General features: G+C 73.4%; 52 protein-coding genes, 2 tRNA genes and 1 pseudogene (2 of these 55 only partly in view). 23 read left to right on the forward strand and 32 right to left on the reverse strand.

What is annotated here, in order from left to right; translation table 11 throughout:
* The 3 genes from ABEA04_RS00285 to ABEA04_RS00295 all read left to right on the forward strand — a co-directional run.
* On the forward strand, positions 1–273 hold the 3' end of the coding sequence (locus ABEA04_RS00285; RefSeq protein WP_345453077.1) for an arylsulfatase. 1,995 nt of this gene lie to the left of the window's left edge; 273 of the gene's 2,268 nt are visible here — the last part of the coding sequence; its start codon lies beyond the left edge, outside the window; the stop codon is at positions 271–273.
* A 56-nt stretch (positions 274–329) separates the two neighbouring features.
* Positions 330–1,271, forward strand: coding sequence for a TauD/TfdA dioxygenase family protein (locus tag ABEA04_RS00290; RefSeq protein ID WP_345453079.1), 942 nt, complete (start codon positions 330–332; stop codon positions 1,269–1,271).
* Between the two features lie 192 nt (positions 1,272–1,463).
* On the forward strand, positions 1,464–2,240 hold the full coding sequence (locus ABEA04_RS00295; protein ID WP_345453082.1) for an MBL fold metallo-hydrolase: 777 nt from the start codon (positions 1,464–1,466) through the stop codon (positions 2,238–2,240).
* A gap of 463 nt (positions 2,241–2,703) precedes the next feature.
* On the opposite strand, the gene ABEA04_RS00300 is transcribed toward ABEA04_RS00295, so the two are convergent.
* Complete coding sequence (locus ABEA04_RS00300) at positions 2,704–3,615, reverse strand: hypothetical protein (RefSeq protein ID WP_345453084.1); 912 nt, start codon at positions 3,613–3,615, stop codon at positions 2,704–2,706.
* 71 nt (positions 3,616–3,686) lie between these two features.
* Between ABEA04_RS00300 and ABEA04_RS00305 the strand changes: the two genes are divergently transcribed.
* A complete protein-coding gene (locus ABEA04_RS00305; protein WP_345453087.1) occupies positions 3,687–4,295 on the forward strand; it encodes a TetR/AcrR family transcriptional regulator in 609 nt (202 codons plus the stop codon).
* On the opposite strand, the gene paaI is transcribed toward ABEA04_RS00305, so the two are convergent.
* From paaI to paaA, 6 genes are read right to left on the reverse strand one after another with little or no spacing between them, the layout of a single operon-like run.
* Positions 4,282–4,734: a hydroxyphenylacetyl-CoA thioesterase PaaI gene (gene paaI, locus ABEA04_RS00310; RefSeq protein ID WP_345453090.1), complete on the reverse strand. Its 453-nt coding sequence runs from the start codon at positions 4,732–4,734 to the stop codon at positions 4,282–4,284. The genes ABEA04_RS00305 and paaI overlap by 14 nt on opposite strands.
* Positions 4,731–5,789, reverse strand: coding sequence for a 1,2-phenylacetyl-CoA epoxidase subunit PaaE (paaE, locus tag ABEA04_RS00315; protein WP_345453093.1), 1,059 nt, complete (start codon positions 5,787–5,789; stop codon positions 4,731–4,733). Before paaE ends, paaI begins: the two co-directional genes overlap by 4 nt.
* A gap of 3 nt (positions 5,790–5,792) precedes the next feature.
* Positions 5,793–6,305, reverse strand: a complete 513-nt coding sequence (gene paaD, locus ABEA04_RS00320) for a 1,2-phenylacetyl-CoA epoxidase subunit PaaD (RefSeq protein WP_345453095.1) — start codon at positions 6,303–6,305, stop codon at positions 5,793–5,795.
* On the reverse strand, positions 6,302–7,222 hold the full coding sequence (gene paaC, locus ABEA04_RS00325; protein WP_345453098.1) for a 1,2-phenylacetyl-CoA epoxidase subunit PaaC: 921 nt from the start codon (positions 7,220–7,222) through the stop codon (positions 6,302–6,304). Before paaC ends, paaD begins: the two co-directional genes overlap by 4 nt.
* A 14-nt stretch (positions 7,223–7,236) precedes the next feature.
* Positions 7,237–7,605: a 1,2-phenylacetyl-CoA epoxidase subunit PaaB gene (gene paaB, locus ABEA04_RS00330; RefSeq protein WP_425576970.1), complete on the reverse strand. Its 369-nt coding sequence runs from the start codon at positions 7,603–7,605 to the stop codon at positions 7,237–7,239.
* Entirely contained in the window at positions 7,602–8,615 is a 1,014-nt protein-coding gene (paaA, locus tag ABEA04_RS00335) for a 1,2-phenylacetyl-CoA epoxidase subunit PaaA (protein WP_345453100.1), read from the reverse strand. The genes paaB and paaA overlap by 4 nt, the downstream gene beginning before the upstream one ends.
* Before the next feature lie 112 nt (positions 8,616–8,727).
* Between paaA and paaZ the strand changes: the two genes are divergently transcribed.
* Positions 8,728–10,770 carry a phenylacetic acid degradation bifunctional protein PaaZ gene (gene paaZ / locus ABEA04_RS00340; protein WP_345453103.1) on the forward strand — a complete coding sequence of 681 codons (2,043 nt, stop codon included), beginning with the start codon at positions 8,728–8,730 and terminating at the stop codon, positions 10,768–10,770.
* Positions 10,771–10,855: 85 nt separating this feature from the next.
* On the opposite strand, the gene crcB is transcribed toward paaZ, so the two are convergent.
* Both crcB and ABEA04_RS00350 read right to left on the reverse strand, forming a co-directional pair.
* Positions 10,856–11,230, reverse strand: a complete 375-nt coding sequence (gene crcB / locus ABEA04_RS00345; RefSeq protein WP_345453106.1) for a fluoride efflux transporter CrcB — start codon at positions 11,228–11,230, stop codon at positions 10,856–10,858.
* The gene (locus ABEA04_RS00350; protein ID WP_345453108.1) at positions 11,227–11,628 is read right to left on the reverse strand and encodes a fluoride efflux transporter FluC; all 402 of its coding nucleotides are present in this window, start codon (positions 11,626–11,628) and stop codon (positions 11,227–11,229) included. Before ABEA04_RS00350 ends, crcB begins: the two co-directional genes overlap by 4 nt.
* A gap of 83 nt (positions 11,629–11,711) precedes the next feature.
* Here ABEA04_RS00350 and nhaA point away from each other — a divergent pair, with 83 nt between their 5' ends.
* Complete coding sequence (gene nhaA / locus ABEA04_RS00355) at positions 11,712–13,010, forward strand: Na+/H+ antiporter NhaA (protein ID WP_345453111.1); 1,299 nt, start codon at positions 11,712–11,714, stop codon at positions 13,008–13,010.
* A gap of 428 nt (positions 13,011–13,438) precedes the next feature.
* Positions 13,439–14,029: a uracil-DNA glycosylase gene (locus ABEA04_RS00360; protein WP_345453113.1), complete on the forward strand. Its 591-nt coding sequence runs from the start codon at positions 13,439–13,441 to the stop codon at positions 14,027–14,029.
* On the opposite strand, the gene ABEA04_RS00365 is transcribed toward ABEA04_RS00360, so the two are convergent.
* Positions 14,013–15,095, reverse strand: coding sequence for a TDT family transporter (locus ABEA04_RS00365; protein ID WP_345453116.1), 1,083 nt, complete (start codon positions 15,093–15,095; stop codon positions 14,013–14,015). The genes ABEA04_RS00360 and ABEA04_RS00365 overlap by 17 nt on opposite strands.
* Before the next feature lie 191 nt (positions 15,096–15,286).
* On the opposite strand from ABEA04_RS00365, the gene ABEA04_RS00370 reads away from it, so the two are divergent.
* Positions 15,287–16,216: a LysR family transcriptional regulator gene (locus ABEA04_RS00370; RefSeq protein WP_345453119.1), complete on the forward strand. Its 930-nt coding sequence runs from the start codon at positions 15,287–15,289 to the stop codon at positions 16,214–16,216.
* A 213-nt stretch (positions 16,217–16,429) separates the two neighbouring features.
* On the opposite strand, the gene ABEA04_RS00375 is transcribed toward ABEA04_RS00370, so the two are convergent.
* Both ABEA04_RS00375 and ABEA04_RS00380 read right to left on the reverse strand, forming a co-directional pair.
* Positions 16,430–16,502: transfer RNA gene (locus ABEA04_RS00375), tRNA-Ala, on the reverse strand.
* 26 nt (positions 16,503–16,528) lie between these two features.
* Positions 16,529–16,654 carry a DLW-39 family protein gene (locus tag ABEA04_RS00380; protein ID WP_345453122.1) on the reverse strand — a complete coding sequence of 42 codons (126 nt, stop codon included), beginning with the start codon at positions 16,652–16,654 and terminating at the stop codon, positions 16,529–16,531.
* Between the two features lie 73 nt (positions 16,655–16,727).
* Between ABEA04_RS00380 and ABEA04_RS00385 the strand changes: the two genes are divergently transcribed.
* Positions 16,728–17,570, forward strand: a complete 843-nt coding sequence (locus ABEA04_RS00385; RefSeq protein ID WP_345453125.1) for a trypsin-like peptidase domain-containing protein — start codon at positions 16,728–16,730, stop codon at positions 17,568–17,570.
* A 27-nt stretch (positions 17,571–17,597) separates the two neighbouring features.
* On the opposite strand, the gene ABEA04_RS00390 is transcribed toward ABEA04_RS00385, so the two are convergent.
* The 4 genes from ABEA04_RS00390 to gyrB all read right to left on the reverse strand — a co-directional run bounded on the left by ABEA04_RS00390 (position 17,598) and on the right by gyrB (position 23,787).
* Positions 17,598–17,671: transfer RNA gene (locus ABEA04_RS00390), tRNA-Ile, on the reverse strand.
* A gap of 213 nt (positions 17,672–17,884) precedes the next feature.
* Positions 17,885–18,688, reverse strand: a complete 804-nt coding sequence (locus ABEA04_RS00395; protein ID WP_345453128.1) for a DUF3566 domain-containing protein — start codon at positions 18,686–18,688, stop codon at positions 17,885–17,887.
* On the reverse strand, positions 18,688–21,423 hold the full coding sequence (gyrA, locus tag ABEA04_RS00400) for a DNA gyrase subunit A (RefSeq protein WP_345453131.1): 2,736 nt from the start codon (positions 21,421–21,423) through the stop codon (positions 18,688–18,690). The genes ABEA04_RS00395 and gyrA overlap by 1 nt, the downstream gene beginning before the upstream one ends.
* Positions 21,424–21,570: 147 nt before the next feature.
* A complete protein-coding gene (gene gyrB, locus ABEA04_RS00405; RefSeq protein ID WP_425576971.1) occupies positions 21,571–23,787 on the reverse strand; it encodes a DNA topoisomerase (ATP-hydrolyzing) subunit B in 2,217 nt (738 codons plus the stop codon).
* A gap of 325 nt (positions 23,788–24,112) precedes the next feature.
* Between gyrB and yidD (ABEA04_RS00410) the strand changes: the two genes are divergently transcribed.
* Complete coding sequence (gene yidD, locus ABEA04_RS00410) at positions 24,113–24,520, forward strand: membrane protein insertion efficiency factor YidD (RefSeq protein WP_345453134.1); 408 nt, start codon at positions 24,113–24,115, stop codon at positions 24,518–24,520.
* 148 nt (positions 24,521–24,668) lie between these two features.
* On the opposite strand, the gene ABEA04_RS00415 is transcribed toward yidD (ABEA04_RS00410), so the two are convergent.
* From ABEA04_RS00415 to dnaA, 6 genes are all read right to left on the reverse strand, one after another.
* Positions 24,669–25,259, reverse strand: a complete 591-nt coding sequence (locus tag ABEA04_RS00415; protein WP_345453137.1) for a DciA family protein — start codon at positions 25,257–25,259, stop codon at positions 24,669–24,671.
* Complete coding sequence (gene recF / locus ABEA04_RS00420) at positions 25,246–26,448, reverse strand: DNA replication/repair protein RecF (protein ID WP_345453140.1); 1,203 nt, start codon at positions 26,446–26,448, stop codon at positions 25,246–25,248. The genes ABEA04_RS00415 and recF overlap by 14 nt, the downstream gene beginning before the upstream one ends.
* Before the next feature lie 8 nt (positions 26,449–26,456).
* Positions 26,457–27,392 (reverse strand): phosphogluconate dehydrogenase (NAD(+)-dependent, decarboxylating), encoded by a 936-nt coding sequence (gene gnd / locus ABEA04_RS00425; protein ID WP_345453143.1) that lies wholly within the window; start codon positions 27,390–27,392, stop codon positions 26,457–26,459.
* A 94-nt stretch (positions 27,393–27,486) separates the two neighbouring features.
* Entirely contained in the window at positions 27,487–28,644 is a 1,158-nt protein-coding gene (gene dnaN / locus ABEA04_RS00430; protein ID WP_345453146.1) for a DNA polymerase III subunit beta, read from the reverse strand.
* A 385-nt stretch (positions 28,645–29,029) separates the two neighbouring features.
* Positions 29,030–29,833, reverse strand: coding sequence for an META domain-containing protein (locus tag ABEA04_RS00435; RefSeq protein WP_345453149.1), 804 nt, complete (start codon positions 29,831–29,833; stop codon positions 29,030–29,032).
* Between the two features lie 9 nt (positions 29,834–29,842).
* Positions 29,843–31,339, reverse strand: a complete 1,497-nt coding sequence (dnaA, locus tag ABEA04_RS00440; protein ID WP_345453152.1) for a chromosomal replication initiator protein DnaA — start codon at positions 31,337–31,339, stop codon at positions 29,843–29,845.
* A 467-nt stretch (positions 31,340–31,806) separates the two neighbouring features.
* On the opposite strand from dnaA, the gene rpmH reads away from it, so the two are divergent.
* The 8 genes and pseudogenes from rpmH to ABEA04_RS00480 all read left to right on the forward strand — a co-directional run bounded on the left by rpmH (position 31,807) and on the right by ABEA04_RS00480 (position 37,231).
* Positions 31,807–31,944 (forward strand): 50S ribosomal protein L34, encoded by a 138-nt coding sequence (gene rpmH / locus ABEA04_RS00445; RefSeq protein ID WP_222895753.1) that lies wholly within the window; start codon positions 31,807–31,809, stop codon positions 31,942–31,944.
* Positions 31,945–31,962: 18 nt separating this feature from the next.
* Positions 31,963–32,307: a ribonuclease P protein component gene (gene rnpA / locus ABEA04_RS00450; RefSeq protein WP_345453162.1), complete on the forward strand. Its 345-nt coding sequence runs from the start codon at positions 31,963–31,965 to the stop codon at positions 32,305–32,307.
* Positions 32,304–32,600, forward strand: a complete 297-nt coding sequence (gene yidD, locus ABEA04_RS00455; RefSeq protein ID WP_345453165.1) for a membrane protein insertion efficiency factor YidD — start codon at positions 32,304–32,306, stop codon at positions 32,598–32,600. The genes rnpA and yidD (ABEA04_RS00455) overlap by 4 nt, the downstream gene beginning before the upstream one ends.
* A gap of 36 nt (positions 32,601–32,636) precedes the next feature.
* Positions 32,637–33,569 (forward strand): annotated as a pseudogene (gene yidC / locus ABEA04_RS00460) (membrane protein insertase YidC); the annotation flags it as partial.
* Positions 33,570–33,769: 200 nt separating this feature from the next.
* Entirely contained in the window at positions 33,770–34,351 is a 582-nt protein-coding gene (locus ABEA04_RS00465) for a Jag family protein (RefSeq protein WP_345453171.1), read from the forward strand.
* Between the two features lie 12 nt (positions 34,352–34,363).
* Positions 34,364–35,008 (forward strand): 16S rRNA (guanine(527)-N(7))-methyltransferase RsmG, encoded by a 645-nt coding sequence (gene rsmG, locus ABEA04_RS00470; protein ID WP_345453174.1) that lies wholly within the window; start codon positions 34,364–34,366, stop codon positions 35,006–35,008.
* 391 nt (positions 35,009–35,399) lie between these two features.
* Positions 35,400–36,188 (forward strand): ParA family protein, encoded by a 789-nt coding sequence (locus tag ABEA04_RS00475; RefSeq protein ID WP_345455582.1) that lies wholly within the window; start codon positions 35,400–35,402, stop codon positions 36,186–36,188.
* Positions 36,185–37,231 (forward strand): ParB/RepB/Spo0J family partition protein, encoded by a 1,047-nt coding sequence (locus tag ABEA04_RS00480; RefSeq protein ID WP_345453177.1) that lies wholly within the window; start codon positions 36,185–36,187, stop codon positions 37,229–37,231. Before ABEA04_RS00475 ends, ABEA04_RS00480 begins: the two co-directional genes overlap by 4 nt.
* Positions 37,232–37,332: 101 nt before the next feature.
* On the opposite strand, the gene ABEA04_RS00485 is transcribed toward ABEA04_RS00480, so the two are convergent.
* A complete protein-coding gene (locus ABEA04_RS00485) occupies positions 37,333–38,094 on the reverse strand; it encodes a lysophospholipid acyltransferase family protein (protein ID WP_345453180.1) in 762 nt (253 codons plus the stop codon).
* A gap of 10 nt (positions 38,095–38,104) precedes the next feature.
* Positions 38,105–39,319, reverse strand: a complete 1,215-nt coding sequence (locus tag ABEA04_RS00490) for a pyridoxal phosphate-dependent aminotransferase (protein WP_345453183.1) — start codon at positions 39,317–39,319, stop codon at positions 38,105–38,107.
* 52 nt (positions 39,320–39,371) lie between these two features.
* Between ABEA04_RS00490 and ABEA04_RS00495 the strand changes: the two genes are divergently transcribed.
* Entirely contained in the window at positions 39,372–40,100 is a 729-nt protein-coding gene (locus tag ABEA04_RS00495) for a GNAT family N-acetyltransferase (RefSeq protein WP_345453186.1), read from the forward strand.
* Here ABEA04_RS00495 and trxA read toward each other — a convergent pair.
* The 7 genes from trxA to ABEA04_RS00530 form a co-directional block, all read right to left on the reverse strand.
* On the reverse strand, positions 40,013–40,339 hold the full coding sequence (gene trxA / locus ABEA04_RS00500) for a thioredoxin (RefSeq protein ID WP_345453189.1): 327 nt from the start codon (positions 40,337–40,339) through the stop codon (positions 40,013–40,015). The genes ABEA04_RS00495 and trxA overlap by 88 nt on opposite strands.
* Positions 40,340–40,435: 96 nt before the next feature.
* Positions 40,436–41,431 (reverse strand): thioredoxin-disulfide reductase, encoded by a 996-nt coding sequence (gene trxB / locus ABEA04_RS00505; protein WP_345453192.1) that lies wholly within the window; start codon positions 41,429–41,431, stop codon positions 40,436–40,438.
* Positions 41,432–41,548: 117 nt separating this feature from the next.
* On the reverse strand, positions 41,549–42,340 hold the full coding sequence (locus tag ABEA04_RS00510; RefSeq protein ID WP_345453195.1) for a hypothetical protein: 792 nt from the start codon (positions 42,338–42,340) through the stop codon (positions 41,549–41,551).
* A gap of 36 nt (positions 42,341–42,376) precedes the next feature.
* Complete coding sequence (gene sigM, locus ABEA04_RS00515) at positions 42,377–43,084, reverse strand: RNA polymerase sigma factor SigM (protein WP_345453198.1); 708 nt, start codon at positions 43,082–43,084, stop codon at positions 42,377–42,379.
* On the reverse strand, positions 43,077–45,041 hold the full coding sequence (locus tag ABEA04_RS00520; RefSeq protein ID WP_345453201.1) for a protein kinase family protein: 1,965 nt from the start codon (positions 45,039–45,041) through the stop codon (positions 43,077–43,079). Before ABEA04_RS00520 ends, sigM begins: the two co-directional genes overlap by 8 nt.
* 109 nt (positions 45,042–45,150) lie before the next feature.
* Positions 45,151–46,830, reverse strand: coding sequence for a murein biosynthesis integral membrane protein MurJ (gene murJ, locus ABEA04_RS00525; RefSeq protein ID WP_345453204.1), 1,680 nt, complete (start codon positions 46,828–46,830; stop codon positions 45,151–45,153).
* 173 nt (positions 46,831–47,003) lie between these two features.
* Positions 47,004–49,316, reverse strand: coding sequence for a DUF6049 family protein (locus ABEA04_RS00530; RefSeq protein WP_345453207.1), 2,313 nt, complete (start codon positions 49,314–49,316; stop codon positions 47,004–47,006).
* 100 nt (positions 49,317–49,416) lie between these two features.
* On the opposite strand from ABEA04_RS00530, the gene ABEA04_RS00535 reads away from it, so the two are divergent.
* The 4 genes from ABEA04_RS00535 (at position 49,417) to ABEA04_RS00550 (ending at position 56,036) form a co-directional block, all read left to right on the forward strand.
* Entirely contained in the window at positions 49,417–50,850 is a 1,434-nt protein-coding gene (locus ABEA04_RS00535) for a CCA tRNA nucleotidyltransferase (protein ID WP_345455585.1), read from the forward strand.
* 637 nt (positions 50,851–51,487) lie between these two features.
* Positions 51,488–52,645 carry an FUSC family protein gene (locus ABEA04_RS00540; RefSeq protein WP_345453210.1) on the forward strand — a complete coding sequence of 386 codons (1,158 nt, stop codon included), beginning with the start codon at positions 51,488–51,490 and terminating at the stop codon, positions 52,643–52,645.
* An 85-nt stretch (positions 52,646–52,730) separates the two neighbouring features.
* Positions 52,731–53,843 carry a MerR family transcriptional regulator gene (locus ABEA04_RS00545; protein ID WP_345453212.1) on the forward strand — a complete coding sequence of 371 codons (1,113 nt, stop codon included), beginning with the start codon at positions 52,731–52,733 and terminating at the stop codon, positions 53,841–53,843.
* 87 nt (positions 53,844–53,930) lie between these two features.
* Complete coding sequence (locus ABEA04_RS00550; RefSeq protein WP_345453215.1) at positions 53,931–56,036, forward strand: glycine rich domain-containing protein; 2,106 nt, start codon at positions 53,931–53,933, stop codon at positions 56,034–56,036.
* A gap of 105 nt (positions 56,037–56,141) precedes the next feature.
* Here the strand turns inward: ABEA04_RS00550 and ABEA04_RS00555 are convergent, their stop codons facing one another.
* A protein-coding gene (locus tag ABEA04_RS00555) for an inositol-3-phosphate synthase (RefSeq protein WP_345453218.1) crosses the window boundary here: on the reverse strand, positions 56,142–56,812 show its 3' portion. 412 nt of this gene lie beyond the right edge of the window; only the last 671 of its 1,083 coding nucleotides appear in the window; its start codon lies beyond the right edge, outside the window; the stop codon is at positions 56,142–56,144.

Raw genomic sequence — 56,812 nt, forward strand, 5'->3', positions numbered from 1 at the left:
GGCGGCCTGGGCCGCGGCGGCGACCTCACGCTGCTGGTCGACGGCGAGACCGTCGCCACCGGCCGCCTCGAGCGCACCGTGCCGTTCGGCTACTCGATCGTCGAGAGCCTCAACGTCGGCCTCGACTGGGGCACCCCGGTCAGCCCGCGCTACTCCCGCGACCGCGGCAACCGCTACGACGCCGTCCTGCACACCGTGACCATCGCCGTCGGCGACGACGCCGTGCAGCCGACCGACGACGAGGCGATGCGCGCCGTCCTCACCTACCACTGACCTCCCTGCCCACCGCGAGACCGCTCGACCCCACTCCCCGACCGAGAGGAAGCACCATGACCATCCAGATCGACCGACCCACCACCGGCGAGGTGACCGTCACCCAGATCGGCGGCCGCATCGGCGCCCTGATCGAGGGGGTGCGCGTCGGGGGCGACCTCGACGAGGCCACCGTCGCGACCATCCGCCAGGCGCTGCTCGACCACAAGGTCGTCTTCTTCCGCGACCAGCACCACCTCGACGACGACGGCCACATCGCCTTCGCCGACCTGTTCGGCCAGACCACCAAGGCGCACCCCACGGTCAACACCGGCAGCGCGAAGGTGCTGAGCGTCGCCGCCAACCGCGGCATGGCCGCCAACAGCTGGCACACCGACGTCACCTTCGTCGACCGCATCCCGGCGATGAGCACGCTGCGCGGCGTCACCATCCCCGCCTTCGGCGGCAACACCGTGTGGGCCAACACCACCGCGGCCTACGAGCAGCTGCCGGCGCCGCTGAAGGCGCTCGTCGACGACCTGTGGGCGGTGCACTCCAACGAGTACGACTACGCCGCGATGACCGAGAACGACGAGGAGAAGAAGGACGAGAACCTCCAGTTCTCCCGCGGCGAGTTCGCCCGCACCGTCTACGAGACCGAGCACCCCGTCGTCCGCGTGCACCCCGAGACCGGCGAGCGCACGCTGCTGCTCGGCCACTTCGTCAAGAAGTTCGTGGGCCTGAACTCCTCGGAGTCGACCGCGCTGTTCCAGCTGCTGCAGAACCGCATCACCAAGCTCGAGAACACCTTCCGCTGGCAGTGGCGCGAGGACGACGTCGCGCTGTGGGACAACCGCGCCACCCAGCACTACGCGGTCGCCGACTTCGGCACCCAGCCGCGCGAGGTGCGCCGCGTGACGGTGGCCGGCGACGTCCCCCGCAGCGTCAGCGGTCGCTCGAGCACGATCCTCAAGGGCGACGCCGAGGACTTCTCGACCATCGCCTCGCTCGTGAGCTGACGTCTCGTCGAGCCCGTGATCCGTTCGATCGAACGGTTCACGGGTGCTGGGGGCCCGGTCGGCCGCTCGATCCGTTCGATTGAACGGTTCGGGCCGCTGACCGGGCCCCTCGCGTGTCCGGACCGTTCAATTGAACGGTTCGGGCCGGGGTGAGCGCGGAGGCTTCTGCCACGATGCTCGGGTGATGCGCCCGTGATCCGCCACCTCAACTGCGCGACGCTGCGTCCGGTCTACGGCACGAAGATCGTGGCGCACTGCCTGCTGGTCGAGCGGCCCGAGGGGCTGCTGCTGGTCGACAGCGGGCTGGGCACCGCCGACCTCGCCGACCCGAAGCGGCTCGGCCGGGTGTGGCGGTCGTGGATGCGCCCGGCGCTCGACCCGGCGGGCACGGCGGCGGCGCAGGTGGTCGCGCTCGGCCACGACGTCGGCGACGTCACCGACGTCGTGCTGACCCACCTCGACCTCGACCACGCCGGCGGCGTCGCCGACTTCCCGCACGCGCGGGTGCACGTCTACGACGCCGAGCTCGAGGCGGCGCTGCACCCGCGCGGCAAGGAGCACGGCCGCTACCTGCCGGTGCAGTGGAGCGAGGCCGACTGGGTGACCCACCGCGTGCCCGACGACGCCGAGCCGTGGTTCGGGATGGACGCCGTCCCGACCGTCGGCGACGACGTCCTGATGGTGCCGCTGCCCGGCCACAGCCGCGGCCACGTCGGGGTCGCCGTGCGCGACGGTGAGCGGTGGGTGCTGCACGCGGGCGACGCGTTCTACGCCGCTGGCGAGCTCACCGACCACACCGACTGCCCCCGCCGGCTGCGCGCCATGCAGCGCATCCTCGCCGTGGACGACGCCCAGCGCGTCGCCACCGCCGACCGCCTCCGCACCCTCGTCGCCGACCACGGGGACGAGGTCGAGGTCGTCTGCTCCCACGACCGCACCCAGCTCGAGTCCGCCACCGCCGACGCCTGAGCCGACCGCCACGGTGGTCGAGGTGCGAGGCCGGCCACGGCCGAGCCTCGAGACCGCGGAACGCCAGGCCCTTCGACGAGCTCAGGGTCCGTGTGCAGGCGTTGGCATCGGGAGGCCGGTGGTCTTGAGGCTCGTCGCCGGGGCTCCTCGCACCTCGACCGTCGTCATCCCGCCTCCCCGACGATGGTCGAGCAGCGAGTCCGGCCACGGCCAAGCCTCGAGACCGCGGAACACTAGGCCCTTCGACAAGCTCAGGGTCCGTGGGCGGGCGCCGGCATGGCAACGCCGCCCGACGATGGTCGAGGTGCGAGGCCGGCCACGGCCGAGCCTCGAGACCGCGGAACGCCAGGCCCTTCGACGAGCTCAGGGTCCGTGTGCAGGCGTTGCCATCGCAAGACCGGTGGTCTCGAGGCTCGTCGCCGGGGCTCCTCGCACCTCGACCATCGTCATCCCGCCCCGCGGGTCAGCCGGCGCAGACGGCGAACGGGAGGTCGCCGGCGAGGGTGAGGGCGGCGGCGGCGGGGGCATCGGCGAGGGTCCAGCCGAGGCGGCCGCTGTGGGGGTCGGCGACGGGGCTGGCGAACGCGTCGGTGAAGGCCGGGCCGGCGAGGTCGGCGCGCTCGAAGGCGTCGTCGCGCAACGGACCGAGGCGGGCGGTGGCCAGGGTGGCGCCGAAGGTGATCGAGAACGGCCCCAGCTCGTCGAGGCCGTCGACCGGGTCGCCGGGCACGCACTCCCGCGAGACGTAGGTGGCGCCGGCGCCGATGCCCACCAGCGACAGCAGCTCGGGGTCCATCGCCCAGCTGTCCTCGCCGGGCTCGCGGTCCTCCGAGGTGACCAGGTGGGCCTCGCGCCACACGGTGGCGCCGTCGAGCGGTCCCTCGCCCAGGCCGACGGCACTGACGACGCCGTCCATCGGCAGGTCGTCGCGGAAGGCGACCACCCAGCCCTCGCCGTCGGGCCCGGAGAACCGGGCCTCCCAGGCGACGTCGTCCTCGCCGAACCCGTGCTCCTCGAGCAACCCGGCGGTGTCGGGGCCGCGCAGCAGGCCCTCGCTCAGCAGCGGCGCCTCCGCGTCGGCCTGCCGCCAGAAGCCGGCACGGTCGGCGGCCGGCGAGGCACTGGTGAGCTCGCCGAAGCCCAGCTGCAGCCGCAGCTCGGTGTAGTCGGTGACGGTGAGCTCGGTGGCCGAGGCGGGCGTGCGCTCCATCGCCTGCGCCGCGGGCTCGCGCTCGGCGCCGGCCTCGGGCGTGGCGGTGGGGCTCGGCGGGGGCGGCGGCGGCTCGGCGGCCTGCTCGTCACAGCCGACGAGCCCCCCGACGAGCGCGGCGAGGGTGAGCGAGAGCACGATCGTCTCGCGGTGCCGCCGCCTCATGGCGACATGATGGCAAAGATCGGGCCGGGACGACGAGGGGTCGCGTCACCACGACGTGCGAGGGTTCGGCTGTGGCAGCGACACCCCCGGCCGCGCGGCGAGGCCGCCCCGGGCACGACTACGAGACGGTGCTGCGCCGCGCGATCGACCTGTTCAACCAGCGCGGCTACGACGCCACGAGCATCGCCGACCTCGCGCAGAGCCTCGGCGTCACCAAGTCGGCGATCTTCCACCACGTGGCGAGCAAGGAGGAGCTGCTCGCCGCCGCGCTCGACGAGGCGCTCACCGGCCTGACCGCCGCCATCGAGTCGGCTGCCGCGCGCCACGACGGCGCGAGCGCGGCGCAGCGCCTGCGCGGCACGGTGGAGGAGTCGGTGCGCATCCTCGCCGCGCACCTCCCGGCGGTGACGCTGCTGCTGCGGGTGCGCGGCAACAGCCCGGTCGAGCAGGACGCCCTGCGCCGCCGCCGCGTGGTCGACGAGTCGCTGGCGCGGCTGGTGCGGGAGGCGGCGTCCGAGGGCGACCTGCGGGCCGACGTCGACCCCGACGTCATCAGCCGGCTGCTGTTCGGCACCGTGAACTCGCTGGTCGAGTGGTACGACCCCGCCGGTCCGGTCGACCCCGACGCGCTCGCCCACACCGTGACCGCGCTGGCCTTCGAGGGCCTCACGCCCCGCTGACGGACCCGTCGACGGCGGGGTTGGGGCGGCCGAGCGAGCGGCTGCGGCCGCGGAACTCCGCGACCACCGCGCCGTCGCGGCTGACGGTGACGTCGTAGACGCCCGACCGTCCGCGCAGCGCCACCTCGCGCGCGTCGGCGACCAGCTCGTCGCCGGCCCGCGCCGACTCGAGCAGGACGACGTCGAACCCGGCCGCGACCGTGATCGTGCCGTGCGTGTTGCAGGCGGCGGCGAAGGCGCTGTCGGCGAGGGTGGCGACCAGGCCGCCGTGCGCCATCCCCCAGCCGTTGACCATGTCGTCGCGCACCGTCATGGCCACCCGGGCCCGCCCGGGGCCGACGTCGAGCAGCCGCATGCCGAGCGCGCGGCTGGCGGCGTCGCCGTCCCACATCGCCGCGACGCAGCGGCGGGCCAGCTCGTCGGGGTCGGTGGGGCTCATGCGTCGAAGTCGACGGTGACGGCGTCGCTGACCGGGCGGCTCTGGCAGGTGAGCACGAAGCCGCGGGCGACCTCGTCGTCGTCGAGGGCGTAGTTGCGGCGCATCTCGACCTCGCCCTCGGGCACGTGCGCGCGGCAGGTGCCGCACACGCCGCCCTTGCACGCGAAGGGCAGGTCGCTGCGGGTGGCCGCGGCGGCGTCGAGGATCGTGCGGCCGCGCGGCATGGCCGCGGTGGTGGTGCGGCCGTCGAGGCGGATCGTCACCTGGGACGTCGCGCCGTCGGCGTCCGCGTCGGCCTGCTGGTCGCGGTGCAGCTCGGGCGGCGGCTCGTCGACGTAGAACAGCTCGACGTGCACCCGCTCGCGGGGCACGCCCAGCTCGGCCAGCACCTCGCGGGCGTCGGCGATCATCCCGAACGGCCCGCACAGCCACACGTGGTCGAGGGCGTCGACGGGCACCAGCGAGGTCAGCAGCCGACGCAGGCGGTCGCCGTCGAGCCGGCCGGCGAACAGGTCGACGGCGTGCGGCTCGCGCGAGAGCACGTGCGCCAGCTCGAAGCGCGCCGGGTGCCGGTTCTTCAGGTCGGCCAGCTCGTCGGCGAACATCACCGACCCCGAGGTGCGGTTGCCGTAGAGCAGCGTGACCCGGGCGTCGGGGTTGGTGAGGATGGTCGAGGCGATCGACAGCATCGGCGTGATGCCCGAGCCGGCCGCGATGCACAGGTGGCGGCCACCGGCGTCCGGGTCGGCCCGGAACGACCCCTCGGGGGCGCCGACCTCGACGACGTCGCCGGGCCGGACGTCGTGCACGAGCCACGACGAGAACAGCCCGTCGGGGATCTCGCGCACGCCGACCCGCGGCGCGGCGCCCGCGGGCGCGCAGATGGAGTAGGAGCGTCGCTCCTCGCGGCCGTCGACCTCGCGGCGCAGCGTCAGCCACTGGCCGGCCTCGAAGGCGTAGACGTCGCGCAGGTCGTCGGGCACCGCGAAGGTGACGGCGACGGCGTCGTCGGTCAGGCGCTCGACGCCCGCGACGGTGAGCGGGTGGAAGGCCACGCCCTAGATCTCCTTCACGTGGTCGAAGGGCTCGAGGCAGTCGGCGCAGCGGTAGAGCGCCTTGCACGCCGTGGAGCCGAACTCGGAGGTGAGCTCGGTGCGGCCCGACCCGCACTGCGGGCAGGTCACGTCGCGCCGGGTCGGCAGCAGGCTGAGCGTCACCGGCCCGGACGGCGCGGGCCCCGGCGGCGAGATGCCGTGACGGCGCAGCGCGGCCCGGCCCCGCGCGCTGATCCAGTCGCTGGTCCAGGCGGGGTGCAGGCTGACGCGCACCTCGGCGTCGTAGCCGTGCTCGCCCAGGGTGCGCAGCAGGTCGTCGCGCATCGCGGCCATGGCGGGGCAGCCGGAGTAGGTGGGCGTGATGGTGACGACGACGTGGGCGCCGTCCTGCTCGACGCCGCGCAGCACGCCGAGGTCGGCGAGGGTGAGCATCGGCAGCTCGGGGTCGACGACCCGGCTCGCGACCTCGAGAGCGGTGCTCTGCCGGTGGCCGGCCGGCGCGGCGGTCACGGTCACCACCGGCCCTGCGGGTGCACCCGCGCCACGCTCTGCAGCTCGGCCAGCACCAGGCCGAGCTGCTCGGTGTGCCGGCCGTCGCGACCGGTGAGCCCACCGTGCGCGCCGATCGGCTTCACGTCGGGACGCTCGAGGTCGGCGACGCCGAGCACCTGGTCGAGCAGCACGTCGACCTCGGCCGCCACGCTGCTCGGCCGCACCCCGACGCCCACCTCGGCGAGCTCGGCCTCGACGGCGTGGTCGCGGTCGAGCTCCCACCGCAGCGGCCACACGGTGGCGAGACCGGCCTGCACGCGGCGGCGGGACTCGGCGGTGCCCTGCGCGAGCGTGACGACCCAGCGGCCGGCGTAGTCGCGGTGGTAGGTGATCTCCTTGACCGCCTTGGCGGCGATGGCCGACAGCACCGGGTCGCGGCTCGTGGCCAGCCGCTGCATCAGGGCGAGTCGCCAGGTGGCTAGCACCAGCAGCCGGACGACGGTCGCGGCGAAGTCGCCGTTGACCTGCTCCACCAGGCGCACGTTGCGGAAGGCGTCCTGGTCGCGGAAGAAGGCGAGCGCGTCCTCCGGCGGCACCGGCGACCCCTCCGGCAGCGCCGGGACGACGGCCGGGTCGGCCGCCGCGGCGCGCGCCAGCAGCAGGCGGGCCTGGCCGAGCAGGTCGAGCGCGATGTTGGCGAGGGCGATGTCGTCCTCGAGGTCGGGCGCGCGGCTGCACCACTGCGAGAGCCGGTGCGAGGCGACCAGCGCGTCGTCGCCGAGCATCAGGCAGTAGGCCGCGAGCGCCGTCCGGTCGACGCCGTCGGGCACGGTGGTGTCGACGCCGGCGAGCGGGTCCTCGAACGAGGTGCCGAAGGCCCACTGCGAGTCGTCGCCGCCGAGCAGGCCGTCGTAGACGGAGTCGTGGTCCTGGTCGTCCATGGTCGCGGCCTCCTTCACATGTGAGGGACGTCGTCGGGGATGTCGTAGAACGTCGGGTGCCGGTAGACCTTGTCGCCGGCGGGCGCGAACAGCGGGTCCTTCTCGTCGGGGCTCGAGGCGGTGATGGCGTCGGCGCGCACCACCCAGATCGAGACGCCTTCGTTGCGCCGCGTGTAGACGTCGCGCGCGTGCCGCACCGCCATCGCGTCGTCGGCGGCGTGCAGCGAGCCGACGTGCACGTGGTTGAGGCCGCGCTTGCCGCGCACGAAGACCTCGTAGAGCGGCCACTCGCCGCGCACCCGCTCGCCCAGGCCGGTCGGCACGCCGTCCAGCGGGACGGCGCCGTGCCCGCCGTCGGCGGTGAAGTCCTTCGGCTCGCTCATCGAGCGGCCTCGGTCGGCGCGGACGCGTTCCTCTCCGCGAAGGCGGTGGCCGCCTCGCGCACCCAGGCGCCGTCGTCCCAGGCCACCTTGCGGTGGGCGAGTCGCTGGGCGTTGCACGGACCCTCGCCGCGGACGACGGCGGCGAACTCGTCCCAGTCGGGCTGGCCGAAGTCGTGGTGGCCGCGCTCGGCGTTCCAGCGCAGGTCGGGGTCGGGGAAGGTGACGCCGAGCCGCTCGGCCTGGGGCACCGACATGTCGACGAACTTCTGGCGCAGCTCGTCGTTGGTGTCGCGCTTGATGCCCCACGCCATCGACTGGGCGGTGTTGGGCGAGTCGGCGTCGGGCGGGCCGAACATCATCAGCGCCGGCCACCAGAACCGGTCGACCGACTCCTGCACCATGGCGCGCTGCTCGTCGGTGCCGGCCATCATCGTCATCAAGAGCTCGTAGCCCTGCCGCTGGTGGAAGGACTCCTCCTTGCAGATGCGGATCATCGCCCGGCCGTAGGGGCCGTAGGAGGTGCGGCACAGCGGCACCTGGTTGCAGATGGCGGCGCCGTCGACGAGCCAGCCGATGGTGCCGACGTCGGCGTAGCTGAGCGTGGGGTAGTTGAAGATCGAGGAGTACTTCTGGCGGCCCTCGATGAGCTTCTCGGTGAGCTCGGCGCGCGAGCTGCCGAGCGTCTCGGCGGCGGAGTAGAGGTAGAGCCCGTGGCCGGCCTCGTCCTGCACCTTGGCCAGCAGGATCGCCTTGCGGCGCAGCGACGGCGCGCGCGTGATCCAGTTGCCCTCGGGCTGCATGCCGATGATCTCGGAGTGCGCGTGCTGGGCGATCTGGCGCACCAGCGTGGCGCGGTACCTCTCCGGCATCCAGTCACGCGGCTCGATGCGGTCGTGGCGCTCGACCACCGCCTCGAACTCTGCCGCCAGCTCTGCCTCGAGCTGCGTCTCGAGCTGCGTCTCGAGCTGCGTCTCGAGCTGCGTCTCGAGCTCGTCGTCCGCGACCGTCATGCTGCCTCCTCGACGCCCTTTCCTGACCGCTCGGTCTGTAATACAGTCCCACGCGGGACGACGGCGCGCAAGCGTCGGCCCGCGCGAGCCCCCACCAGGACGGAGCACCACCGTGACCCGACGTCTCGAGAGCTACGCGGCCGGACGCTGGTTCCGCGCCGACGACGAGGGGCAGCCCCTGCTCGACGCCGCCACCGGTGCCGAGGTGGCGCGGCTGTCGTCGTCCGGGCTCGACCTCGACGCGATGGTGTCCCACGGCCGCACCGTCGGCGGCCCGGCGCTGCGGGCGCTGACCTTCCACGAGCGTGCGGGGCTGCTCAAGGCGATGGCCAAGCACCTGCTGGAGCGCAAGGACGAGCTGTACGAGCTGTCCTACGCCACCGGCGCCACGCGGCGCGACAGCGCGGTCGACATCGACGGCGGCATCGGCACGGTGTTCTCGATCGCCTCCAAGGGCACCCGCGAGATGCCCAACGACACCGTCTACGTCGACGGCGGGCTCGAGCAGCTGGGCCGTGAGGGCACCTTCGTCGGCCAGCACGTGCACACCTCGCGGGTCGGCGTCGCGGTGCAGGTCAACGCCTTCAACTTCCCGGTGTGGGGGTTCCTGGAGAAGCTGGCGCCGGCGTTCGTGGCCGGCGTCGCGTCGATCGTGAAGCCGGCCGAGCAGACCGCCTACGTCACCGAGGCCGCGGTGCGGATGATCGTCGAGTCGGGCCTGCTGCCCGAGGGCAGCCTGCAGCTGCTGGCCGGCAGCCCGGCCGGGCTGCTCGACGTCCTCACCGTGCAGGACCAGGTGGCTTTCACCGGCTCGGCCCACACCGCCGGGCTGCTGCGCAACCACCCGAGCGTCCTGCACGGCGGCGTCGGGCTGACCGTCGAGGCCGACTCGCTGAACTGCTCGATCCTCGGCCCCGACGTCGGCGCCGACGACCCCGAGCTCGACCTGTTCGTCGGGGCCGTGGTCACCGAGATGACGGTCAAGGCGGGCCAGAAGTGCACCGCCATCCGCCGCGTCATCGTGCCGCGCGCGATGCGCCACACCGTGGCCGAGGCGATCGCGGCGCGGCTGGCGAAGGTGACCGTCGGCGACCCGCGCTCGGAGTCGGTGCGCATGGGCGCGCTGGTCTCGCTCGACCAGCGCGAGGAGGTGCGCAAGGCGGTGCAGTCGCTGCGCGCCTCGGCCGAGGTCGTCTTCGGCGACCCCGACCGCGTCGAGGTCGTGGACGGCGACGCCGAGCGCGGCGCCTTCATCTCCCCCGTGCTGCTCTCGGCCGCCGACGGCGCGGTCGAGCCGCACGACGTCGAGCCGTTCGGCCCGGTGAGCACGATCGTGGCCTACGACACCGTCGAGGACGCCGTCGAGCTGGCCGCCCGCGGCCGCGGCAGCCTGGCCGGCTCGGTGGTCACCCACGACCCCGACGTCGCGCGGGCCGTCGTCCTCGGCCTCGCGCCGTGGCACGGCCGCATCCTCGTGCTCGACCGCGCCGGCGCCGCCGAGGCGGCCGCCGCGGGCGGTCACGGATCGCCGCTGCCGGTGCTGGTGCACGGCGGCCCGGGCCGCGCCGGCGGTGGGGAAGAGCTCGGCGGCGTGCGCGGCATCCTGCACCACATGCAGCGGACGGCGATCCAGGGCTCGCCCGACATGCTCACCGCCATCACCGGCCGCTGGACGCGGGGCTCGCAGCGGCGCGCGGACGACGTCCACCCGTTCCGCAAGTCGCTGGCCGAGCTGCGCATCGGCGACACCATCGCCTCGGCGCCGCGCGCGGTGACCCGCGCCGACATCGACCACTTCGCCGAGTTCACCGGCGACACCTTCTACGCCCACACCGACCCCGAGGCGGCCGCCGCCAACCCGCTGTTCGGCGGCATCGTGGCGCACGGCTACCTGGTGGTCTCGCTGGCCGCCGGGCTGTTCGTCGACCCCGACCCCGGCCCGGTGCTGGCCAACTTCGGCGTCGACCACCTGCGCTTCCTCACGCCGGTGAAGGCCGACGACACCATCGCGGTCACGCTCACGGTCAAGCAGATCACCCCGCGCACCAACGCCGAGTACGGCGAGGTGCGCTGGGACGCCGTGGTCGCCAACGCCGACGGCGAGCCCGTCGCGACCTACGACGTCCTCACGCTGGTCGCCAAGACCTGGCCCTGACGGACCGACGACGATTGCCGCTGACGGTGGTTGAGGTGCGAGCGCAGCGAGCCTCGAAACCCCGTCAGCGCGCATCCCAGGCCGCCTACGCCGCCACCCACCACCCGAGCGCCGCAGCCGCCGCGCAGCACACCAGCGGCCCGACGAGGTTGACCACCACCCACCCCCGCCGCCCGCCCAGCCCGAGCCGCAGCGTGTCGACCATCGCCGTGGCGAAGGTGGTGTAGCCGCCGCACAGCCCGACGCCGAGCACGAGCCGGGTGTCGTCGGCGAGCGCGCCGGTGCTCGCGGCCGCGGTGATCGTGCCGAGGGCGAAGGAGCCGGTGACGTTGATGACGAACGTGGCCCACGGCAGCCCGCGGTCGCGGTCGGCCAGCAGCCGCACGACGGCCTGGTCGACCAGGTAGCGCAGCGCGGAGCCGACGCCGCCGGCCAGGCCGATGAGCAGGGCGAGGGTCACCGCTCACCCCGGGTCGCGAGCCGGTGGCCGAGGACCGCCGCGCCGATGCCGCCGACGAGCGAGACCACGGCGTACGAGACCGCCGTGACCGCGCGGCCGTCGGCCAGCAGCCGCTCGAGCTCGACGGCGAGGGTGCTGTAGGTGGTGTAGCCGCTGACCACGCCGGTGCCGAGCAGCAGCCGCAGGCGGGCGTCGTCCGCGAACCGGGTGACGAGCCAGGCGAGCGCGAAGGCGCCGGTGAGGTTGACGGCCAGGGTGCCGAGCGGCCAGCCGCCGGTGACCGGGAGCAGCAGCGAGACGCCGTAGCGGGCCAGCGTGCCGACGAAGCCGCCGAGGAGGACGAGCGCGACGGCGAGCCCGTGGCCGGGAGAGTCCCGACGGGCGGTCGTCGTGGTCATCGCCGTCCCTCTCGTCCGATATCGTGGGCTGCTGGTGCGCCGGGAAGTCTGGTCGGCATTCTGTCGCCGACCCCGGAGCACCCATGCCATCGCCCTCCACCCGCCCGAGCCGGCTGTTCGCACGCGGCAGCTGGCCCGAGGCCTCGCGCGTCGCCGACATCCTGCGCGCCGAGACCACGGGGGGTGTGCTTCTCATCGTCGGGGCGGTGGTCGCGCTGGTGTGGGCGAACTCGCCGTGGTCGTCGTCGTACGCCGACCTGCGCGACCTCACCGTCGGCCCCGCGTCGCTGCACCTCGACCTGAGCCTGGCCACCTGGGCGGCCGACGGCCTGCTCGCGATCTTCTTCTTCGTCGCCGGGCTCGAGCTCAAGCGGGAGTTCGTGGCCGGCGACCTGCGCGACCCGCGCCGGGCGGCGCTGCCCGTGGCCGCGGCGGTCGGCGGGATGGCGGTGCCGGCCCTGATCTTCGTGCTCTGGAACCTGGGCGGGGGCGACGACCTGCGCGGCTGGGCCATCCCGACCGCCACCGACATCGCGTTCGCGGTGGCCGTGCTCGCGATCATCAGCACTCACCTGCCCACCGGACTGCGGATGTTCCTGCTCACCCTGGCGATCGTCGACGACCTGCTCGCCATCACGGTGATCGCGTTCTTCTACACCGACGAGCTGCACCTGGCCCACCTCGGCCTGGCGCTGGTGCCGCTGGCGGCGTTCGCGTTCCTGGTGCAGCGACGGGTGCGGTCGTGGTGGCTGCTGCTGCCGCTCGCTCTGGTGACGTGGGCGCTGGTGCACGAGTCGGGCGTGCACGCAACGGTGGCCGGCGTCCTGCTCGGGTTCGTGGTGCCCGTCGTCCGGCAGGCGCCCGGCGATGGTCCGGGCCTGGCCGAGCACTTCGAGCACCGCTTCCGCCCGCTGTCGGCCGGCGTCGCCGTCCCGGTCTTCGCCTTCTTCGCCGCCGGCGTCACGGTGGGCGGTCTCGACGGCCTGTCGTCCGCGCTGCGCGACCCCGTCGCCCTGGGCGTCATCACCGGGCTGGTCGTCGGCAAGACCGTCGGCATCACCGGGTTCACCTGGCTGCTCGCCACCTTCACCCGCGCCGACCTCGACGACGAGCTGTCGTGGACCGACGTCGTCGGCATGTCGATGCTCGCCGGCATCGGCTTCACCGTCTCGCTGCTCATCGGCGAGCTCGCCTTCGGCCCCGGCACCACCCAGGACGACCACGTCAAGGTCGCCGTCCTCACCGGCTCCCTGCTCGCCGCCCTCCTCGCCACCGTCGTCCTGCGCCTGCGCAACCGGGTCTACCGCCGGTTGTGGGAGGCCGAGCAGGTGGACGACGACCAGGACGGCATCCCGGACGTCTACCAGCGCGGGCAGGCCTGAGCGCAGACTCGGATGGGGCCGGGGAAGGCCGGTTGCCCCGACCTGGCGGCGACTCTCGGCGCCCAGCACGACCCTCACGGCGAGGCCGTTCGAGAGGATCCCGGCGGCCGCGGTGGGAGCGGTGACCGGACCCCACCGCGAGGCCCACCCTCGTGCACGGAAGGTCGTGGTCGCGCCACGGCGGCGCCCCCCACCCGAGTGTGTCCCGCCGCCGCTCCGAGCGAGAGGCGCCGTCAGAACCGCATGGCGCCGTCCGCGGACGGGTCGCCCTCCGTTCTGGGGCAGTAGTCGGGGTTGGGTGAGAGGTGGTGCGAGCCGGGTGCCGCCTGTCATGCGGGTGCGGCCCGAGCCGCGGCGGGCGGGGTGCGACGGTGTGGGACGGTTCGAGTGTGACGGCGAGCAAGCGGTCCCGTGTCGACGAGGCTCACGTGAGGGAGCTGAACGCCGTCGTCCGGTCGCTTCGCGTGGCGGCGGACGGGGTGGACCGGTTCGTCCCGTGGTTCGACCCCGACAGCGGCGGGGTCGGGTCTCGGGTGCTGGTGCTGATGGAGTCGCCGGGGCCTCGAACTGTGGCGGCCGGTGATCTGGGGTTCAGCTCGGAGGACAACCAGGATCCGACGGCAGCAGCGCTGCGCGAGGCCCGGGTGGCCTCGGGGCTGCCCCGGTCGGCGTACCTGCGCTGGAACGTCGTGCCGTGGCCCGTCTACGACGGGGACGGGCGCCGGCGTCCACCCACCGTCGCCGACCTGGACGAGGCCAGGCCGGCGCTGAATGCCGTCCTCGGCCTCCTGCCCGGTCTCGAGCTGGTCGTGGCGGTAGGGGCCCCGGCTCTGAACGGCATCATGCGGCTCCTCACGTCGGCCCCCGACGAGCCGGACGAGCCGGGCGAGCCCGGCGGGGTGACGCGCCTGCCTCGGGTGCTGGGGGTGCCGCATCCCTCGCCCCGCAACGCCCACGATCGCGTGGAGTCGCGAGCCAGGCTCCGTCGCGCGCTCACGGCCCTCACGCGGGTGCCTTGAGCAGGTGCCCGTGGTAGACGCCGTGAGCGGTGCGGGCCGCGACGGTGAGCCAGGCGGCGAGCAGCCCGACGTAGAAGACGACCGCGGCGACGACCAACAGGTGTGCGTCGGTGACGTCTGCCAGTCCGGAGGTGCCGGTGACCACGGTGCCGACGGGGAAGGTGAAGGACCACCACGTCAGCGCGAACGGCATGCCGGCGCGCATGGCACGCGCGGTGATGGCTATCGCTAGCGAGGCCCACAGCATGGCGAACCCCCACACCGGCAGGCCGTAGACGAGGCCGGCGGCCTCGAAGGCGGTGCCGTAGGGCGAAGGCAGGACCCCGGGTGCGGTGGCGCCGAGGGTGTGGCCCGCGGTGATCGACTGGCCGAGCGGACCGAGCACGATCCACAGGGTCGGGACGGTCGCTGCGGCGCCGGGCCCGTGGCGGGCCAAGCGGCCCCAGATGAGCGCGATGACCACGAGGCTGGCGACCAGAGTGAGACCGAACATGGCCGTGCAGGCCAGCTGCATCGTCAGCTGCCACTGCCCAGCCGGGAGGTGCGGGATCAACAAGGGTCCGGTGGCCGCGCTGACCATGGGCGGCACGACCGGCATCAGCCACCCGCCGAAAGCCGAGTCGCTCTGCACGTCGTGCGTGGTGAAGGTCTTGTAGGGCACGGCGACCGCGGTCCAGAGCCCGAGGGCGGTGCCTGCGGTCCACAGCACGGCGTCGAGGTAGACCGCCACCGACCCACCCAGCACGGGCTGGCCGACCAGCAGGGCACCTGCGCCGACGGTCATCAGCGCCATGGCGGGCGCCCCGTAGAAGTGCGACATGACCGGGTCGTCGAGGTGGCCGCGCGCCGTGGCGCGATGACGGCGCCAGTGCACCACCGTCGCCGCCACGACAGCCGTGAGCAGGCCGACGTCGAGCAGCCACACGATCCGGGCGAAGACCAGCAGGCCCGGGAGCTGAACCGGAAGCGTGGCCGCGGCATTGGCGACGATGCCGGTGCCCATCACCGAGGCGAACCAGTTGGGTCCGATGAAGCCGAACGCAGGCTGTCCCTCCAGCCCGGCCAACCATCCGCTGCTCGCCCGGGGCCCAGGGCGGGGCGAGGAGCTCGCAACGGTGGGGTCGGTGTGCGGCTCGACGGCTGCGAGGTAAAGCTGATTGCCCATGACCCCACCGTCCTCCGGCCGGCTCGCCACCGGTAGACGGCTCGATGCTGTGCACCCACAACGACCGGTTGTGCCGCCGTAGAGTGCGGGCCGTGGACTCAGGTCACCTACCTGATCTCGGCGCTCTCCGCCTGCTCGTCGCGGTCGGTCGGACCGGCAGCATCGGAGGCGCGGCTCGCGCGGTCGGGGTCTCGCAGCAGGCTGCCTCGGCCCGATTGCGCGGCGTCGAGGCGCAGACCGGGTTGACCCTGCTCCGACGGGGCCCTCGTGGCTCTGAGCTGACGCCCTCGGGTGTGGCGATCACCGAGTGGGCTGCCCGGTTGATCGACCTCACCGATGAGATCGAGACCGCGATCGAGGGGCTGCGAGGCGAGCGCACCCGCGAGCTGACGGTGTGGGCGAGTATGACCATCGCCGACGTCCTGATGCCGCGATGGCTGGTCAGGCTGCGCGCTCGACAGGTCGATGACGGCGCAACGACGACCTCGGTGAGCCTCACCGCAGCCAACAGCAACCTGGTGGAGGACGCGGTCCGCGCCGGCGTCGCACACCTGGGGTTCATCGAGGGGGTCGACCAGCCAGGCGACCTGCGATCGGTCGTCGTCGCGCACGACGAGCTGGTCCTGGTCGTCTCGCCAGACGCCCCCCTCGCGCGCCGTCGCACGCCGCTGGGTGCAGCCGAGCTGGCCACGCTCCCACTCACCGGTCGCGAGCCAGGCTCGGGCACCCGCGAGGTCGTGATGCAGGCGCTCGCCGCGCACGGCGTGCTGACCCACGAGCTCGCCCTCGAGCTCACCACGACCACCGCCGTGCGCGAGGCCGTCCTTGCCGGCGGCGCCGCAGCCTTCCTGAGTCGGCGAGTCGTGGAACGCGAGGTCGAGGCCGGCCGGCTCACGATCGTCGAGACGACGCTCGACCTGCGGCGGCAGTTCCGCGCGATCTGGGCCGGCAACTCGCAACCCCCCGCCGGCCCAGCGCGCGACCTCGTCGGCATCGCCCGACAGCACCAACGAACCGGGTGAGACCAACCTGGTCCTGTCCGCGGCCGAGGACGTCCCCGCATCCGACACTCCCACGGGGCGCGGGCCCGCCACTTTCTGACTCGGCCGTCACGAGACGGTCGCCGTTGCGCTTGCGAATCGTCCGCCCGTCAGCGGGGGGCGTTCTGCGTCGAGCGGTGTCGTCGTCTCCCGGCTCTTCACATGCAGAACGGTCTGACCTGCGGCTTCAACGGGTGGAGCCTAGGGGACTCGAACCCCTAACCCCCTGCTTGCAAAGCAGGTGCGCTACCAATTGCGCCAAGGCCCCGTGTGGGTAGAGCGGGTGGAGCGGTGTCAGCTCCGCTTGAGCGAGTCGGTCGCCTCGGCCCACAGCGCCTGCTCGGCGCGACCCTCGCTGGCCTTCTTGCGAGCCACCAGCACGCCGGCGGCGGCCGCGGCGAGCAGCAGGATCTTCTTCATCGTGGCTCCGTGGGGTCGGGTGATGTGCGAGGACGAGACTATCCAACGCGCCGCGCAGCCGGATAATGCGTGCATGCGACGTGGGGCGCTCGTGCTCACGATCCTGATGGCCATGACGGTGCTCGTGGGGGTACCGGCTGCGACGGCGGGCCCCGACACCACGCCACCACCGCCGAGGCCCGACTACCGCGGGGCCGTGTCGATGAAGATCTGCTCGGGCTCGATCGTGCGGTTCGCCGGGTCGCGCGACACCGACCGAGCGTTGGCGCTGACCAACGGCCACTGCCACGGCAAGCGGCTGCCCGAGCCGGACGTCGTCCTGGGCGAGCAGCCGGCGCGGCGTCCGGTCGCGTTGCTCGACCGGAGCGGGGAGAAGGTCGGCAGCGTGCTGACCGACCGGTTGTTGTTCGCCACCATGGAGCACACCGACGTCGCGCTCTACCGGCTGCGGGTCACCTACCGCGGGCTGCGCGAGAGGTACGGCGTCCGGCCGCTCGAGCTCGCCACCCGGCGCGCCGCGCGGAACACCCCCATCACCATCCGGGCCGGCCTGAACCGGATCGAGTACCGCTGCGGGCTGCAGGGCTTCTCCTACCGCCTCGTCGAGGGCGACTACACGTGGCAGTGGTCGCTGCGCTACCGCACCGGCGCCTGCCGCACCGTCGGCGGGACGTCGGGGGCGCCCGTGCTCGACCCCCAGCGGCGGGTGGTCGGCGTCAACAACACTGGCACCATCGAGGGCTACAGCGGCTGCGAGCTCGGCGCGCCGTGCGAGGTGAGCCGGGACGGCGACGTCCGCAGCTTCCCGCGGCGCAGCTATGGCCAGCAGACCTGGCAGCTGACGACCTGCCTGGACGCCGAGCAGCGGCTCTTCGACGCGACCCGGAGAGGGTGCCGGCTGCCCGACGTGACGTGAGGCCGGGTGCGGCGGGGACGTGCTGGGTGGGCCTAACAGGACTTGAACCTGTGACCTCTTCCTTATCAGGGAAGCGCTCTAACCGTCTGAGCTATAGGCCCGGGTGGTCGCGCACCGCGGGAGCGGGCGGAACCTGCGAAAATCTATCCCACCGGGCGGGGCGCGGTGAAATCTGGGTGGTGCTGTACCCGCCCTTCGACAGGCTCAGGGTCCGTGGGGCTGGGTCGGCCCCGGAGGGCCGGTGGTCTCGAGGCTCGTCGCCAGGGCTCCTCGCACCTCGACCATCGTCAGAGGCCGGCCACACGGTCCGTCGGTCAGTTGTCTTCCGCGAGGGTGACCTCGATGCCGCCCAGCAACGCGGCGGACATGTTGTAGAGGAACGCGCCGAGGGTGGCGACGGCGGTGAGCAGGATGACGTCGACCGCCGCGACGAGCATGGCGAAGCCGACGACGCGCTCGGTGCCGACGTAGTCACGGATGTCGAACGTGCCGGTCTCGGGGCCCTCGATCACCTCGCGCACCGAGTCGTTGATCGAGGTCCACACGCCGGCCTCGTTGAGCACCTGCATGATGATCGCGACCGTCACCACGGTGACGATGCCGAAGGCGATCGAGAGCAGGAACGCCGTCTTCATCACCGACCACGGGTCGACCCGGGTCAGCCGCAGCCGCGCCTTGCGGGGGCCGCGGCCGGTGGGCTTGGCCTTCGTCTTGGACTTCGGGACGCGGGCGGGCTTCGGCTGCTTGTCGTGGCGGCCGGAGGTCTCGTCCTTCTCCAGCGTCGGGCGCACGGCGGTGGTCGTCGCGTCGGCCTCGTCGGTGGACGACGAGCGCGAGGCCAGCTTGGCCTGGATGCGCTCGGCCAGGCTGCCGCGGACGGCGGTGTCCTGCGTGGACGTCGAGGCGGCCGGCTCCTCAGGCGTCGACGTGGCCGACTTCTTGGCCTTCGTCACCGGCGTCTCGGTGGTGGCCGGGGCCTCGGCGGGCGGCGGCGGCAGCACCGGGCGCCGCTGCTGCGACGTCGGGGGCTTGGCGGGCGGCGGCGTCCGAGGGGTCGTCGTCGCTCCCGTCTGCCGGGCGGCGGGCGGTGAGGTCGGCGGCGCGGGCCGATCGCTCATCAGCCTTCATCCTCCCCAGAGTCGGGTGCGTCGGTGTCGGTGCCGTCAGCACCCTCGGCGGGCACGGACTCGTCGATTGTGTCACTCGCTACCACATCCGGAGAAACCTCCGGCGCCGACTCACCGGACTCGCCAGGCTCGCCAGGCTCGCCGGGCTCAGCGGCTGCGTCGGCCTCGATCTCCTCGACCACCGTGGCCTCGACCGACCGCGCGACCACCGCGACGGCGTCGCCCGACTTCGGCGAGACGAACTTGACGCCCTGGGTCGAGCGCCCGGTGACGCGGAAGTCGTCGTTGATCGGGCTGCGCACGACCTGGCCGCTCTGGGTGATCGACATGACCTCGTCGCCGTCCTCGACGATGAAGCCGCCGACCAGCACGCCGCGCTGCTCGTTGCTGAGGGTCATCGCGCGGATGCCGAGGCCGCCGCGGTTGGTGACGCGGTACTCGTTGATGCGCGAGCGCTTGGCGAACCCGCCGTCGGTGATGGTGAAGACGTACTGGGTGCGCACGTCGGCGTCGTCGGCGGCGTCCTCCTCGGCGATCTGCGCGGCCCGGATGACCGACATCGACAGCACGGCGTCGTCGTCGGTGCGGAACTTCATGCCGGTGACACCGGACGTCGCGCGGCCCATCGGCCGCAGCTGGTCGTCGTCGGCGTGGAAGCGGATCGCCGAGCCCTGCCGCGAGACGAGCAGGATGTCGTCGGCCGCGTCGACCAGCTCGGCGCCGATCAGCTGGTCGTCGTCGTCGCGGAAGTTGATCGCGATGACGCCGGCCTGCCGCGGGCTGTTGTAGTCGCCGAGCCGCGTCTTCTTGACCAGGCCCTTCCTGGTGGCCAGCACCAGGTAGGGCATCTGGTCGTAGTCGCGGATGGCGAGCACCTGCGCGATCTGCTCGTCGGGCTGGAACGACAGCAGGCCGGCGACGTGGCCGCCCTTCGCGTCGCGCGAGGCCTCCGGCAGGTTGTAGGCCTTCGTGCGGTAGACCCGCCCGGCCGTGGTGAAGAACAGCAGCCAGTGGTGGTTGGTGGTGGCGATGAAGTGCTCGACGACGTCGTCGCCGCGCAGCGATGCACCCCGCACGCCCTTGCCGCCGCGCCGCTGCAGCCGGTAGGCCTGCCGCTGGGTGCGCTTGGCGTAGCCGCCGCGGGTGATGGAGACGACGAGCTCCTCGTCGGGGATCAGGTCCTCCATCGACAGGTCGCCGTCGGCCGCGATGATCTGGGTGCGACGGTCGTCGCCGTACTTCTCGACGATCTCGGAGAGCTCCTCGACCACGATCGAGCGCTGGCGCGAGACGTTGGCGAGGATGTCCTGCAGGTCGGCGATCTCGGCCTCTATGGCCGCGAGGTCGTCGATGATCTTCTGCCGCTGCAGCGCGGCGAGCCGGCGCAGCTGCATGTCGAGGATGGCGGTGGCCTGCACCTCGTCGACGTCGAGCAGCTCCATCAGGCCGACCCGGGCGTCGTCGACGTCGGGCGAGCGGCGGATCAGTGCGATGACCTCGTCGAGCTGGTCGAGCGCCTTGACCAGCCCGCGCAGGACGTGCGCGCGCTTCTCGGCCTCGCGCAGGCGGTACTCGGTGCGCCTGCGGATGACCTCGATCTGGTGCTCGACCCAGTGGCTGATGAACTGGTCGATGGTCAGCGTGCGCGGGACGCCGTCGACCAGCGCCAGCATGTTGGCGCTGAAGTTCGTCTGCAGCTCGGTGTGCTTGAGCAGGTTGTTCAGCACCACGCGGGCCACCGCGTCGCGCTTGAGGACGACGACCAGGCGCTGGCCGGTGCGGTCGGAGGTGTCGTCGCGCACGTCGGCGATGCCCTGCACCTTGCCGTTGACCGCCAGGTCGGCGATCTTCACGGCCAGGTTGTCGGGGTTGACCATGTAGGGCAGCTCGGTGATGACCAGGTTGACCCGGCCCTTGCTGTCCTCGTCGATGTCGATGACGGCGCGCTGGGTGATCGAGCCGCGGCCGGTGCGGTAGGTCTGCTCGATGCCCTGGCGGCCCACGATCAGCGCGCCGTTGGGGAAGTCGGGGCCCTTGATGCGCTCGATGAGCGCGTCCTGCAGCTCTTCGCGGGTGGCGTCGGGGTGCTGCAGCGCCCACACCGCCCCCTCGGCGACCTCGCGCAGGTTGTGGGTCGGGATGCTGGTGGCCATGCCGACCGCGATGCCGGCCGAGCCGTTGACCAGCAGGTTCGGGAACCGCGACGGCAGGACGACGGGCTCCTGCGAGCGACCGTCGTAGTTCGCCTGGAAGTCGACCGTCTCCTGGTCGATGTCGCGGACCATCTCGAGCGCCAGCGGCGCCATGCGGCACTCGGTGTAGCGCATCGCGGCGGCGGCGTCGTTGCCCGGCGAGCCGAAGTTGCCCTGGCCGTTGACCAGCGGCGCCCGCATCACCCACGGCTGCGCGAGGCGCACCAGGGTGTCGTAGATCGCGGTGTCGCCGTGGGGGTGGTACTGACCCATGACGTCGCCGACGACGCGCGAGCACTTCGAGAAGCCGCGGTCGGGGCGGTAGCCGCCGTCGAACATCGCGTAGAGCACGCGCCGGTGCACCGGCTTCAGGCCGTCGCGGACGTCGGGCAGCGCCCGACCCACGATGACGGCCATCGCGTAGTCGATGTAGGCCCGCTGCATCGAGGTCTGCAGCTCGACCGGCTCGATGCGGCCTCCGCCGCCTCCCTCGCCGCCGCCGTCGCCGCCCAGGTTGCTCGTGGTCTCGGTCATGTCGTCTCTCGTTCGTGGCTTCGTCTACTGCTCGCCCGGGGTGACCCGTCGCAAGCCGGTGCTCGCTTCGCTGCGCTCCGTTCGCAACGGGTCACCCACCTGGCACGTCGCGCCTCGCTGCGCTCGTCGCCGCGCCAGTGGTGGGCATCAGATGTCCAAGAACCTGACGTCCTTGGCGTTGCGCTGGATGAAGGAGCGGCGCTGCTCGACGTCCTCGCCCATGAGGATCGAGAAGATCTCGTCGGCCTGCGCGGCGTCCTCGAGGGTGACCTGCAGCATCAGCCGCTGGTCGGGGTCCATCGTGGTCTCCCACAGCTCCTTGGCGTTCATCTCGCCGAGACCCTTGTAGCGCTGCACCGGGTTCTCCTTGGGCAGGCGGCGTCCCTGCTCGAGGCCGTGGGCCATGAGCGAGTCGCGCTCGGCGTCGGAGTAGACGAAGTCGTGGTCGGACGGCGGACCGGTCCAGCGGAGGCGGTAGAGCGGCGGCTGCGCCATGTAGACGTGGCCGTTCTCGATGAGCGGGCGCATGAAGCGGAACAGCAGCGTCAGCAGCAGGGTGTTGATGTGGTGGCCGTCGACGTCGGCGTCGGCCATGAGCACGACCTTGTGGTAGCGCAGCTTGGCGAGGTCGAACTCCTCCTGGATGCCGGTGCCGAGCGCCGAGATGATCGCCTGCACCTCGGTGTTGGCCAGCACCTTGTCGATGCGGGCCTTCTCGACGTTCAGGATCTTGCCGCGGATCGGGAGGATCGCCTGCACGCGCGGGTCGCGGCCCTGGCGGGCCGAGCCGCCCGCCGAGTCGCCCTCGACGATGAAGACCTCGCACTCCTCGGGGCGGGTCGACTGGCAGTCGGACAGCTTGCCCGGCAGGCCGGCCTTGCCGAGCAGGCCCTTGCGGTCGCGGGCGAGGTCGCGCGCCTTGCGGGCGGCGATGCGGGCCTGCGCCGCGGCCTGCGCCTTGCGGATGATGTCGCGGCCCTCGGCCGGGTTCTGCTCCATCCACGCGCCGAGCTGGTCGTTGACGATGCGCTGGGTGAAGCCCTTGGCCTCGGTGTTGCCCAGCTTGCCCTTGGTCTGGCCCTCGAACTGCGGCTCGGCCAGCTTGATCGAGATGATCGCGGTCAGGCCCTCGCGGATGTCGTCGCCCTTGACCCGGTCCTCGGCCTTCTTCATCAGGCCCCAGGTCTCGCCCCAGGTGTTGACCAGCGTGGTGAGCGCCGCGCGGAAGCCCTCCTCGTGGGTGCCGCCCTCGGCGGTGTTGATGGTGTTGGCGAAGGTGTGGACCGATTCGGTGAAGGTCGTGTTCCACTGCATCGCGACCTCGAGGCTCATGTGGTTCTCGACGTCGTCGGGGGTCTCGGCCTCGAAGCTGATCACCGACGGGTTCGACGGCGTCTTGGTGCGGTTGAGGTGCTCGACGTAGTCGACCAGGCCGCGGTCGTAGCGGAAGACCTGCTCGAGCCCCTTGCGGCCCTCGGTCGCGGGCTTGATGGCGTCGCCGGCGCCCTCGGCGACGGTGTCGTCGGCCGCGGTGTCGTCGGCGACCGCGTCGGCCAGCTCGTCGGCGTCCGCGCGCTCGTCGCGGACCACGATCTCGAGGCCCTTGTTGAGGAAGGCGTACTCGCGGATGCGCGAGGTGATGGTCTCGAGCGAGTAGGACGTCGTCTCGAAGATCTCCTCGCTGGCCCACCAGGTGACCGTGGTGCCGGTGCGCTCGCCGTCCTCGAGCGGGCGCACCTGCTCGATCGGGCCGTCGGGCTCGCCGCGCGTGAAGCCCTGCTGCCACAGGTGGCCGCGGTTCTTGACCTCGGCGAGCACCCGCGACGACAGCGCGTTGACCACCGAGACGCCGACGCCGTGCAGGCCGCCGGAGACCTTGTAGCCTCCGCCGCCGAACTTGCCGCCGGCGTGCAGCACGGTGAGGGCGAGCGTCAGGGCGGGCAGCTCCTGGCCGGGCGCGGTGTCGGTGGGGATGCCGCGGCCGTTGTCCTCGACGCGGACGCCGCCGTCGTCGAGCAGGGTCAGCACGATGCGGTCGCAGTGGCCGGCCAGCGCCTCGTCGACCGCGTTGTCGACGATCTCCCAGATCAGGTGGTGCAGGCCGCGCTCGCCGGTGGAGCCGATGTACATGCCGGGGCGCTTGCGGACGGCCTCGAGACCCTCGAGGACCTGGATCGACTCGGCGCCGTAGGCGGTGTCGACCGCCGAGCTGCGCAGCCCGGTGGACTCGGGGGCAGGCGGGGGGGTCTGGTCGGTCGTCTGGTCGGTCGTCTCGTCGGGGGTCGCGTCCGGCGTCTGGTCGGGGGTGGGCTCGGGCACCGGGACCTCTTCACTCGGTGGGCCGCGGGCGGCTGCCCGGGGCATGACGAAGGTCGCGGCACAGCGCGTGGTTCTGGCGCGCAACGTGTCGGCGACCTCGACGTCCATGATAGCGCCCACAGGCCCCGGATCCACGCACTCCGCCGCAGGATGGGGACGACGTCCGGGTCAGATCGTCCCGCTGCGGGGCCTGGGAGCCGATCCAGCGGCCTGGCGGGGGTGCCGCCGAGGCCCCCCATGGACGCGAGGCCCGCAGATCGGCTCTCCGGCCCGGGGACGTTCGGCTCGTCGTCCACCGGACCTCTCGGCTCGGACGGCCCGTGACCGGCATGATGTGCCGGACGTCGATCGAGTGACAGGGGTGGGCCTGGTGAACAACCCGTGGCGACGGCTGCGCTACCGGCGGGACGGGCGCAAGCGGAGCGGACCCGACTGCGGTGACTGCCTCGAGTGCCCCTGCGACCTGTTCCTCATCGCCCCCCTCGCGCTGCTGCGCGTCGTGGTCGGCGCGTTCGCACCGACGGCCGTCGACCCGTACGTCGCCGTCCCGGCCCGGCGCGGGGGTCGCGCGGCGGCCCGGCTGATCCGCAGCTACCAGCTGCACGTCTCGGTGCCGCGGGCCCGCCCGGTGTGCCCGATGACGCCGACGTGCTCGCGCTACGGGTTGCAGGCGGTCTCGCGGCACGGGCTGCTGCGCGGCGGCTGGCTGGTGGTCGGGCGGCTGCGGCGGTGCAGCCGGCGCCACCCCGCCGTCGACCCGGTGCCTCCGGCGCGCTGAGCCCGCACCGGCCCGCGGCCCTTCGACAGGCTCAGGGTCCGTGGGTCGCGTTCGCGTGCACGGCCGGCGGTCTGAGGCTCGTCGCCGGGGCTCCTCGCACCTCGGCCATCGTGAGGGCCTGTCTGGCGGCGGTCGAGGTGGGGGACCCTCAGCCGTAGGTGTCGCGGGGGCCGCGGCCGTCGCGCACCGAGCGCGGGCCGCGCTTCCAGCTCGGGCCGTGCGGGCCCTGCACCTGGACGACGGTGACGGTGCCGTCGCCGAGCTCGTCGTTGAGCCGGCGCACCACGGTGGGTGCGAGCAGCTTCAGCTGGGTGGCCCAGGCCGTGGAGTCGGTGCGCACGCTGAGGACGCCGTCGGCGAACGACTCGGGGCGGCAGTGGTCGGCCACCTCGTCGCCCACCAGCTCGGCCCACCGCGCGAAGACGCCGCGCACCCGCAGGTCGAGGCCCCAGCCGCGCTGCGCGACCAGCCGGTCGACCTCGCTGCCGAGCTGCTGCGGGTCGCGCTCGTCGGGGTGCGGCCCCGACCAGCCGTCGCGCACCGGTCCGCGGTCGCGGTCGAGCGCGGGCGGACGCCGGCGCCGCGACCGCCGCGCCATCGGCGAGCCGCTCGCCGCGGTGGCGCGGCTGACCTGACGCGCCAGGTCGAGACCGTCGTCGTCGTGCGGCAGCTCGTCGGAGGCCGACGGCGGCACCGGCTCGACCGGCCCGATCGGCTCGACCGGCTCATCCGTCGTCACGCTGCACCTCCCCCGCGGCCACCCGGAACCGTGCTCCGGCGAGCTCGGACGGGACGTCGTCCTCGACCGCGGCCGTGACCAGCACCTGCTCGGCGCCGGCGACGAGCGCGGCGAGCCGGGCCCGCCGGTCGACGTCCAGCTCGGCGAAGACGTCGTCGAGCACCAGGATCGGGTCGTCGCCGTCGGCGCGCAACAGGTCGAACGACGCGAGCCGCAGCGCCAGCGCGAACGACCAGCTCTCGCCGTGGGAGGCGTAGCCCTTCACCGGCAGGCTGCCGGCGGCGTCGGTCTCGTCGGTCCCGTCGCCCGGGCCCCCGGTGGTGCGGCCGAGCGAGAGCAGCAGGTCGTCGCGGTGCGGGCCGACCAGGCACTGGCCGCGGTCGAGCTCGTCGTTGCGTCGTCGGCCCAGCTCGGCGAGCAGTGCCTCGGTGAGCTGGGCGCGGTCGGGGGCGGCCGGGTCGTGCAGCGGCAGGTCGAACGAGCTGCGGTAGGCCAGGCCGGCCTCGTCGCGCCCGGCGCCGCGGGCGACGTCCGCGTAGGCCGCCGCGACCAGCGGTCGCAGCAGCTCGACGAGGGCGATGCGGTGGGCGAGCAGCTCGCCGCCGGCCTCGGCCAGCTGCTGGTCCCACACGTCGAGGGTCGAGAGCGCCGCCTCCTGCCCGCTCGACCCGCGGCGGGCGAGCCCCGCGGTCTTCAGCAGGGTGGAGCGCTGCTTCAGGATCCGCTCGAGGTCGCTGAGCGTCCCTCTCAACCGGGGGGTCCTGAGCACCAGCAGGTCGTCGAGGAACCGCCGGCGCTCGCCCGGGTCGCCCTTGACCAGCGCGAGGTCGTCGGGTGAGAACACCACGGTGCGCACGAGCCCGATGAGGTCACGCACCCGCGGCAATGTCGACTTGTTGATTCGTCCCTTGTTCGACTTACCGGGGATGAGCTCGACCTCGAGGACGGCGGTGCGGCCCTCCTTCACCACGGCCGCGCGCACGATGGCGCGCTCGGCGCCGGCGCGCACGAGCGGCACCTCGCTCGCGACCCGGTGCGAGGAGAGGCGCGAGAGGTAGTCGACGGCCTCGACCAGGTTGGTCTTGCCCTGACCGTTGCGCCCCACGAACGCCGTCGCGCCGGGCCCGAGCTCGACGTCGACGAGGTGGTAGGAGCGGAAGTCGTGCAGGGTCAGGTGGGAGACGTACACCCGGGCATCTAGTGGCTCTCGTCGGGCGCGGCGCCCGAGTCGGGTGCGTCGCCGCCCGCCGGGGGCGCGGTGTGCACGGCGTGACCGCCGAACTGGTTGCGCATCGCGGCGATCGCCTTCATGGCCGGGCTGTCGTCCTGGCGCGAGCTGAAGCGCGCGAACAGCGACGAGGCGATGACGTGCAGCGGGACGGCGTGGTCGATCGCGGCCTGCACGGTCCAGCGGCCCTCGCCGGAGTCCTCGGCGTAGCCGCGCAGCTGGCTGAGGCCCTCGTCCTCCTCCAGCGCCGCGACCAGCAGGTCGAGCAGCCACGACCGGATGACGGTGCCGGTGCGCCAGGAGTCGAAGACCTCGACGACGTTGTCGACGACGTCGACGGCCTCGAGCAGCTCGTAGCCCTCGGCGAAGGCCTGCATGACGGCGTACTCGATGCCGTTGTGCACCATCTTGGCGAAGTGGCCGGCGCCGACGGTGGCGCCGGCGTGCACGAAGCCGCCGCCCTCGGGCTTGAGGGCGTCGAAGACCGGCTGCACCCGGGAGACGTGGTCGGCCGAGCCGCCGCACATCAGCGCGTAGCCGTTCTCGAGGCCCCACACACCGCCCGAGACGCCGCAGTCGACGAAGCCGATGTCCTTGCCGCCGAGCAGGTCGGCGTGCGCCTGGTCGTCGGTCCACTTGGAGTTGCCGCCGTCGACGACGATGTCGCCGGCGCCGAGCAGCTCACCGAGCGCCGCGATGGTGCTGCTGGTGGCCTCACCGGCCGGCACCATCACCCACACGACCTTCGGGCCGTCGTCGGGCAGAGCGGCGACCATCGCCTCGAGGCTGTCGACGTCGGCGAGGTCGGGGTCGCGGTCGTAGCCGACCACGGTGATGCCCGCGTTGCGCATGCGGGTGCGCATGTTGCCGCCCATCTTGCCGAGGCCGACGAGTCCGAGGTGCATGGTGATCCTCCCGGTGATGGGTGCCCGTGGGGTCGCCCGGTGGATGGGGTGCCGTCGTCCAGCCAAGCAGACGGCCGAACCGACGACGAGGGTGCTACGACAGCAGGCGGCGCGGCATCAGCAGGTAGCGGAACCCGCTGTCGGTGTCGCCCGCGCCCTCGGCGGCGTCGGCGCCGACGAGGCCGCTGATCACGACCGGCTTCGAGGCCTGCGTGAACGCCAGCTCGACGACGGGCTGGTCGATGGCCTGCAGGCCGTCGAGCAGGAACTGCGGGTTGAAGCCGGTGGTGATCGGCTCGCCGTCGATCTCGGCCGGCAGCGACTCGGAGGCCTGCGCCTCGTCGCCCGAGCCGGCGTCGAGGGTGAGGACGCCGTCGGCGAACTGCAGCTGGACGGCGGTGTTGCGCTCGGCCACGAGCGCGACGCGCTTGACCGACTCGATGAGCGAGGCCTTGTCGACGCGCGCGGTGGTGAGCTTCTCGTTGGGGAACAGGCTGCGGACCTTCGGGAACTCGCCGTCGAGGAGGCGGGTGGTGGTGCGGCGCACGCCGCCCGGGCCAGCGCCCTCGAAGCCGATCAGGCCCTCGCCGGTGCCGCCGCTGCTGAGCGCGATGGTCACCTCGCCGCCGGCGGTGAGCGACTTGGCGGTGTCGCCGAGCACCCGGGCCGGCACCAGCGCGGCGGCCGACTCGTCGGGCGACTGCGGCGACCACTCCAGCTCACGCTGGGAGAGCCGGAACCGGTCGGTGGCCAGCAGCGAGATGGTGCCGCCGTCGATCTCGACCCGGACGCCGGTCAGCACCGGCAGCATGTCGTCGCGCCCGGCGGCGGTGACCGCCTGCGAGACCGCGTGGGCGAACGACTCGCTGCTCACGGTGCCGGTGGCCTGCGGCATCGACGGCATCGTCGGGTAGTCCTCGACCGGCATGGTCTGCAGGCTGAAGCGCGCCGATCCGCAGGTGAGCGAGACCCGGGCGCCGTCGAGCACCATGTCGACGGGCTTGGCCGGCAGGCTGCGGCAGATGTCGGCCAGCAGGCGGCCGCTGACGAGGGCGCGGCCCTCGTCGCTCACCTGCGCCGACAGCGTGGCGCGGGCCGAGGTCTCGTAGTCGAACGTCGAGAGCACCAGGCCGTCGTCGTCGGCCTCGATGAGCAGGCCCGCGAGGACCGGGGAGCTCGGGCGTACCGGGAGGCTGCGCGCTGCCCACGCGACGGCGTCGGCGAGCACGTCGCGTTCGACTCGAAACTTCACGTCTGGTCCTTCTCGGGGGTCACCGGGCGGTGGCGGCGGTCGGCGGCGTGTGCCGCGGCCGGGCGGTCGGGAGTCGAATCCTGCCACGCGGCCTCGTCGTCCACAGAGGAGCGGGCGGACGGAGTTCCACCGATGATCGTCACGTGGAGAGGTTCTTCGTGGTCGTAGCAGCTGTGGAGACTGTGGACGGACGACATCCGTGCAGGTCGCGGCGCACGAACGGTCTCCACAGCCGGTGTGGATCACCGCGTGGCGGCGCCGGGTGCGGTTGTGGAGCGGCGGCGTCCTGGGGACGGCGCGCGTAGGTCGTCCCCAGATCCTCCCCGTGTAGTTCGCACCCCGCAGGCCTCGCACTCCACAGGCCGTGGGTCTCGCTGGTCGCGGCTCACGACCGTGTGAAGACCAACGGGCGCCCACCCCAGGGCCGGACGACGAGGCGGCCGCCGTCGAGCTCGGCGCGGAACTCGCCGAGCAGGGCGAGCAGGCTGCGGCCCGGCTCCCGGTGCTGGCAGCGGCCGGGTCCGCGGAAGCGGGAGCCGGTGACGACGACCGAACCGCCGTCCTCGAGCCACGTGCCGTCGATCCGCGTGCCGCAGGCGTCGGTGGCGCGGAGGCGCTGCTCGTCGAGGGTGAGCCGTGCGCGACCGGGCTCGTCGAGGTGCCAGGTGGGCCCCACGAGCCGAGCCGGCAGGCGGGGCGAGGCGTGGAAGTCCAGCCGGACGTCGGGGCCGGTGAGGACGAGTCGATCGGCGGTCCGCTCGTAGCCGGTGACGGCGCCGAAGGCCCGGAGGTAGGCCCGCTCGACGCGTCCGGGTCGGCCGGAGCAACCCACAGCGGTCGCAGCGACGTCACCGACGGCGATCTCGCCACCCCCGATCTCGACGTCGGCGCCGTAGCGGTTGCAGACGGCGCGGCCCCCGAGCTGGGTCGTCCCGTCGCGTCGCGAGACCCGCAGGGTGATCGGCGTCGGGGCCAGGGGGAGGGCGTCGCCCTTCGACGTGCCGGCCGTGAGGTCCCAGCTGCCGGAGAGACGGGGGGTGGGCGAGGCGGAGGGTGTGCTCGTCGTCGGCGGGGTCGTCCCGGCATCGTCCTCACCGGTGCCGCCTCCGTGCGCGACCGCCGTCAGGACGATGGCCGCGACGAGCCCGAGCGCGGCCAGGAGGACGAGGGTGCGGCGTCCGGACGACATGACCGGTGCCTAGGAGTGGCGGGCCTGCATCTTGACGCGGTTGGTGAGCTCGCTGACCTGGTTGAAGACCTGGCGGCGCTCGGCGAGCAGCTGGTTGATCTTGCGCTCGGCGTACATGACGGTGGTGTGGTCGCGGCCGCCGAACTGCTGGCCGATCTTCGGCAGCGAGAGCGGCGTGAGCTCGCGGCACAGGAACATCGCGATCTGCCGCGCCATGACGAGGTGCCGGCCGCGGCTGGGGCCGGTCAGCTCCTCGATGCTCAGGCTGAAGTAGGCCGCGGTCTGGGCGATGATCAGCGGCGCGGTGATCTCGGGCTCGCCGCCCTCGGGGATCAAGTCCTTCAGCACGATCTCGGCCAGGGTCATGTCGACCTCCTGGCGGTTGAGGTTCGCGAACGCCGTCACCCGGATGAGCGCCCCCTCGAGCTCGCGGATGTTGGTCTGGATCTTCGAGGCGATGAACTCCAGCACGTCGGGCGGCGCCGTGAGCCGGTCCATCGCGGCCTTCTTGCGCAGGATCGCGATGCGCGTCTCGAGGTCGGGCGGCTGGACGTCGGTGATCAGGCCCCACTCGAACCGGTTGCGCAGCCGGTCCTCCAGCGCCTCGAGCCGCTTGGGCGGGCGGTCGGAGGTCAGCACGATCTGCTTGTTCGCGTTGTGGAGCGTGTTGAAGGTGTGGAAGAACTCCTCCTGGGTCTGGGTCTTGCCCTCCAGGAACTGGATGTCGTCGATCAGCAGCACGTCGACGTCGCGGTAGCGGCGCTTGAACCGGTCCTGCCGGTCGTCGCGGATCGCGTTGATGAACTCGTTGGTGAACTCCTCGCTCGAGACGTAGCGCACGCGGACCCCGTTGTAGAGGCTGCGCACGTAGTGCCCGATGGCGTGGAGCAGGTGGGTCTTGCCGAGACCGGACTCGCCGTAGACCAGCAGCGGGTTGTAGGCCTTGCCCGGCGCCTCGGCCACGGCGACGGCCGCGGCGTGCGGGAAGCGGTTCGAGGAGCCGATGACGAAGGTCTCGAAGGTGTACTTCGGGTTCAGCCGCGCCTCGATGGCCGAGCCACGCTCCTCGTCGCGGTCGGCGGCGCCCTCGGGACGTCGGGCCCGCCCGTCGACCGGCGGGTCGACCTGTCGAGATGTCGACATGGCGTCAAAGCGGTTCGTCGGCTCGCCGGGGTACTCGAGCACGGGCTCGGCGTCCGGCGGCAGGGTCACGCCCTCGGGCTGGGGCAGCGCGGCGTCGACCGTGACCGCCAGGCGCACGGACTGGCCGAGCCGCTGGCTCAGCGCCTCCTCGACCTGGTCGCGCAGCCGGCCCTCGAGCTGGGCGCGGGTGAAGGCGTTGGGCACCGCGATGATGGCGGTCGACTCGTGCAGGGTGACCGGCTTGCTGGCGCGCACCCAGGCCCGTTGCTGGGGCGCGACCTCCTCGACGACGTCGCGCCAGGCGGTGTCGAGCGCCGACCCGGCGTCTCCCGCGTCGGTGCGCTCTGCGGGCTGCTCGTTCATGTGGGCCAACTCCCCATCGCCGTTCACGTCCACAACTTTGTCCACAGCCTGTGCACGCACGGTGTGGAGGCGTGGCACGCGGCGCGGGGAGCCTCTCTCACCACCGGCCGGCACCGTGTTCGTGCAGGTCAGCGCGCCGCAGCTCGACGAGAGCAACGATCGGTGACCTCGACGGTGAGGCCGGTGATGACCGTGGCGGGGAAGCCCGATGCCGCGCACGCTATCCCCGGCCTCGCGCGAGCGGCAAGACGTCATCCACAGGCTGTGGCACCCTGGTGGCGGGGGCTGCCGAGGCCCCACGCGCGGGTTTGACCCTGTTCTCTCCCAGCGCGTACCGTTGCGCGGTCGCGCCGTGCGGGCCGGCGTACCCCGAGACCTCGGGGGACCGGACGCCGAGCAGCCGCTGCGTGACCCACCTACCTGCGTGCGAGCGAGCCTGCGCCGCACGAGACCACCGAAGGATCGCCGTGAGCAAGCGCACCTACCAGCCGAACAACCGCCGCCGGCACAAGACCCACGGGTTCCGCCTGCGGATGCGCACCCGTGCGGGTCGCGCCATCCTGGCGAGCCGCCGGCGCAAGGGCCGCAAGAGCCTGGCCGTCTGAGCCGGCGCGCGGCCTCCCGTGCTGCCGGCCGAGCACCGACTGACCGACGCCGCGACCTTCCGCGTCGCGACGCGTCGCGGACGTCGTTGCTCGACCCGCGAGCTGTCGCTGCACCTCGTCGAGGGCGGCCCGGCCGGTGACCGACCGGTCCGGGTCGGCTTCGTGGTCTCCAAGGCCGTCGGGGGCTCGGTGGTGCGCAACCGCGTGCGCCGTCGTCTGCGGCACGTGCTTCGCGCCCACCTCGACGAGCTCTCGCAGGGCCAGGTCGTGGTGGTGCGGGCGTTCCCCGCGGCGGCCGTCGCCAGCTCGGCCGAGCTCGACGCGGCGGTGACGCACTGCCTGCGGCGGTGCACGGCCGCATGAAGTACCCGCTCATCTGGCTGCTGCGGCTCTACCGGCTCGTGATCAGCCCGCTCTACGGCCAGGTGTGCCGCTACTACCCGTCCTGCTCGGCGTACGCCCTGGAGGCGGTCGAGGTGCACGGCGCGGCGAAGGGCTCGTGGCTGGCCGTGCGTCGGGTGGCACGCTGTCACCCGTGGGCCGCCGGCGGCGTCGACAAGGTGCCGCCCCGCCGCGAGCGGCCGGCCCGAGCAGCCCGAGCAGCCCGTTCCACCCAGCCATCGATCGACCGACGTACCCACCCTCGAGGAGCGTGACCCGTGGGCTTCCTGTCCGACATCGGCGGCTGGATCATGACGCCGCTGTACTACATCGTCTCGGCGATCATGCTCGGCTTCCACGAGGTGTTCAGCCTGTTCCTCGACCCCGAGGGCGGCCTGTCCTGGGCGTTGTCGATCATCGGCCTGACCATCGTCATCCGGGTGCTGCTGATCCCGCTGTTCGTCAAGCAGATCAAGTCCCAGCGCAACATGCAGCTGCTGCAACCGAAGGTCAAGGAGCTGCAGAAGAAGTACGGTCACGACCGCCAGAAGCTCGGCGAAGAGACCATGAAGCTCTACAAGGACGCCGGCACGAACCCGTTCGCCTCGTGCCTGCCGCTGATCCTGCAGATGCCGATCTTCTTCGCGCTGTTCCGGCTGATCAGCCGCGCCTCGCAGGAGGAGGGCCGCGGGTTCCTCAGCGACGACCGGGCCAAGGACTTCGGTGAGTCGCTGATCTTCGGGCACATCCCGATCTCGGAGTCGTTCTGGCAGGCCCGCACGTGGGGCCCCGACGGCGACGTGATCGTCATGCTCGTCGCGGTGTTCCTGGTGATCGCGATGACGGCGACCACGTTCACCACCCAGCGTCAGCTGATGAGCAAGAACATGCCGGCCGACGCGATGACCGGCCCCTACGCCCAGCAGCAGAAGGTGCTGCTCTACGTGCTGCCGCTCGTCTTCGGCATCAGCGGCGTGGCCTTCCCGATCGGCGTGCTCCTGTACTGGACCACCTCGAACCTGTGGACGATGGGCCAGCAGTTCTACGTCATCCGCAACAACCCCGCCCCGGGTACGCCGGCCTTCCAGGCCAAGCTCGACCGCGACCGGGCCAAGGCCCGCGCCAAGGGGATCGCGAGCGGCGAGCTCGAGCCGGAGCCCGAGCCCGAGGTCGACCGTCGCCCCGCGACGCGGCAGCAGCCCAAGCGGCTCACGAAGGCCGAGCGGCAGCGCCAGCAGCGCGCGGGCGGTTCAGCCGGTGCGGGCGTCACGTCGAACGCTGACGCGTCGTCGTCCGCGGGCAGCACGCCCGACCTGAGCAAGTCCCCCACGCCGCAGGCGGAGGAGCAGACCAAGCCGGTCGCGAAGAAGCCCTCGGGTGGCGGTTCGTCGCCCGCACGGCCGCCGGCCAACAAGAGCAAGAAGAAGAAGCAAGGAGGCCGACGGTGAGCGCAGGTGCCGAGTCCGGTGTGGACGCCCAGGTGAGCGAGCAGGTGAACGACCAGGGTGACCAGGTCGAGGACCAGGTCGAGGAGACGGACGACGCGGCCGACCAGCCGCGCGGAGACCGTGCGTCGCTGCTCGAGCGCGAGGGTGACATCGCGGCGGACTACCTCGAGGAGCTGCTCGACATCGCCGACCTCGACGGCGACCTCGACATGGACGTCGAGGGCGACAGGGCGGCGGTCTCGATCGTCGGCGCCGACCTGCGTCAGCTCGTCGGTCGCAACGGCGAGGTGCTCGAGGCCCTGCAGGAGCTGACCCGGCTCGCGGTGTACCGCGAGACCGGTGAGCGGTCGCGCCTCATGCTCGACATCTCGGGCCACCGGGCCGAGCGCCGCGCTGCGCTTGTCGAGCAGGCGAACGACGCGGTCGAGCGCGCCCGGGCCGAGGGCCAGCCGGTGTCGCTCGAGCCCATGACGCCGTTCGAGCGCAAGGTCGTGCACGACGCGGTCGCGGCGGCGGGCCTGCGGTCCGAGTCCGAGGGCGTCGAGCCCCGGCGGCACGTCGTCGTCCTCGTCGACTGACGTCTGTTTCACGTGAAACCGGAGCTCGAGACGCCGGCGGCTGCCACGGCGGTGTTCCCGGGCGACCGGTTGGCACTGGCGGAGCGGTACGTCGCCTCGTTGGCGACGGACGGCATCGAGCGTGGCCTGATCGGGCCTCGTGAGGCGCCGCGGCTCTGGGACCGGCACGTGCTCAACTGCGCGGTGCTGCAGGAGGCGGTCCCCCAGGGCGCTTCCGTGGCCGATGTGGGGTCCGGCGCCGGACTCCCCGGCTTGGTCGTGGCGATCGCCCGGCCCGACGCCTCGGTCACGCTGGTCGAGCCGCTGCTGCGGCGCACGACCTACCTGTCGCTCGTCGTCGACGACCTCGAACTGGAGAACGTGACCGTGGTGCGGGGCCGCGCGGAGGAGATCCGTCGAACGGTGCCCCGCTTCGACGTCGTGACGGCGCGCGCGGTGGCACCGCTGGACCGGCTGGCGGGATGGTGCCTGCCGCTGGTCGCCCGGGGTGGTGTGCTACTCGCCATCAAGGGTTCGTCGGCCGCCGACGAGGTCGCGGAGGCGGCGCGTGCGGTCCGCAAGCTGGGCGGCCAGCGACCGGAAGTCCTCGAGCTCGGCCGCGGCATCGTCGATCCGCCGACGACCGTGGTGCGGGTCGCCCGCCGCGACGATGCGTGACTAGAGTGCAGGCTTCGCCTCGCCACCTCGCACGACTGGTTATCCACCGGTGCCCTCAGGCGTGGAACGGCGAGTTATCCCCAGATCGGCCGCGCTTGTCCACAGCGACGAGCGTGGCGTACCGGGCCGCGTGAACGACGTGGTCCCATGGTGTTTCACGTGAAACGAAGGAAGCGAGACGGTGTCCACCCACCCTCCTGAGCCGACCTCCCCCACCGGATCGACCGTGGGCCGCGTCCGGACTGCTGCGGAGCTCGCGTCGTACGACGACGGGTACGACGTCGACGCGACACCGCTGGCCCGCGCGACGCACCACAGCCTCCTGGCGCGTCGCGAGACCCGGCCGGCCGGCGAGGCAGGCGGAGCGCCGCGTCCGTCGAGCACTCGCGTGATGGTCGTGGCGAACCAGAAGGGCGGAGTCGGCAAGACCACCACCACGGTGAACCTGGCTGCTGCCCTGGCTCAGCTCGGGCAACGCGTGCTCGTGGTCGACCTCGACCCGCAGGGCAACGCCTCCACCGCGCTCAACGTCGACCACCACCGCGGCGTCCCCTCCACGTACGACGCCCTCGTGGACGGCCAGGCGCTGACGGAGATCGTACGGGAGAGCGCTGAGGTGCCCGGGCTGTTCGTCGTCCCGGCCACGATCGACCTCGCGGGGGCCGAGATCGAGCTGGTCAGCGTGGTCGCGCGTGAGGGCCGGCTTCGCAAGGCGATCCACGGGCACCCCTGGGTCGGCTCGGCCACCGAGGTGGGAGCCGACCGCTTCGACTACGTGCTCGTGGACTGCCCGCCGTCGCTCGGGCTGCTCACGCTGAACGCCCTCGTGGCCGGCGACGAGATGCTGATCCCGATCCAGGCGGAGTACTACGCCCTGGAGGGTCTCGGACAGCTGCTCGAGACCGTCGACATGGTGCGGGCACACCTGAACCCCGACCTCGCGGTCTCCACCATCCTCATCACCATGTACGACGCCCGCACCCGGCTGGCGGCCGGCGTGGCCGAGGAGGTCCGCAGCCACTTCGGCGACCAGGTGCTGCGCACCGCCATCCCCCGCTCCGTGCGGGTCTCGGAGGCGCCGTCCTACGGCCAGACCGTGATGACCTACGATCCGGGCTCGCCGGGGGCGCTGTCGTACTTCGAGGCGGCGCGCGAGATCGCGACCAAGGGGGCACTGTGAACGACGGCGGAGCAGCGGGACGACGTGGCGCCGGGCCGCGCGGGCTGGGCCGCGGCTTGGGCTCGCTGATCCCGACCGCGCCCCGCGAGGTGCCGGCCGACGTCGCGCCGACGTCGGCGCCGGAGCCGGGCGCTGACTCCGCGCCGTCGACGCCGACCGGGACGCCGTCTCCTGGCGGTGGGTCCGCCCCGCCGGCGGCGGCGGCGTCCGCCGAGGGCCTGGCCCCCGTGCCCGGCGCGACCTTCGCCGAGCTCGACCTCGACAGCATCGTGCCGAACCACGTGCAGCCGCGTCAGGTCTTCAACGAGGAGGCGATGGCCGAGCTCGTGCACTCGCTGCGCGAGGTCGGGCTGCTGCAGCCGGTGGTGGTGCGCCCCCTGGGTGACGGTCGCTACGAGCTCGTCATGGGCGAGCGCCGCTGGCGTGCCGCCCGCGAGGCCGGTCTCACCGTCATCCCCGCGATCGTGCGTGGCACCGACGACGTCGACATGCTGCGCGACGCGCTGCTGGAGAACCTGCACCGCAGCCAGCTGAACCCGCTCGAGGAGGCGGCCGCCTACCAGCAGCTGCTCGAGGACTTCGGCTGCACCCACGAGGAGCTGGCCGAGCGGGTCGGCCGGTCGCGCCCGCAGATCAGCAACACGCTGCGCCTGCTGCGGCTCAGCGCCGCGGTGCAGCGCAAGGTGGCGGCCGGTGTCCTCAGCGCCGGGCACGCCCGCAGCCTGCTCGGTGTGGACGACCCTGACCTGCAGGACCGACTGGCCAGCCGGGTCGTGGCCGAGGGCATCAGCGTGCGCGGTCTGGAGGAGATCGTGGCCGTGGGCGCGGACGACGAGCGCGCCGCACGCCGGGTGCGCCGCCGTCCGACCGCGCCGGGGCTCACCGACCTGGCCGAGCGGCTCTCCGACCGGTTCGAGACCCGGGTCAAGGTCGACCTCGGGCAGCGCAAGGGCAAGATCACCGTCGAGTTCGCTTCGCTCGACGACCTGCAGCGCATCGTCGACATCATGGACCCCCGCAACCGCACCGACCGCCCGATCTGAGGCGGGGGAGGGCGTCCGAGACGCCCCTTTGTCGACACATCGCTACGTCGACGAGTCGGTGAATCGACGAAACCGCTTGTCGAGACGTTGATTGAGTGACGTCAGCCCTCGCGCGCGGCCCGACGCGCGGCCCGCGCCCGCTTCTCCTCGGCGTCGAGCCGCTCCGCCTCCTCGGGCGTCGGCGCGCCGCCCCCGTAGGCGGCCGGCAGCCACCACGACCCGGGCGGCTGCTCGGCCGGCGGGTAGCCGCGGATCGTCTCGTCGAGGAGGGCGGTCATCGCGGCCCTGAGCTCAGCGGTCTCGGCCACCGGGTCCTCGCCCGTGGGATGCAGCGGCGGTGCGCACCGCACCGCGATGGTCTTGCCGCGGGAGAAGTCGCGCGGGTGGTCCTTGGTCATCATCCGCTGCGTGCCCCAGAGGATGACTGGCACCAGCGGGACGCCGGCCGCCGCCGCGATGCGGGTCGCGCCGGTCTTGAGCTCCTTGAGCTCGAACGAGCGCGAGATGGTCGCCTCGGGGAAGATCCCGACGGCCTCGCCGGCCTTGAGGTACTCCAGGGCCGTCTCGAGCGACCGGGTGCCCTCGGCGCGGTCGACCTCGATGTGGTGCAGCGAGCGCATGAGCGGCCCGACGAACCGGTGGTCGAACAGCTCGCGCTTGGCCATGAACCGCACCTTGCGGCCCGAGGGGTTGGCCGCGAGGCCGCCGTAGACGAAGTCGACGTAGCCGACGTGGTTCACCGCCAGCAGGACGCCGCCCTCGCGCGGCACGTGCTCGGTGCCGCTGAGCTGGATGCGCTGGCCGAGGAGCCGGAAGGCGGTCTTCGCGGCGACGATGATCGGTGGGTAGGTCAGGTCGCGCATGGTGGGTCCTTCAGCGGCGGGTGGCGAGGAAGTCGGCGATCCGGCCGATCGCCTCCTCGAGCAGGTCGACATCGGGCAGCGTCACCAGACGGAAGTGGTCGGGCTCGGGCCAGTTGAAGCCGGTGCCGTGCGTGACCAGGATCTTCTTGGCCCGCAGCAGGTCGATGACGAGGGCCTCGTCGTCGTCCACGGCGTAGACCTCGGGGTCGAGCCGCGGGAAGCAGTACAGCGCGCCGCGCGGCGCGACCGACGAGACGCCCGGGATCTCGTTGAGCAGCCGGTCGGCGAGCTTGCTCTGCTCGTAGAAGCGACCGCCGGGCACGATCAGCTCCTCGATGGACTGGTAGCCGCCGAGCGCGGTCTGGATGGCGTGCTGGGCCGGCACGTTGGCGCACATGCGCATGTTGGCGATGAGCGTGAGACCCTCGAGGAAGTCGGTGGCGATCTCCTGCGGGCCCGAGATCATCACCCACCCGGCCCGGTAGCCGCAGACCCGGTAGGCCTTCGACAGGCCGCTGAAGGTCAGGCAGAGCACGTCGGAGCCGGCGGAGGCGGCGGCGTGGTGGTGCACCGCGTCGTCGAAGAGGATCTTCTCGTAGATCTCGTCGGCGAAGACCACGAGGTCGTGACGCCGGGCGATGTCGACCAGCCCCTCGACCACCTGCTTGGAGTAGACCGCACCCGTGGGGTTGTTGGGGTTGATGATGACGATGGCGTGCGTGTTCTCGGTGATCTTGGCCTCGACGTCGGCCAGGTCGGGCGCCCAGTCGTTGCTCTCGTCGCACAGGTAGTGCACCGGCGTCCCGCCGGAGAGCGTCACGGCGCCGGTCCAGAGCGGGTAGTCGGGGGCCGGCACCAGGATCTCGTTGCCGTCGTCGACAAAGGCCTGCAGCACCATCGAGATCAGCTCGGAGACGCCGTTGCCGATGAAGACGTCGTCGACGGCGGTCTCGCGCAGCCCGCGCTGCTGGTAGTACTGCGCGACCGCGGTGCGGGCCGAGAAGATGCCACGCGAGTCGCTGTAGCCCTGCGAGTCGGCGAGGTGGTGGCTGACGTCGGCGAGGATCGCCTCGGGCGCCTCGAAGCCGAACGGCGCGGGGTTGCCGATGTTGAGCTTCAGGATGCGGTGGCCCTCGGCCTCGAGCCGCTGGGCCTCGACCAGGATCGGTCCGCGCACGTCGTAGCGGACGTCGTGCAGCTTCCTGCTCTGCCGGATCTGGCGCACCGGCTCATCCTGACAGGTCGCCCGCGCACCTCGTCGGCGGATACTGGCCGACATGACCCGCCGCACGGTGCCGCTGACCGTCGACCGGCTCGCGCTGCTCGACGACGGGGTCCTGCCGTGTGCCGGCTGCGTGCGCTGGGAGCTCGACGCCGTGCGTCACGCCCGGGTGGCCAGCGACGGCGACGCGGTGCGCGCCACCAAGCAGGAGTGGCTCTCGACCGTGCTGCGCGAGTGGGGCTCGTGCGGCCGCGTCGTGCTCGTGGACGACGAACCGGTCGGCCTGGCCTGCTACGCGCCGCCGGCGTTCTACCCGGGGGCCGCCGCCCACCCGACGGCGCCGGTCTCGGCCGACGCCGTGCTGCTGGCCGCCCTGCACGTGGCGCCGGCGCACCGCGGCGGCGGACTCGCCCGCCTACTGGTGCAGGGCGTCGTCCGCGACCTGGTGACGCGTGGCGGCGTCCGGGCCCTCGAGGCGTTCGCCACCACGCGGACGCCCGCGCGGGGCGGCTGCCTGCTGCCGCAGGAGCTGCTCGCCCGCGTGGGGTTCCGGACGCACCGAGCGCACCCCACGACTCCGCGGATGCGGATGGAGGTGCGCTCGGTGTCGGTCTGGCGTGACGAGGTGGAGGCGGCCCTGGAGCGTCTGGTGGACGCCGTCCGGCCGGGCGTGCCCGCCCCGTCGGTGAACCGGTCTCAGCCGGTGAAGGCCTCAAGGTCCTTCAGCAGCGCGGCCTTGGGCTTGGCGCCGACGATGGACTTCACGACCTCGCCGCCCTGGTAGACGTTGATGGTCGGGATGCCGGTGACGCGGTAGGACGACGGGGTCACCGGGTTCTCGTCGACGTTCATCTTCAAGAACGTGATCTTGTCGCCGTGGGCCGCGGCGATCTCGTCGAGGATCGGCGAGACCTGGCGGCACGGACCGCACCACTCCGCCCAGAAGTCGACCAGCACCGGCTTGTCGGACTTCAGGACCTGCGTCTCGAACTCGGCGTCGGTGACGGCTGCGATGTTGCCCATGCTCTCTCCTCGGATCGGGTGACGTCTGTTGTCGTGTTGTCGTCTGTGGGGCCAACGCCGGCGGCGTCGGCGGTGTTCCCCGCCTGGGGAACGGGCTCAGCCCGCGGTGGCCGCGACCTCGGCGTCGGCGCGCGCCTGCGCCTCGGCGCCGGTCGAGACCATGTGCTCCAGCTCGGCGAGGTAGCGCTCGGCGTCGAGCGCGGCCGCGCAGCCGGTGCCGGCGGCGGTGATGGCCTGGCGGTAGTGGTGGTCGACGAGGTCGCCGCACGCGAACACGCCGGGCAGGTTGGTGCCGGTGGAGGGGTGCGAGGCGATCACGTAGCCGTTGTCGTCGAGGTCGACCTGCCCGGTGAGCAGCTCGGAGCGCGGGTCGTGGCCGATGGCGATGAACAGGCCGGTGGCGTCGAGGTCGCGGGTCTCGCCGGTGACGGTGTCCTTCAGCGTGACCGACTCGAGCGAGTCGGCGCCGTTGATCGTCTCGACGACGCTGTTCCACACGATCTCGAGCTTCGGGTCGGCGAACGCGCGCTCCTGCATGATCTTGGAGGCGCGCAGCTCGTCGCGGCGCACGATGAGCGAGACCTTCGAGCCGAAGCGGGTCAGGAAGGTGGCCTCCTCGATCGCGGAGTCGCCGCCCCCGACGACGGCGATGTGCTGCTCGCGGAAGAAGAACCCGTCGCAGGTGGCGCACCACGACACGCCGCGGCCCGAGAGGGCGTCCTCGTTCGGCAGACCGAGCTTGCGGTAGCCCGACCCCGTGGCCAGGATGACGGCCCGCGCGGTGAAGGTGCCGGTGGCGGTCTTGACGACCTTGGTGTCACCGGTCAGGTCGACCTCGATGACGTCGTCCGGCACCAGCTCGGCGCCGAAGCGCTCGGCCTGGGCGCGCATCTCGTCCATCAGCGCCGGGCCCATGATGCCGTCGCGGAAGCCGGGGAAGTTCTCGACCTCGGTGGTGTTCATCAGGGCGCCGCCGGCGGTGACCGACCCCTCGAAGACGAGCGGGTCCAGGCTGGCGCGCGCGGCGTAGACGGCGGCGGTGTAGCCGGCCGGTCCCGAGCCGATGATGATGACGTTGCGGGTCTCGGACATGGGGTGCTGCGACTCCTGACGTGGCTGACGATCCGTGGACGGGTCTGCGCCCACCTCAACCGATCGTAGGTCAGCGGGATTCCCGGCGGGCCCGGTCGGCCCGGGCCGCCGGCGCGGTCACTCGGTGGGCAGCGTCAGCGAGCGGAAGACGTCGGCCGAGCCGCACCGCAGCAGCTCGACGATCTGGGTCTGCCCGGCCGGCGGCCGGTAGGCCAGCACGGCGGGCGAGCCGTCGTACCGGACGGCGACCAGCTCGCCCTCGCCATAGGCCGCCGGCGGGCACACGAACGCCGAGTCGGCGGTGAGCTGGTCGGCCTCGACCCGCTGGCCCGGCCGCGACGGGACACCGCCGATGCCCTGGAAGGTGCGGGCGAGGTCCTGGAAGTCGTCCTCGTCCATGGCCAGGACCGGCGGCTTGATCGATCCCTGGGACGGCTCGACCGGGGCGCTGGGCGCATCGCTGGACGTCGCCGCAGGTGCCGGCGGCACCGCCTCGTTGTTCTGCGCGCCGTCGTCGCGCTCGGCGGGGCTGTCGGCGGCACCCCGCCCCAGCTCGTTCTCCTGGTCGAGGGCACTGCCGGCCGACGACGCGTCCGCGTCACCGCTGTCGTCGTCACCGCTGTCGATCACCTGGCCGAGGCCGACGCCGACGGCGACCACGGCGGCGGCCGCGACGAGCAGCCCGGTCACCCGGCGGCGGCGCCGGGCGGCGAGGTCGACCACCTCGGCGCCGGTCGGCGGTGGCGGGGGAGGGGCGCCGGCGCGTGCCTCGGCCACCAGGCCGGCGAGCGCCTGGTCGAGCCGGGCCGCGACGTGGTCGGGAACCGGCTCGTCGTGGCGCGCCCGGGCGAGCAGACGGCGTACCTGCGCTTCCTGCTCGGGGGTGGCCTGCGGCTCGGGCTCGGACATGGGTCCTTCGATGGGGACGTCGGGTGGGGCGTGGGGTCAGGACGGCCGCGGAGGTGGTGGTCCGCGCGGTCGGTCCGTGGATGGGACGGCGCCCGGCGGCGGCGGGTTCCCGGGTGGGACGTCGTCCCCGGCCGGGGCGGGGTCGAAGAGGTGCTCGAGCAGGACGGCGAGCCGGGCGCGCCCCCGCGAGCAGCGCGACTTCACGGTGCCGACGGCGCAGTCGAGCATCTGGGCGACCTCGGCGACCGGGTAGCCCTCCATGTCGACCAGCACCAGCGCGGCCCGCTGCTCCTCCGGCAGGGTCTGCAGCGCCTCGAGCACCTGGCGCCGCTGGTCGCCGGCCACCGAGAGGTCGGCGGGGTCGGCGGCGTCGGTGGTGGCCGAGGCGAGGGAGCCGCGGTTGCCGTACTCCTCGAGGTCGTCGGGCAGCGCCTCGGCCCGGCGCACCTTCATCGCGCGCAGCCGGTCGAGGCAGGCGTTGACGACCACGCGGTGCAGCCAGGTGGTCACCTGCGCCTCGCCGCGGTAGGACGCCGCCCGCCGGAACGCCGCGACCATCCCGTCCTGCAGGCCGTCGGCGGCGTCGTCCGGGTTGCCCATGGTGCGCAGCGCGACCGCCCACAGCCGGTCGCGGTGGCGGCCGAACAGGACGCCGAAGGCGTGCGGGTCGCCCCCGACGTGGGCGGCGAGCAGCTCGGCGTCGGTGGGTCCGGGGGTCGGCGCGGCCCAGCCGGCCTCAGGCACCGAGCACCTCGACCTCGGCGACCCGGGCGCGGTAGCGACCGTCGCTGGGGTCCTCCGGGAGGTCGGTGAGCCAGACGACGACGTGGGTGGCCGGGCCCGCGGCGTCGAGCTCGAGGGCCTCGCCGTCGGCGGTGCCGCTGGCGGCCGGCTCGAGGCCCTCGACGTCGTCGACGGGGCCGTCGGTGAGGTAGACGCTGACCGAGGTCGGCGCGCCCACGAACCGCAGGTCGACCCCCGCGACGTCGCGCTCGCCGCCGAGGTCGACCAGCAGGCCGACGCCGGTCTTGAGGCGCCGCTCGGAGGTGAGGGGGTCGTCGTAGCCCAGGGTGGGCCACGAGGTGCCCGGGTCGCCGTCGACGGCCAGCGGCGTCTCGTCGTCGTTCTCCTCGCCGTCGCCCTGCGGGTCGAGGGCGGTGGCGGTCAGACCGGTGAGGGCGACCGGCTCGGCGGTGGGGCTCGGCGACCCGCTGCCGGACGTCGAGCCGGACGTCGGCGCGGACGTCGAGCCGGACGCCGGGCCGTCGTCGGACGCCTCGGACCCGTCGCGGCCCACGTTCAGTGCCACCACGACCACCACGGCGACGACCGCGAGGACGGCGACCAGCGTGGCCAGCAGCAGCCAGCGGCGTCCGGGCACGGGCTCCTGCGCCTCGGTGTCGCCGGTGCCGCCGTGGCCACCGCCACCGAGGCGTCGTCCGCCGCCGGTGTCGGCCGTGCCGGCGCCGCCGAGCCCGGCGCCGGTGCCGTCGGTGCCGGTGTCGGAGGCCCAGGGCCAGAACCCGCCGTCGCCGTCGGTGGGCTTGCTGCGGGCCGCGCGCTCCTCACGGGCCTGACGCGCGGGCGCCCCGGACTCGGGCTCGGGCGCGAACAGCGGGCGCTCGGGCGGCTCCTCGAACGGCGGCGGGGGCGGCACGGGCGTGGTGCGGCGCTCGAGCCACGACACGTCGTCGGTCTCGCCGAAGATCGGGACGCCGGCCTCGGTGGGCACGTCGCGGGCCGCGGCCCGGGCACGCGAGAGCCGGGCGTCGCGCAGCGCCCCGGTGTCGCCGGTGTCGTCGTGGCGGTCGTCGGGCAGCTCGCCGGTGTCGTGCGGGGCGATCTCGGGCACCGGCGGCAGCACGACCTGCTCCTCCTCGGGGAGGATCTCGGGGGTGCTCTCGAGCAGCGCCTCGGGCATGCCGGCGGGGTCGCCCACGTAGTCGGCGAGGAAGTCGGCGAGCCCGCGGGCCGAGACGTCGAGGTCGACCAGCTCGCGGTGACGGCCGGTGGTGGCGGGGTCGAGCACCTCGTCGCACAGGCTGTCGAGCATCCGCGGGATGCCGGCCCGCACCCGCCGTGGCCGCAGCACCTGGCCGTGCTCGCGCGGCGCGGCCATGACCGTGGACGACGACGCCCCGGCCCAGCGGGCGGTGAGCGCGCAGTAGAGCAGGCCGGCGAGGTCGGTGACGTCGCGCTCGCGGTCGTCGGTGAGGACGCCGTGCAGCGCGGCGTCGACGCAGGTGCCGATGATGCGCACCCCGCCGGCGCGGTCGATGAGCACGTTCTCGGGGCCGAGGCGGCCGTGGGCGATGCCCTTCTCGTGCGCGACGGCGACGGAGTCGGCGACCTCGGCGACCAGCCACGACGCGCGGCGCGGCCCGAGCGGCCCGCGGTTGCTGACCACGATGTCGAGCGAGGCGCCCCAGCCCCACTCGTTGACGATGTAGCAGAGCTCGTCGGTGACCTCGGCGTCGAGCACGCGCAGCATCCGCCGGTCGACGACCGTGGCCGAGCGGCGCGCCGCCTCCATCAGGTCGTCGGCGCGGGGGTCGTCGGCGGCGATGACGTGCACGGCGACGTCGCGCTCGAGGATGCGGTCGCGGGCTCGCCAGAACCGGCCGCCGCGGCTCTCGAGCAGGAGGTCGACCAGGGCGTAGCGCTCGCCGAGGACGTCGCCGGGTCGGGTGGCGTGCGGCACCGGACTCGTCTCCTCGGCTGGGCTGGCTGGGGCTGGCTGGCTCGGCAGGTCGGGTGGCACGCGCGGCACCGGGTCGGGACCGGCGGGCCGGCCCCCATCGTAGGGCGGGTCAGCCGCGTTTGCCCGGAGACAGGCGACGCGTGAGCCCACCGGTCAGCGTGGCCACCACCGAGGTCACCTCCTGCAGGCGCAGCACGCGCGCCAGCGCCAGGAAGGTGAGGCCGCCGGAGGCGGTGACGGCGACGCCGCGCACCCCCGCTAGCGCCCAGTGCGGACGCTCGCCGAGACCGCCCAGCAGCAGCGTCACCACGCCCGCCACCGCGGTGGCCACGGCGACCGCCACCAGCAGCCGGACGACGAACCGCACCGTGCGCGCCGTGTCGAGCCCGCCCGGGCCACCGGTGCCCCCGAGGGCCGCCAGCCGACGCAGCCGGCGCGCCAGCACGGCGTACGACAGCGCGGCCCCCACCAGGTAGGCCGACAGGTAGGCCCCGACGAGCGCCGGCGAGGTGGCCTCGGCGTCGACGCTGCGCACGAGCAGCACCGCGGCCGCGACGTTGGTGGCCGCCACGGCGCACTGGATGAGGAAGACGGTGCGGTTGAGCTCGAGGGCGTAGAAGCCCCGCAGCATCAGGTAGTGCACCGTGAACAGCACCAGGCCGGGGCCGAACAGCGCCAGCGACGGCGCGTAGCGCTCGAAGCCCTCGGCGGCGGCGCCGTGGCCCCACACCACGTTGGCGATGTCGCGCGCCACCAGCGGCAGCACGGCCGCGAACGGGACGACGACCGCCAGCGCGGTGCGCAACGAGCCGGCCAGCATCGTGCCGACGCCGGCGAGGTCGGCGTCCGCGGCCCGGCGCGAGAGGCGCGGCAGGATGGCGGTCGCGAGCGAGACCGTGATCACCGAGTGCGGGACCATCACGATCAGGAACGTGGAGGAGTAGACGGCGTAGCCGGTGCCGTCGCCGCCGTCGGCGGTGCCGCCCGAGGCGAGGCGCACCACGACGGTGTAGGCCAGCTGGTTGACGATGACGAACAGCACCGTCCACGACGCCAGCCGCATCGTGTGCCCGAGCCCGGTGCCGCGGAAGTCGAAGCGCGGCCGGAAGGTGAACCCGGCCCGCTTGAGGTAGGGCACCAGGATCAGCAGCTGCGCGGCGATGCCGAGCGTGGAGCCGAGGCCGAGCAGCAGCTCCTGCCCGCCGCTGAACGGGCCGTTCAGCTCGGCGCCGCGGGCCGGGCCGAAGACCAGCAGGTAGACCACGAGCGTGGCCACCGAGATGACGTTGTTGGCGATCGGCGCCCACATCATCGGCCCGAACCGGCCGCGGGCGTTGAGGATCTGCCCGACCAGCACGAACATGCCGTAGAAGAAGACCTGCGGCAGGCAGTAGCGCGCGAAGGTGATCACCGAGTCGAGGTGCGCCGCCCGGTCGGGGTCGTCGTAGCGCGCGTCGAGGAACAGCGACATCAGCTGCGGCGCGAGGACGACGAGCGCCACCGTCACCGTGCCGAGGAACAGCGCGGCGAGGGTGACGACGCGGTTGGTGTAGGCCTCCCCGGCGTCGGCGTCGTGGTTCATCGCGCGCACCAGCTGCGGCACCATCACGGCGTTGAAGACGCCGCCGGCCAGCAGGATGTAGAGCATGTTCGGCACCGTGTTCGCGATGGTGAACACGTCGGCGTGCAGGCTCAGGCCGAGCGCCGCCGCGAGCAGTGCCGAGCGCACGAAGCCGCTGAGCCGTGAGACGACGGTGCCGGCCGCCATCACCGCGCTGTTGGCCAGCACCGCGCGGTCGGTGGCCTCGGCCGAGGCGTCGGACGCCGGGGCCGTGGCGCTAGCTGGTGCCGGTGGTGCCGGTGCGGTCGGTGGTGCCGGCGGGACCGGGGCGGGCGCGCGCTCGTCGTCCGGTGGAGTCGGCCGCGTGGGCGGCACGCCGGCCCGGTGACGGCCGGCGGGGCTCACGAGGCGCCCACGCGCTCGAGCGGTGCCTCGGCGGCGACCGGCTCGGGGGAGCGGGAGGCCCGGATGCGACGCACCACCCGCACCGCGATGGCGAGGAACAGCAGGCCGGCGCCGGTGCCCATGATCAGCCAGATCACCCCGCTGACCTGCGCCGAGCGGATCGGCAGCTCGTCGCTGGCGCCCAGCGGCTCGCCGGCGGTGTCGGTGACCACCAGGCGCACGTTGTGCACCCGGTTGCTCGAGGTGCGCACCGTGAAGGGCACCGTGGCGCGGGCGCCGGGGGCGAGGTCGATCTGCTCGGCGGTGCTCAGCTCGATGTCGTCGTCGGACTCCACGGCCACCGCCACGGTGACCCGCTGGTCGAGGGTGTTGGTGACGGTGACGACGAACTCGCCGGAGGCGCCCGAGAGCGTCAGGCCCGGCGCCGCGGCGATGCGGACGGCGCCCAGCCGCTCGTCGATCCACGAGCGGGCCGCGGCCACGGCGAGCCGGGAGGAGACCTCGTCGTCGCGGGTGCCGTAGGAGATCGAGGTGAGCGCCTCCTCGGTGACCTCGCCGCCGATGACGTCGTTCTCGGTGAGCACGTTCTGCAGGGTGTCGCCGGCGCCGACGAGGTCGGCGGCGGCGTCGATGCCGGTGGCGTCGAGCTCGCGACGCACCTGGCGCGGCGGGTAGCGCAGCTCGTCGACGTCCGTCGGGCGGGCGGAGGCGGCGTCGTCGACGGCGTCGAGGGTGTCGAGGTCGACGAAGCCGCCGCTCAGCCCGGCGAAGAACCCGACGGGGTCGCCGGGCACCCGGTCGCCGGGCAGGGTGACGACGAGCGGCGCGCGGTCGCGGCGCACCACCCGCACCGCGGCCTCGGCGAGCAGCCGCTGCCGCATGCCGGTCGAGGCGGTCGACGGTCCCGGTCCGGGCGTGCCGAGCGTCGCGCCGTAGGAGGTGACCAGGGCGCGGTGGCCGGCGACCTGGGCCGCCGCGGGCGCCTCGCCGTCGGGGAACATCCGGTCGGTGAGCAGCAGGCGGGTGTCGGCGGGGGCGCTCTCGATGCCGGCCGCGTCGAGGTAGCCGGACGGCGAGGTCATCACCGGCGTCGCCTCGATGCCGAGCCGGCGCAGCACGGTGCTGCGTTGGGCCAGGGCGAGGTCGAGCAGCTGCGGGGCGTGGCGCACCGTGGCGGGCACGTCGGGGTTGCCGTAGGGCAGCGTCAGCACCGGGTCGGAGCCGACGACGGTGGCGAAGGCCTGGAGCCAGTCGGCGGCGGCCTGGGCCTGCGGCGTCGGCGGCTCGACCGGCTCGGGCGTCGGCTCGGGCTGGGTGGGCGGGTCGATCGGCTGGCCGGTGGGCTGGCCCCCGGGCGGCGCGGTGGCGCCGTCGCCGGACGCCGTGGCCGGCGCCTCGGACCCGTCGGGCCCGGCCGGCGTCCCGCCCTCGCCCGGGCCGGTGCCCTCCCCGCCGTCGGCGGGCGCGGAGGGGGCGATCGAGCGGGCGGGGTTGCCCTCGGCCAGCCGGCCGATCGCGTCGAGCATGGCGGGGTCGACGACCCACGTGAGCGGTCGGGTGCTGGTGTCGTAGAAGTCGAGCAACCGGGTGAGCCGGCCGCCGGGGGCGAGCGCCTCGGCCCACTCGTCGGCGTCGGCGACCGAGCCGTCTCCGGCGTAGTGCACCGGCCAGGCCAGCGGCACGACGAGGGCGGTGGGCAGCGGCGTGTAGTCACGCGGCACGTAGGGCAGGAACGTGCGGGCCCGGCCGTCGGCCACGGCCACGCCGCCCTGGTCCTCCTCGGCCGGCACGCTCGGGCTCGAGCCGAGCGCGTGGATGCCGAACCAGTAGACGCCGGGCTCGTCGACCTGCAGCGCCGCGCGCGGCACGGTCACGACGTACCGCTTGGTCTGGCCCGGCTGCAACGTGCCGATGTTGCCCGGCCTGACCCCGGCGGTGATGCGGTTGCCGAGCACCTCGTCGACCGGGGTGTCCATGGCCGCCGCCAGCTGCTGGGAACGCCGCATGGGGCGCCGGTCGTTGCCGAGGAAGGCGTAGGTGGTGACGTTGCGCCACGTCTCGTCGGTGAGGTTGGTGACCGTGCCGGTGACCCGCAACGGCCCCTCGACCGGCAGCGCGCCCGGGGTCATGGTGCCGATGCGGACGGCGAGCGGCTCCTCGTCGTCCGCGGGGGCGGGCTGCGGCACGGGTGTCGAGGCCACCTCGGTGGGGTAGGCGGCCGGGGCGGACGGCGCCGGCGCCGCGAGCACGAGCAGGCCGGTCGCGAGGCTCGCCACGAGGGCGCGCAGATATCTCGCGGGACTGGCCACCCCCCGAGCGTAACGGCGGGTGGTCCGTAAACTCCGCGCCGTGCCCGAGCCGACCCCGCCTGAGGACGCGTCGGCCTCGTCGCCGCCCGAGGCGCTGTCGATGGTCGAGGTGCAGCGGCGCGTCGGTGCCGAGCTCGACCGGCTCGCGCCCGTGCTCGACGGCCTCGGTGCGCTGTTCGCCGACGCCGGCCACGAGCTGCACCTCGTGGGCGGCCCCGTGCGCGACGCCATGCTGGGCCGCTCGCACACCGACCTCGACTTCACGACGTCCGCGCCGCCCGAGGTGACCGAGCGGCTTTTGTCGGGCTGGGGCAGCGCGCTGTGGGACATGGGTCGCGCCTTCGGCACCATCGGCGCGCGGCGCGACGGGTGGGTCGTCGAGGTGACCACCTACCGCTCCGAGAGCTACGACCCGGCCTCGCGCAACCCGGTCGTGGCGTACGGCGACTCGCTCGAGGCCGACCTCGGCCGCCGCGACTTCACCGTGAACGCGATGGCGGTGAGCCTGCCCGGACGCCGCTTCGAGGACCCGTTCGGCGGCATCGTCGACCTCGCCCACCAGGTGCTGCGCACCCCCGGCACCCCCGAGGACTCCTTCGGAGACGACCCGCTGCGCATGCTGCGCGCGGCCCGCTTCGCCGCCCAGCTGGGCTTCACGGTCGCGCCCGAGGTGGTGACGGCCATGCGCGAGATGGCCGGCCGCATCGAGATCATCTCGGCCGAGCGGGTGCGCGACGAGCTGGTCAAGCTGATCTGCGCGCCCTACCCCCGGCTCGGCCTGACGCTGCTGGTCGAGACCGGGCTGGCCGACCTGGTGCTGCCCGAGCTGCCGGCCCTGCGCCTCGAGCGCGACGAGCACCACCGCCACAAGGACGTCTACGAGCACACCCTCACCGTGCTCGAGCAGGCCATCGAGCTCGAGCCGCGGCTGAGCGGTGACGGCGAGGACGGCGGCCCCGACTTCGTCTCGCGGTTCGCCGCGCTCATGCACGACGTCGGCAAGCCCCGCACCCGGCGGCTGCTGCCCGACGGCACGGTGACCTTCCACCACCACGACGTCGTCGGCGCCAAGCTGACCCGCAAGCGCATGAAGGCGCTGCGGTTCAGCAACGACGAGATCGAGGCGGTCAGCCGGCTGGTCGAGCTGCACCTGCGCTTCCACGGCTACGGCACCGGCGAGTGGACCGACTCCGCCGTGCGCCGCTACGTGCGCGACGCCGGCCCCGAGCTCGAGCGGCTGCACGTGCTCACCCGCGCCGACTGCACCACCCGCAACCGCCGCAAGGCCGAGCGGCTGCGTCGCACCTACGACGACCTCGAGTCCCGCATCGAGCGGCTCTCGGAGGAGGAGGAGCTGGCCGCCGTCCGACCCGACCTCGACGGCAACCAGATCATGCAGCTGCTCGGCATCGGCCCGGGCCGCGAGGTGGGCGAGGCCTACCGCCACCTGCTCGAGCTGCGCCTCGACCACGGCCCGATGACCGAGGACGACGCCCGCGCCGCCCTCCTCGCCTGGTGGTCCGCCCGCCCCTGACCCCACGACGCGACCCGAACCCGCCCCCCCCGACCCCTGAGCCTGTCGAAGGGCACCCCCACGCGAGCGTCCGCGTGCAGGGCCGGCGGTCTCGAGGCTCGTCGCCAGGGCTCCTCGCACCTCGACCATCGTCAGGGGCCCCACGGTGGTCGAGGTGCGAGGCCGGCCACGGCCGAGCCTCGAGACCGCGAGAGGTCAAGGCGAACCCGACCCACGGACCCCGAGCCCGTCGAAAGTCATGCACGGCCGGGGTCTCGAGGCTCGTCGCCAGGGCTCCTCGCACCTCGACCATCCTCAGGGCCCACACGGCGGTCGAGGTGCGAGGCCGGCCACGGCCGAGCGTCGAGACCGCGTGAGGTCACCGCCGACCCGACCCCACGGACCCTGAGCCGGCATGCACGGCCGGGGTCTCGAGGCTCGTCGCCAGGGCTCCTCGCACCTCGACCATCGTCAGGGCCCCCACGGTGGTCGAGGTGCGAGGCCGGCCACGGCCGAGCCTCGAGACCGCGAGAGGTCAAGGCCGACCCGACCCCACGGACCCTGAGCCCGTCGAAGGGCACCCCCTTGGGATGCACCGTCGGGCGGGTGCGGCGGCGACGATGGGCGCGGTGCGAGCCGACCAGGGAGGGAGGACGTCGTGCTGACCCGTGAGCGTCTGAAGGACCCCGTCTTCTGGAACGACGTCACCCAGCTGCTGAAGACAGTGGTCGCGGCCACGGTCGCCTGGGTGCTGGCCGCCGAGGCCTTCGAGCTCGAGCAGCCGTTCCTGGCGCCGTGGGCCGCCATCCTGGTGGTCAACGGCACCGTCTACCGCACGATGTCGAAGGGCGCGCGGCAGGTGGCGGCCACCGTCGCCGGCGTCCTGCTCGCCTCGGGCATCGGCAACTGGCTCGGTCTCGAGGTCTCCTCGGTGCTGCTCGTGGTGATGCTCGGCCTCGCCGTCGGCGCGCTGCCGTGGCTCGACGGCGAGGAGACCACCGTCGCCGCCACCGCGCTCGTGGTGCTGGCCACCGGGTTCTCCGACGACGACGTCGTGCTGCTGGCCCGGCTGCTCGACACCGCGATCGGCATCGGGGTCGGCATCCTGGTCAACCTCGTGGTGTGGCCGCCGCTGCGGCGGCGCACCGCGCTGCGCGCCATCGACAAGGTCGACGACCTCGTCGGCGAGCTGGTCTGCGACGTCGCCACCGGCCTGCGCGGCCGGCTCACCCACGAGCAGATCGAGGAGTGGGTGCAGCGCACCCGCGACCTCGACCAGCTGGTCGACGACGCCTGGGCGCTGGTGCGGCAGGCGGTCGAGAGCGCGCGGCTCAACCCGCGGCGTCCGGCGCGCAGCATCCGCGACCCGCGCGAGTGGTACTCACTGCTGCGCCGCCTCGAGCAGGCGATCGCCGAGTCGCGCAGCCTGGCCCGCACCCTCGACCACAGCCTGGCGGCGGGCCGCACCTGGGAGGAGCCGTTCCGCGCGTGCTTCTGCGAGCTGCTCGACGACGTCGGCACCGCCATCCTCGCCGCCGAGGACGAGCCGCTGCGCGCCGCCCGCGGCAAGCTGGACGACGTCATCGGCTCGCTGTCGGACCGTGGGCTCTCGCGCGAGCTGTGGCCCGAGTACGGCGCGGTGCTGACCAACCTGCGCAACATCATCGCCGACATGGACGAGGTCGCTGCGGCAAACCCGCTCGGCCAGCCGCCGCTGCCCTTCGAGGTGCTGCGGCGCCGCCGGGCCGTGGACGCCGAGCGCGAGACCGCCGCCGGACCGGCCCGCTCGGGCGCCCCGGCGCCGCACGACGCCTGAGGCCGCGGCGACGCTTGACCTTGCCCCTGCGGCAGGCTCCAGCCTGCGGTGACCGGCGAGATCCGCCGGTGACGAGGAGGACGGCGTGGACGGCGTGGACGGCGAGGGCGCACCGATGGGCATCGGCGACTTCGCGCGGGCCAGTGGCCTGAGCGCGAAGGCGCTGCGGCTCTACGACGAGTCGGGCCTGCTGGCGCCGGCCGAGGTCGACCCGGTCACGGGCTACCGCCGCTACGAGACCGCCCAGCTCGGGCGGGCCCGGCTGGTGGCGCGGCTGCGCCTGGCCGGGATGCCGCTCGCGCGGATCCGGGTGGTGGCCGACGCCGCCGACGGGCGCGACGGGCGCGACGGTCGCGATGGCGCGGCGGCCGCGGCCGAGCTCACGTCGTACTGGCGCCAGGTCGAGGCCGACACGGCCTCGGCCCGGGCGCTGGTCGCCGACCTCCTCGCCGAGCTGGCCGACCGGCCGACCGCGAAGGAGCACCACATGAGCACCACCACGACCCGCATCCCGCACCCCGAGGCCGCCGTCGGCCTGGGCCAGGGGGCGCGCGAGACCCAGGAGGACGCCGTCCGCACCGGTGGGGGGCTCTACGCCGTCGCCGACGGGGTGGGGGCGGTGCGCGGTGTCGCGCGCGTCGCCCTCGACGTGCTGGCCGGGCCCGCCCCGGGTGACGACGCCACCACCGCCCTCGCCGGCCTCGACGCCGGCCTGGCCCGGGCCGCGGCCGCCGTCGCCGAGCACCACCCGGACGACGACGCGGCGGCGACCACGCTCACGGCGTTCGTGCTGCTGCCCGGCCGGCTCGTCAGCGCCCACGTGGGCGACTCGCGGTTGTACCTGGTGCGCGACGGCTCGCTGACCCGGCTCACCCGCGACCACACCGTCGTCCAGACCCTGGTCGACGAGGGCCGGCTGACCGCCGAGGAGGCCCGGGCCGACGAGCGCCGGGTCGTCCTCAACCGCGCCGTCGCGGCCGGGGCGCCGTACGCCCCCGACCTCGCCGTGCACGTCACGGCACCCGGCGACCGGCTCGTGCTGACCACGGACGGCGTCCACGGGCGCCTCGAGCCGGCCGCCCTCACCGGGCTGCTGGTGGCCGACCGTCCGGCCGCGGAGGTGGCCGCCGCCGTCACCGCGGCCGTCGAGGCGGCCGGCGCCGACGACAACCACGCCGTGGTGGTCGTCGACCTCTGAGCGGGTCGGGTTCCCCGGAACGCCGGACAGGACGTCGTCGCGGCTCTAGGTTCCGCAGCGTCTGCTCCCTTGCTCCGGAGGTCGTCCATGCTTCACCCCGTCCGCCGCCACCCCGTCCGCCGCCGCCCCGGCCGCGCCGTCCTGCCCCTCGCGCTCGTGGTGCCCGCCCTCGCCCTCGGGCTCGCCGACGGCCCGGCCGCCGCCCAGGCGGCCCCGACCGCGTTCGTGCCCGCCGACCAGCACCAGGTGCGCACCGTGACCTTCGGCTACACCGGCGCCGAGCGGGCCTTCACCGTGCCGGCCGGTGTGACGAGCCTGCACGTCGAGGCGGTGGGCGCCGAGGGCGGCGACGGGACGACCTCCGAGGTGGAGCCGGCGATCGGCCAGGGCGGGCGGGCGGCCCGCGTGACGGCAGACCTCGAGGTGACGCCGGGCCAGGTGCTCTACGTGCGCGTCGGCGGCGAAGGGGGCGGCTTCTCGACGGCGACCTACAGCAGTGGCGCTCCCGGGTGGAACGGCGGCGGAACCGGCGGTCAGACCGTCTACGACCAGGGCGCGGGCGGAGGCGGGGCCACCGACATCCGCACGTGCGCCGCCGCCGACACCGCCTGCGACAGCCTCGCGTCACGGCTGCTCGTCGCGGCGGGTGGCGGTGGCGCCGGCATGGAGTCTGTCGGCGAGAGCGCAGGTGACGGGATCGACGGCGGCGACGCCGGCGCGGTCGGCGAGTCGAAGGAGATCGGCGGCATCGGGTACGCCAACGGGGGCAACCCCGGTACCTCGGACGCCGGCGGCACCGGGGGGACCGTCGACGGCGACTACCACAGCGTCGGCCCCGGTGAGGACGGCGTCCTCGGCGTCGGCGGCGACGGCGGAGCGCCGGCGCCCGGGTCACCGCGCCACGCCGGGTGGCGCGGTGCCGGCGGCGGTGGCGGCGGGCTCTTCGGCGGTGGCGGAGGCGGCGACAACCGCTTCTTCGGCGCCGGCGGGGGCGGCGGGTCGAGCCTGGTGCCCGACGACGGCACCTCCTCGCTCGCCGAGCGGGGGACGCCGTCGTCCGTCGTCATCACCTACGACCTCGGCCCGGTGACCTCGGTCCCGGTCGAGGTGCCCGACACGCCGCTGGTGGCCACCGGCACCGACACCGTGCAGGTCGTCGCGACCCCGCGGACGGCCGGTGGAGTCGGCGTCGCCGGGCTCGACGTGGCGCTCACCAGCAGCGACCCCGGGGTGAGCTTCGGCGAGGTCGCCGACCTCGGCGACGGTCGCTACGTCGCCGAGATGACCGGCAGCACGACCCCGGGCACGGCCACCGTCACGGCGACGGCCGCCGGCTCCGACCCCGACGCCGCGACCGACGACGTGGTCGGCACGGCCGAGGTCGTCACCGAGGGCATCGACCTGACGATGGGGTTCCCGACCGACATCCCGGCCAGCGGGCGCGCGGAGCTGACGCTGTACGCCCAGGCCACGGGCCGGATCACCTCGAGGCTCGTCTACGGGCTCGAGGTCGACTTCACCGTCGAGCCGGCCGGTCCGACCATCGGCCCCGTGACCGCGCACGACAACGGCCTCTACAGCGCTGTGCTCGCGGGCACGACCACGGCCGGGAGCTACCAGGTCACCGCCACCGCGCGGCCCGTGGGCGCGACGACCCCGCTGGCGTCGACGGGGGCTCTCGTGACCCAGGTCCCGTACGTCGCACCGGGCATCAGCGCCGCGGTCACCAGCAGCCGCCCGCCTCGCGCCGGGTGGTACTCGGCGCCGGTGCGCATCTCCTTCACCTGCACCGGCACGCGGCTCGGGACCGACGACGGCGGCTCGCAGCCCCGCTCGGAGACCGGCGCCTGCCCGGCCGCGGTGACCCTGGCCCGCGACGGCCGCGGCCAGGTGGTCGAGCGCTCGGTCAGCGACGACCAGGGCTTCGGCGACACCGTCAGCACCCGGGTCTCGATCGACCGCACCGCACCCACGGTGCGCGTCGACGGAGCGCGCAACGGCGCGACGTACCCGGCGGCGCGCACGCTGCGGTGCAGGGCGACCGACGCGCTCTCGGGCGTCGGGTCGTGCCGGGTCACCACCACGCGCACGAGGACGCGGCAGGGCACCGTCGTCCGGTGGACGGCGAAGGCGCTCGACAGGGCCGGCAACGCCCGCTCGACGTCCGGGCGCTACACGATCGAGCCGCGCTGAGCCGACCCGCGCACGGCACGGACGACGCAGGCCCCGAGCCGGTCGGAAGCGGTTCCGACCGGGCCCGGGGCCCGTGGTCTGACTGCGGGGGTCAGCCCGCGGGCCTCACTCGCCGGCGATGAACGCCTCGACGCGGCGGCGACCCTCCTCGTCGGGGATCTGCACCGGCGGGCTCTTCATCAGGTAGGACGACGCCTCGATGAGCGGGCCACCGATGCCGCGGTCCTTCGCGATCTTCGCGGCGCGCACGGCGTCGATGATGATGCCGGCCGAGTTGGGGGAGTCCCAGACCTCGAGCTTGTACTCGAGGTTGAGCGGGACGTCGCCGAACGCGCGGCCCTCGAGGCGCACGTAGGCCCACTTGCGGTCGTCGAGCCACGCGACGTAGTCGGACGGGCCGATGTGCACGTTGCGGTCGTGCACCTTGCCGGCCAGCGAGCCCTCGAGGTTCGAGGTGACGGCCTGGGTCTTGGAGATCTTCTTCGACTCCAGGCGCTCGCGCTCGAGCATGTTCTTGAAGTCCATGTTGCCGCCGACGTTGAGCTGGTAGGTGCGGTCGAGCGCGACGCCACGGTCCTCGAACAGCTTCGCCATCACGCGGTGGGTGATGGTGGCGCCGATCTGGCTCTTGATGTCGTCGCCGACGATCGGCACGCCCGCGGCGCGGAACTTCTCGGCCCACTCGGGGTCGGAGGCGATGAAGACGGGCAGCGCGTTGACGAAGCCGACGCCGGCGTCGATGGCGCACTGGGCGTAGAACTTGTCGGCCTGCTCGG

This window comes from Nocardioides marinquilinus (genome assembly GCF_039543705.1).
Lineage (GTDB): Bacteria > Actinomycetota > Actinomycetes > Propionibacteriales > Nocardioidaceae > Nocardioides > Nocardioides marinquilinus.

Excerpts from the sequence above, each read along its gene's own strand:
- ABEA04_RS00290 (WP_345453079.1), top strand. The coding sequence starts at position 330 with ATGACCATCCAGATCGACCGACCCACCACCGGCGAGGTGACCGTCACC.
- ABEA04_RS00300 (WP_345453084.1), bottom strand. The coding sequence starts at position 3,615 with ATGAGGCGGCGGCACCGCGAGACGATCGTGCTCTCGCTCACCCTCGCC.
- paaI (WP_345453090.1), bottom strand. The coding sequence starts at position 4,734 with ATGAGCCCCACCGACCCCGACGAGCTGGCCCGCCGCTGCGTCGCGGCG.
- paaC (WP_345453098.1), bottom strand. The coding sequence starts at position 7,222 with ATGGACGACCAGGACCACGACTCCGTCTACGACGGCCTGCTCGGCGGC.
- paaB (WP_425576970.1), bottom strand. The coding sequence starts at position 7,605 with ATGAGCGAGCCGAAGGACTTCACCGCCGACGGCGGGCACGGCGCCGTC.
- paaA (WP_345453100.1), bottom strand. The coding sequence starts at position 8,615 with ATGACGGTCGCGGACGACGAGCTCGAGACGCAGCTCGAGACGCAGCTC.
- ABEA04_RS00350 (WP_345453108.1), bottom strand. The coding sequence starts at position 11,628 with ATGACCACGACGACCGCCCGTCGGGACTCTCCCGGCCACGGGCTCGCC.
- nhaA (WP_345453111.1), top strand. The coding sequence starts at position 11,712 with ATGCCATCGCCCTCCACCCGCCCGAGCCGGCTGTTCGCACGCGGCAGC.
- ABEA04_RS00380 (WP_345453122.1), bottom strand. The coding sequence starts at position 16,654 with ATGAAGAAGATCCTGCTGCTCGCCGCGGCCGCCGCCGGCGTGCTGGTG.
- ABEA04_RS00385 (WP_345453125.1), top strand. The coding sequence starts at position 16,728 with ATGCGACGTGGGGCGCTCGTGCTCACGATCCTGATGGCCATGACGGTG.
- ABEA04_RS00395 (WP_345453128.1), bottom strand. The coding sequence starts at position 18,688 with ATGAGCGATCGGCCCGCGCCGCCGACCTCACCGCCCGCCGCCCGGCAG.
- gyrA (WP_345453131.1), bottom strand. The coding sequence starts at position 21,423 with ATGACCGAGACCACGAGCAACCTGGGCGGCGACGGCGGCGGCGAGGGA.
- gyrB (WP_425576971.1), bottom strand. The coding sequence starts at position 23,787 with ATGCCCCGGGCAGCCGCCCGCGGCCCACCGAGTGAAGAGGTCCCGGTG.
- gnd (WP_345453143.1), bottom strand. The coding sequence starts at position 27,392 with ATGCACCTCGGACTCGTCGGCCTCGGCAAGATGGGCGGCAACATGCGC.
- ABEA04_RS00435 (WP_345453149.1), bottom strand. The coding sequence starts at position 29,833 with ATGTCGTCCGGACGCCGCACCCTCGTCCTCCTGGCCGCGCTCGGGCTC.
- dnaA (WP_345453152.1), bottom strand. The coding sequence starts at position 31,339 with ATGAACGAGCAGCCCGCAGAGCGCACCGACGCGGGAGACGCCGGGTCG.
- yidD (WP_345453165.1), top strand. The coding sequence starts at position 32,304 with ATGAAGTACCCGCTCATCTGGCTGCTGCGGCTCTACCGGCTCGTGATC.
- ABEA04_RS00475 (WP_345455582.1), top strand. The coding sequence starts at position 35,400 with ATGGTCGTGGCGAACCAGAAGGGCGGAGTCGGCAAGACCACCACCACG.
- ABEA04_RS00485 (WP_345453180.1), bottom strand. The coding sequence starts at position 38,094 with ATGCGCGACCTGACCTACCCACCGATCATCGTCGCCGCGAAGACCGCC.
- ABEA04_RS00495 (WP_345453186.1), top strand. The coding sequence starts at position 39,372 with ATGACCCGCCGCACGGTGCCGCTGACCGTCGACCGGCTCGCGCTGCTC.
- trxA (WP_345453189.1), bottom strand. The coding sequence starts at position 40,339 with ATGGGCAACATCGCAGCCGTCACCGACGCCGAGTTCGAGACGCAGGTC.
- trxB (WP_345453192.1), bottom strand. The coding sequence starts at position 41,431 with ATGTCCGAGACCCGCAACGTCATCATCATCGGCTCGGGACCGGCCGGC.
- ABEA04_RS00510 (WP_345453195.1), bottom strand. The coding sequence starts at position 42,340 with ATGTCCGAGCCCGAGCCGCAGGCCACCCCCGAGCAGGAAGCGCAGGTA.
- ABEA04_RS00535 (WP_345455585.1), top strand. The coding sequence starts at position 49,417 with ATGGTCGAGGTGCAGCGGCGCGTCGGTGCCGAGCTCGACCGGCTCGCG.
- ABEA04_RS00550 (WP_345453215.1), top strand. The coding sequence starts at position 53,931 with ATGCTTCACCCCGTCCGCCGCCACCCCGTCCGCCGCCGCCCCGGCCGC.